42 protein-coding genes and 1 riboswitch (1 of these 43 only partly in view) are annotated in these 57,671 nt (G+C 58.4%); of the genes, 14 read left to right on the top strand and 28 right to left on the bottom strand.

Annotated features, from left to right (window positions below):
* The 3 genes in view from EC9_RS09135 to EC9_RS09125 are tightly spaced (at most 12 nt apart) and all read right to left on the bottom strand, a layout consistent with a single transcriptional unit that may run on beyond the window.
* On the bottom strand, positions 1-1,660 hold the 5' portion of the coding sequence (locus tag EC9_RS09135; protein WP_145344280.1) for a hypothetical protein. It extends 1,436 nt beyond the left edge of the window; the window shows 1,660 of its 3,096 coding nt (coding positions 1-1,660); it begins with the start codon at positions 1,658-1,660; its stop codon lies beyond the left edge, outside the window.
* A 7-nt stretch (positions 1,661-1,667) separates the two neighbouring features.
* Positions 1,668-2,186 (bottom strand): KdsC family phosphatase, encoded by a 519-nt coding sequence (locus tag EC9_RS09130; protein ID WP_145349068.1) that lies wholly within the window; start codon positions 2,184-2,186, stop codon positions 1,668-1,670.
* Between the two features lie 12 nt (positions 2,187-2,198).
* Positions 2,199-3,269 (bottom strand): KpsF/GutQ family sugar-phosphate isomerase, encoded by a 1,071-nt coding sequence (locus tag EC9_RS09125; RefSeq protein WP_145344279.1) that lies wholly within the window; start codon positions 3,267-3,269, stop codon positions 2,199-2,201.
* Between the two features lie 296 nt (positions 3,270-3,565).
* On the opposite strand from EC9_RS09125, the gene EC9_RS09120 reads away from it, so the two are divergent.
* Both EC9_RS09120 and EC9_RS09115 read left to right on the top strand, forming a co-directional pair.
* The gene (locus tag EC9_RS09120; protein WP_145344277.1) at positions 3,566-4,573 is read left to right on the top strand and encodes a hypothetical protein; all 1,008 of its coding nucleotides are present in this window, start codon (positions 3,566-3,568) and stop codon (positions 4,571-4,573) included.
* A gap of 119 nt (positions 4,574-4,692) precedes the next feature.
* Entirely contained in the window at positions 4,693-5,382 is a 690-nt protein-coding gene (locus tag EC9_RS09115) for a 3-keto-disaccharide hydrolase (RefSeq protein ID WP_145344275.1), read from the top strand.
* Positions 5,383-5,405: 23 nt separating this feature from the next.
* Here EC9_RS09115 and EC9_RS09110 read toward each other — a convergent pair whose 3' ends face one another.
* The 9 genes from EC9_RS09110 to EC9_RS09070 all read right to left on the bottom strand — a co-directional run bounded on the left by EC9_RS09110 (position 5,406) and on the right by EC9_RS09070 (position 17,609).
* The gene (locus tag EC9_RS09110; protein ID WP_145344273.1) at positions 5,406-6,248 is read right to left on the bottom strand and encodes a DUF4465 domain-containing protein; all 843 of its coding nucleotides are present in this window, start codon (positions 6,246-6,248) and stop codon (positions 5,406-5,408) included.
* Between the two features lie 97 nt (positions 6,249-6,345).
* Complete coding sequence (locus tag EC9_RS09105) at positions 6,346-7,305, bottom strand: DUF1559 family PulG-like putative transporter (RefSeq protein ID WP_145344271.1); 960 nt, start codon at positions 7,303-7,305, stop codon at positions 6,346-6,348.
* Positions 7,306-7,570: 265 nt separating this feature from the next.
* Positions 7,571-7,798, bottom strand: a riboswitch (cobalamin riboswitch).
* Positions 7,799-7,887: 89 nt separating this feature from the next.
* Positions 7,888-8,781: a UbiA family prenyltransferase gene (locus EC9_RS09100; protein ID WP_145344269.1), complete on the bottom strand. Its 894-nt coding sequence runs from the start codon at positions 8,779-8,781 to the stop codon at positions 7,888-7,890.
* 21 nt (positions 8,782-8,802) lie between these two features.
* Positions 8,803-9,939, bottom strand: a complete 1,137-nt coding sequence (locus EC9_RS09095) for a glycosyltransferase (protein ID WP_145344267.1) — start codon at positions 9,937-9,939, stop codon at positions 8,803-8,805.
* Positions 9,936-10,745 carry a lysophospholipid acyltransferase family protein gene (locus EC9_RS09090; protein WP_145344265.1) on the bottom strand — a complete coding sequence of 270 codons (810 nt, stop codon included), beginning with the start codon at positions 10,743-10,745 and terminating at the stop codon, positions 9,936-9,938. The genes EC9_RS09095 and EC9_RS09090 overlap by 4 nt, the downstream gene beginning before the upstream one ends.
* A gap of 74 nt (positions 10,746-10,819) precedes the next feature.
* Positions 10,820-13,144, bottom strand: coding sequence for a S9 family peptidase (locus tag EC9_RS09085; RefSeq protein WP_145344263.1), 2,325 nt, complete (start codon positions 13,142-13,144; stop codon positions 10,820-10,822).
* Between the two features lie 23 nt (positions 13,145-13,167).
* Positions 13,168-14,868, bottom strand: a complete 1,701-nt coding sequence (locus tag EC9_RS09080) for a DUF4070 domain-containing protein (protein WP_145344262.1) — start codon at positions 14,866-14,868, stop codon at positions 13,168-13,170.
* 79 nt (positions 14,869-14,947) lie between these two features.
* Complete coding sequence (locus EC9_RS09075) at positions 14,948-16,669, bottom strand: ATP-binding cassette domain-containing protein (protein ID WP_218934691.1); 1,722 nt, start codon at positions 16,667-16,669, stop codon at positions 14,948-14,950.
* Between the two features lie 541 nt (positions 16,670-17,210).
* On the bottom strand, positions 17,211-17,609 hold the full coding sequence (locus EC9_RS09070; RefSeq protein WP_145344258.1) for a hypothetical protein: 399 nt from the start codon (positions 17,607-17,609) through the stop codon (positions 17,211-17,213).
* Between the two features lie 545 nt (positions 17,610-18,154).
* Here EC9_RS09070 and EC9_RS09065 point away from each other — a divergent pair.
* The gene (locus EC9_RS09065) at positions 18,155-21,082 is read left to right on the top strand and encodes a coiled-coil domain-containing protein (RefSeq protein ID WP_145344256.1); all 2,928 of its coding nucleotides are present in this window, start codon (positions 18,155-18,157) and stop codon (positions 21,080-21,082) included.
* 113 nt (positions 21,083-21,195) lie between these two features.
* Here the strand turns inward: EC9_RS09065 and EC9_RS09060 are convergent, their stop codons facing one another.
* The 3 genes from EC9_RS09060 to EC9_RS09050 form a co-directional block, all read right to left on the bottom strand.
* On the bottom strand, positions 21,196-22,644 hold the full coding sequence (locus EC9_RS09060; protein ID WP_246106129.1) for a sulfatase: 1,449 nt from the start codon (positions 22,642-22,644) through the stop codon (positions 21,196-21,198).
* 225 nt (positions 22,645-22,869) lie between these two features.
* Positions 22,870-23,841, bottom strand: a complete 972-nt coding sequence (locus EC9_RS09055) for a mechanosensitive ion channel family protein (RefSeq protein WP_145344254.1) — start codon at positions 23,839-23,841, stop codon at positions 22,870-22,872.
* 587 nt (positions 23,842-24,428) lie between these two features.
* Complete coding sequence (locus tag EC9_RS09050; RefSeq protein ID WP_145344252.1) at positions 24,429-26,540, bottom strand: sulfatase family protein; 2,112 nt, start codon at positions 26,538-26,540, stop codon at positions 24,429-24,431.
* A gap of 744 nt (positions 26,541-27,284) precedes the next feature.
* Between EC9_RS09050 and EC9_RS09045 the strand changes: the two genes are divergently transcribed.
* A complete protein-coding gene (locus EC9_RS09045) occupies positions 27,285-28,604 on the top strand; it encodes a hypothetical protein (protein ID WP_145344250.1) in 1,320 nt (439 codons plus the stop codon).
* A 712-nt stretch (positions 28,605-29,316) separates the two neighbouring features.
* Here the strand turns inward: EC9_RS09045 and EC9_RS09040 are convergent.
* Positions 29,317-30,114 (bottom strand): hypothetical protein, encoded by a 798-nt coding sequence (locus EC9_RS09040; RefSeq protein WP_145344248.1) that lies wholly within the window; start codon positions 30,112-30,114, stop codon positions 29,317-29,319.
* Between the two features lie 586 nt (positions 30,115-30,700).
* Between EC9_RS09040 and EC9_RS09035 the strand changes: the two genes are divergently transcribed.
* From EC9_RS09035 to EC9_RS09025, 3 genes are all read left to right on the top strand, one after another.
* Positions 30,701-32,653 (top strand): PrkA family serine protein kinase, encoded by a 1,953-nt coding sequence (locus EC9_RS09035; RefSeq protein ID WP_145344246.1) that lies wholly within the window; start codon positions 30,701-30,703, stop codon positions 32,651-32,653.
* Positions 32,654-32,714: 61 nt separating this feature from the next.
* A complete protein-coding gene (locus EC9_RS09030; RefSeq protein WP_145344244.1) occupies positions 32,715-34,010 on the top strand; it encodes a YeaH/YhbH family protein in 1,296 nt (431 codons plus the stop codon).
* On the top strand, positions 34,007-35,551 hold the full coding sequence (locus tag EC9_RS09025; RefSeq protein ID WP_145344242.1) for a SpoVR family protein: 1,545 nt from the start codon (positions 34,007-34,009) through the stop codon (positions 35,549-35,551). The genes EC9_RS09030 and EC9_RS09025 overlap by 4 nt, the downstream gene beginning before the upstream one ends.
* Positions 35,552-35,929: 378 nt before the next feature.
* Here the strand turns inward: EC9_RS09025 and EC9_RS09020 are convergent, their stop codons facing one another.
* From EC9_RS09020 to EC9_RS09010, 3 genes are all read right to left on the bottom strand, one after another.
* The gene (locus EC9_RS09020) at positions 35,930-37,759 is read right to left on the bottom strand and encodes an Hsp70 family protein (RefSeq protein ID WP_145344240.1); all 1,830 of its coding nucleotides are present in this window, start codon (positions 37,757-37,759) and stop codon (positions 35,930-35,932) included.
* On the bottom strand, positions 37,756-38,316 hold the full coding sequence (locus tag EC9_RS09015; RefSeq protein WP_218934690.1) for a DUF2760 domain-containing protein: 561 nt from the start codon (positions 38,314-38,316) through the stop codon (positions 37,756-37,758). Before EC9_RS09015 ends, EC9_RS09020 begins: the two co-directional genes overlap by 4 nt.
* A gap of 112 nt (positions 38,317-38,428) precedes the next feature.
* Positions 38,429-39,613, bottom strand: a complete 1,185-nt coding sequence (locus tag EC9_RS09010) for a phosphoglycerate kinase (protein WP_145119922.1) — start codon at positions 39,611-39,613, stop codon at positions 38,429-38,431.
* Positions 39,614-39,907: 294 nt separating this feature from the next.
* Here EC9_RS09010 and EC9_RS09005 point away from each other — a divergent pair, with 294 nt between their 5' ends.
* Entirely contained in the window at positions 39,908-40,900 is a 993-nt protein-coding gene (locus EC9_RS09005; protein WP_145344236.1) for a hypothetical protein, read from the top strand.
* Between the two features lie 140 nt (positions 40,901-41,040).
* Here the strand turns inward: EC9_RS09005 and EC9_RS09000 are convergent, their stop codons facing one another.
* A complete protein-coding gene (locus EC9_RS09000) occupies positions 41,041-42,285 on the bottom strand; it encodes a cytochrome-c peroxidase (protein ID WP_145344234.1) in 1,245 nt (414 codons plus the stop codon).
* Between the two features lie 483 nt (positions 42,286-42,768).
* Entirely contained in the window at positions 42,769-44,463 is a 1,695-nt protein-coding gene (locus EC9_RS08995; protein WP_145344232.1) for a coiled-coil domain-containing protein, read from the bottom strand.
* A gap of 491 nt (positions 44,464-44,954) precedes the next feature.
* On the opposite strand from EC9_RS08995, the gene EC9_RS08990 reads away from it, so the two are divergent.
* Complete coding sequence (locus tag EC9_RS08990; protein ID WP_145344230.1) at positions 44,955-45,389, top strand: carbon storage regulator; 435 nt, start codon at positions 44,955-44,957, stop codon at positions 45,387-45,389.
* A 245-nt stretch (positions 45,390-45,634) separates the two neighbouring features.
* Positions 45,635-46,207, top strand: a complete 573-nt coding sequence (nusG, locus tag EC9_RS08985) for a transcription termination/antitermination protein NusG (protein ID WP_145344228.1) — start codon at positions 45,635-45,637, stop codon at positions 46,205-46,207.
* Between the two features lie 202 nt (positions 46,208-46,409).
* Here nusG and EC9_RS08980 read toward each other — a convergent pair whose 3' ends face one another.
* Positions 46,410-46,934 carry a hypothetical protein gene (locus EC9_RS08980; protein ID WP_145344226.1) on the bottom strand — a complete coding sequence of 175 codons (525 nt, stop codon included), beginning with the start codon at positions 46,932-46,934 and terminating at the stop codon, positions 46,410-46,412.
* Between the two features lie 470 nt (positions 46,935-47,404).
* Between EC9_RS08980 and coaD the strand changes: the two genes are divergently transcribed.
* The gene (gene coaD / locus EC9_RS08975; protein WP_145344223.1) at positions 47,405-47,899 is read left to right on the top strand and encodes a pantetheine-phosphate adenylyltransferase; all 495 of its coding nucleotides are present in this window, start codon (positions 47,405-47,407) and stop codon (positions 47,897-47,899) included.
* Here the strand turns inward: coaD and EC9_RS08970 are convergent.
* The 4 genes from EC9_RS08970 to EC9_RS26445 all read right to left on the bottom strand — a co-directional run bounded on the left by EC9_RS08970 (position 47,862) and on the right by EC9_RS26445 (position 53,135).
* Positions 47,862-48,329, bottom strand: a complete 468-nt coding sequence (locus tag EC9_RS08970) for a hypothetical protein (protein WP_145119851.1) — start codon at positions 48,327-48,329, stop codon at positions 47,862-47,864. The two genes, coaD and EC9_RS08970, sit on opposite strands and share 38 nt — an antisense overlap.
* Entirely contained in the window at positions 48,326-48,958 is a 633-nt protein-coding gene (gene purN / locus EC9_RS08965; protein WP_145344221.1) for a phosphoribosylglycinamide formyltransferase, read from the bottom strand. The genes EC9_RS08970 and purN overlap by 4 nt, the downstream gene beginning before the upstream one ends.
* A 161-nt stretch (positions 48,959-49,119) precedes the next feature.
* On the bottom strand, positions 49,120-52,590 hold the full coding sequence (gene ileS, locus EC9_RS08960) for an isoleucine--tRNA ligase (RefSeq protein WP_145344219.1): 3,471 nt from the start codon (positions 52,588-52,590) through the stop codon (positions 49,120-49,122).
* 158 nt (positions 52,591-52,748) lie between these two features.
* The gene (locus EC9_RS26445; RefSeq protein ID WP_218934689.1) at positions 52,749-53,135 is read right to left on the bottom strand and encodes a hypothetical protein; all 387 of its coding nucleotides are present in this window, start codon (positions 53,133-53,135) and stop codon (positions 52,749-52,751) included.
* A gap of 298 nt (positions 53,136-53,433) precedes the next feature.
* On the opposite strand from EC9_RS26445, the gene EC9_RS08950 reads away from it, so the two are divergent.
* Together EC9_RS08950 and EC9_RS08945 are read left to right on the top strand one after the other, a co-directional pair.
* The gene (locus tag EC9_RS08950; RefSeq protein ID WP_145344217.1) at positions 53,434-54,162 is read left to right on the top strand and encodes a penicillin-binding protein activator LpoB; all 729 of its coding nucleotides are present in this window, start codon (positions 53,434-53,436) and stop codon (positions 54,160-54,162) included.
* Complete coding sequence (locus tag EC9_RS08945) at positions 54,155-55,543, top strand: hypothetical protein (protein WP_145344215.1); 1,389 nt, start codon at positions 54,155-54,157, stop codon at positions 55,541-55,543. The genes EC9_RS08950 and EC9_RS08945 overlap by 8 nt, the downstream gene beginning before the upstream one ends.
* A gap of 50 nt (positions 55,544-55,593) precedes the next feature.
* Here the strand turns inward: EC9_RS08945 and EC9_RS08940 are convergent, their stop codons facing one another.
* Entirely contained in the window at positions 55,594-55,851 is a 258-nt protein-coding gene (locus EC9_RS08940; RefSeq protein ID WP_218934688.1) for a DUF4404 family protein, read from the bottom strand.
* A 169-nt stretch (positions 55,852-56,020) separates the two neighbouring features.
* Between EC9_RS08940 and EC9_RS08935 the strand changes: the two genes are divergently transcribed.
* A complete protein-coding gene (locus EC9_RS08935; protein ID WP_218934687.1) occupies positions 56,021-56,503 on the top strand; it encodes a CinA family protein in 483 nt (160 codons plus the stop codon).
* Positions 56,504-56,532: 29 nt separating this feature from the next.
* Here the strand turns inward: EC9_RS08935 and rlmN are convergent, their stop codons facing one another.
* Positions 56,533-57,630 carry a 23S rRNA (adenine(2503)-C(2))-methyltransferase RlmN gene (gene rlmN / locus EC9_RS08930; RefSeq protein ID WP_145344209.1) on the bottom strand — a complete coding sequence of 366 codons (1,098 nt, stop codon included), beginning with the start codon at positions 57,628-57,630 and terminating at the stop codon, positions 56,533-56,535.
* Positions 57,631-57,671 lie beyond the last annotated feature (41 nt).

The raw sequence follows: 57,671 nt of genomic DNA, 5'->3' as shown, positions 1-57,671 counted from the left end.
CGGCGACCGACGATTCGGGTTCCTTGGTCCACAGTTTCAACGACTCTCCCGAAGCGCGATTCAGCCGCAGTTGTTGCTCCGGCGGTGAATCGGCGGAGACTTGTTCGATGAACAGATCTAGCTGTTCGGTCTTGGCGTAGATCTCACGCGTATCGAACAGCACGTTCCCCTTGGCGACTAGGCTCTCAGGACGGAATCGTCCCTTCAGCGGTGCATCGTCATCTTCCTTCTTGGACTCAGGCGTTTCGGGCAACAGCGTGAAGCCTAAGCCGAGGCTGTCGGTGCGGATCCGGCCATCGTCGGGCAGGATCGCCGACGCTTGCAGCATCCACAACTGATACTTGTTCGGTTCGGTCTGGGGCGTGATCCGCAGTTGATCCTGCCATCCGAAAGATCGAAAGGGCATCGTCGGATCGTGTGCAATCAGCCGGCCCTCGCCCGCGGCTTTCAATTGGATCAAGTCGGTCGGAGCGCCGGGAGTAAAGCGATACTCAAAATCGGTCAGCACCAACTGCATCGCGCGATGGGCGATATCGATCCCGCGCGAACTGGCGATTCGAATCACGCCGCTGCGGAAATCGGCGTCGATCAATTCGGCGGAGACGCGCGTCATCAACGTCGGCGCGTCGAAGGTGACTGGGCCACCAAAGGCGCGGACGCGACGAATCATTCGATCGGGACTTGGTTTGGCGACCGAGTTACCAAACGGATCTTCCAGCTCGATCGCCAAATTGGGACACCGGATCACATCGACCGGCAGGCCGGGACCGCGATGTTCGATGGTGACTTGATTGCTTAGCGACAACGTGTAAGTGGCGAAATCGAACCGCATCGCGCCGCCGCAGCGAACGTCTAGACTGCCGCCAACGCCCGATGGCGGGATCGATCCCGGCGGACGCGCGGCCAGGACTTCGGGAAGCGCTGGCCAGAGGGTTCCCTGTTCCAACGGGACATGCAGTCGATCCAGATAGATCAACGTCAGTTCGTTCAGCACCGCCAGCGGTGAATCGGAACGCTGAGTCGGTATTTTGCCGCCGCCAGCTAATGCGATCGTCAAGTCGCGGCCTTCGGCGACGGCGTCGCCGACTTGCACGCGGACCGGTGCCGTCGTCCAGATCTTCTTACCATTGATGCGGACGTCGCTGGCGTTGATCTGCAACCGATCGCTACCGTCGCTTTTGGTGGCCGGGCCGATGATCTGCACGTTGCCGATCAGATGGCCTCCTTGAACCGGAGGCGTGCTGCCATCGATCACCGACAGTGATTCGGCGAATTCGATCTCCGCACCACCGGGGGCTTCCAACAGGATCGGACGACGCATGTTGACTTCGCCGCTGGGCGTTTCGCCCGCTGAATCATCGCTGCGCAGCAACAACGTGACGGGAGACAGCTTCCAGCGATTATCGCTCAACCGTTGCCAGTCTTTGAACAACAGCACACCGATCTCGGTCTCGATCTGCTTGGGCGATTCACGCTGCCACGATCCCGGTTTGAAATACTCTGCGATCTTCGAATCGCCGACGTCCGATGGCGCGCGGATCGGGATCTCGGCGAGCTGCTTTTGCCCCACCAACGCTGGCGCGATTGCATAATCGTAGCCCCAGGCTGCCAACAAGCAGACCACAAGCGCTTTGATAAAATCCAACGGTGAAGTGGGCATCCCGATCCTAACGCTGAACGACCAGCGAATCCCATTTTGATTTAGCGTGCAGCAAGCGTTCGATCATTTCGCGGACGGCGCCCGTTCCGCCGGGCAGCTTAGTGATCCACGTCGCCGCCTTGCGAACATCGCTGGCCGCGTCGGACACACAAACCGGTAAAGCGACACGTGTCATGACCGCCAGATCGGGCAGGTCGTCGCCAATGTAAGCCGTCTGTTCGGGGCCACATCCCGCCTCTTGCATCAGTTCGACGGCGGCGTCCCACTTCTGTTGGCAGCCTTGCCGCAGGAAGGTGATCCCCAGTTCCTCGGCGCGACGCGTAACGATCTCGCTGTTCCGCGCGGTGATGATCCCAAACGAGAACCCCGCTCGCTGCCACAGCTTGATCCCCAAGCCATCGCGGACATGGAAGGCTTTCGTTTCGAAGCCCGCCGCGTCGTAGATGATCTGCCCATTGGTCAACACGCCGTCGACATCCGACAGGATCAACTTAATGGGAGCTGCGATTTCGCTATCCGATTTCATACTCAATGTTGTTCAAACCTGGGGACGCATGGGCAGGATCTGAGGCGGATTGGGTTCGTCGTTGGGCAACAAACTGACGATGTCGGTGATGTCGATCAGACCAACGGGTCGTTGATTTGCATCGGTGACTGGAAGTTCGCTGATCCTTCGCTGGGCGAGGATTTGAATCGCATCGGCGAGCAACGAACCGCTGCGGACGCGCGTCACCTGGCTCGACATCACTTCGACGATCGGCCCGTCCAACGCTCGCTCGCGACGGCGTTCCAATAGACGAGCCAAATCGCTGTCGGTAAAGATTCCCGACAGGCGTCCCTCTTGATCGGTCAGCATCACCGCGCCGGATCGTCTTCCCGATTTGCTGTTCATCACCAACACGTCGCGGACCGAAGTGCTGTCCGATGCGATCCGGCATTGCCCAACCGGTCGCATCACGTCGTCGACGGAAGAGAGTTTTTGTCCGAGGCTGCCGCCGGGATGGTAGCGAGCGAAATCGCTGGAGGTGAATCCGCGGAGTTCGCTGGTCAACAGAGCCAAGGCATCGCAGACCGCCAGCATCGCCGTGGTGCTTGTCGATGGGGCCAGTCCCAGCGTGCAGACCTCCTGCGTCGAACCGATCTCGATCACGAGGTCGACGCCTTGCCCGAGAGGACTGCTGGCCGAGGCGGTGATCGCGATCAACGACTGAGATTGAGCGGCCAAGGCGGGCAGCAGGCGGACGACCTCTTCGGTCTTTCCGCTGTGCGAAAGCACTACGACCACGTCGTCAGTTTGGACCTTGCCCAAGTCGCCGTGAACCGCTTCAGCCGAATGCAGGAAGTGCGAACGGGTGCCGGTGCTCGACAGGGTCGCCGATAGTTTTTGGCCGATGATTCCCGCTTTGCCGATCCCCGAGATGATCACCGAACCTTTGCAGGCGAGTAATTGATTTGCAGCGGTGACAATCCGTTGGTCGATTTCCGCAGCCAATCGGGTCAAGTGTTGTCCCTCGACGCGGATCACATTGCGGGCAAACCGCAACTGTTCGATCGGCGTCGCGGCGGCCAGCGAATCGTTCGCAGGCTTGGGGATCGGTTGGGCACTCATGGATCATCCTTGATCGGAGTCGAATGGTCTTAACGTTTGTCTATCGACATACGAAGCGGAGTCTATTCATTTGATCCGTTCGCCACAACGCGAACCGAGCATAAATAATGCTTGCAATTCCAGCCGGAACCAGAAGTACGTTGAACGCTAGCGTTGCAGGCGAGAGGCGGAAGATTGAGAACAATTGCATGCATTGCAATCGCCGGCGAAGAACCAAATCACTTACAATCGATAGCGGCGGCAGTCGGTTCCGGTTTGTCGACAAATGAATATCCGATTGCTTCGACGAGAAAACGATGCCCGCAGAAGAAACGCCCGCTGACAATTCACCTCAACCAACGCTCCCCAGCGACGATCGGGCGGAATTAGGGACGGTCGATCGACAACGCAGCGCCGAACGATTTGTGTTGTTGCTAGCAACGCTTGGGCCGGCCAGTTTGGCCGCTCTCAGCTTTGGCGGCCAACTGGTCAACGAATACACAATCCAGAACGTGTGGATTGGCCTGTTGAGCTATTTTTTGAGCGGCATACAGTTCTTCTACTATCTGATCGTGCCGATTTGGATAGCGTGGCGGTATCCGGTGCTGGGGCGGCAAGGTTGGTCGGTCATCGCATATCTGCTGCTGGGCTTGATCGCATGTGAAGTCCCGACGCTGCTTCGGCTGTATAACGTCCGCGATTTTTTGGAGTTTCCATTTTCGCAAGTTGCGGCGCTGCAGGTCGGATGGGACCTGATGCGGTTCATCGTGGTGATCGGCGGCTTTGTCTTGATTCGGCGGATCACAGGTTATTGTCTTGTCGACGTGGGGTTCGACAAATCCCCTGCGAAACGGCCGATCACGATCGCCGAACTTTTCGGTTGGATCGGCTTGGTCGCCGTCGTGATGGCAATCGCTCGACCACTCAACCAGGTCTATCAATCGCTGCAACTGGGAACGAGCGCGGCGGTCGCGCCAACGCTATTGAGCGTTCTTCTGATGGTCGTCAGCAGCGCGGCGATACTCTGGGGGACGATTCTGTTCTTGGTTTGGATGCGGGAGCGTCGCATTTGGATCCGCTTGCTGCTGGGCGTTTGCGTCTATTTAGTCCTCACTATCGCCAGTCTTTTGCTTAACCAACTCTATTCCAACAATCCGTTCCCCATTCCAACGTGGGCCCAACTTTTGCCCCGATTAGTACTGGCGGTTGTGCACGTTGTGGGGTGCATGTTGAGCCTCTGGGTTCTGCGAAAGATGGGGCTGCGATTTGTGCGTCTGTCGCCTCGCGGGGATCGCAGCGACGAAGCGATCGCCGAGGCAACTTGATAGTTTGAATCGACGCTCCCCTCCAAGCGTTGCCCGGGCGACTACAATAATCAGAGCACCCCCACGAGCGTGCGCGGCACGCTCCATATTTTATCAACTCTTAGAGAAACACGATTCGCATGCAAGCAACGACCAATATCGCAGCCCTGCTACTCTCGGCATTCCTGATCTCCGGCGCGGCGATCGGACAGGATGACGATCAATGGACCGACCTCTTTAACGGCGAAGACACGACGGGCTGGAGCAACCCGTACGAATGGGGCGAGATCAACGTCGTCGACGGCGAGATCCATCTGACTGCTTCAAAGAAGTTTTTCCTGGTCACCGACAAGAAATACGACGACTTCGTCTTCGAGGGCGAAGTGATGATCCCCGAGGGGCAAGCGAATTCGGGCTTCATGTTCCGCTGTCACTCGGAAAAGAACAAAGTCTACGGTTACCAAGCCGAATGCGACGGATCGGATCGCCGCTGGTCCGGCGGTCTGTATGACGAGAGCCGCCGCGGTTGGATCTGGCCGAGCATCAAGGGCCGCACCAAAGAAGCGAAGTTCCTGGAGCATGCCGAAGAATCGCAAGCCTACTTCAAGAAGCCCGAAGTCGCGGGAGCGCTTGATCGCAACGGCTGGAACAAATACCGGATCACTTGCCAAGGCGACTCGCTGAAGATTGAAGTCAACGGCGTCGTCACGACCGAGATCGAGGACGACACCGATGCGAGTGGATTCATCGCGATCCAACATCATGGCGAAAAAGGACAGACCTACCGCTTCCGCAATCTGCGGATCAAGGAACTGAAGCCGCAGAGCTAGCCGGCGGATCGCCCCCGCTGGGATCAGCTGGTTTGAATTTTCTGCTGGCGTTTGTTGCGACGTCGCTTGGCGATTCCGCCGGCGACGAGTGCAACCGACAGCATCGCCATGCTGCTCGGCTCGGGAACCGCTGCGGTCACGGCAAGATTGTCGATCGCGACGTAAGCGGGCGTGTTGAGTCCGTAAGGACCGACGTCGCTGCCGTCCAACGTGATCCCAATCGAACGCGCGTCGCCCAGTCCCGTCAGATCGACGGTCTGCCAGTCCTCGACGATGTAGTCCAACGCGTCGTCGGCAAATCGGAAATCACTCAAGTAGAACTCGACGCTTCCGGTACTCGTCCCACCGACATCGGCTTGTTCAAAGCCGGTGAAGGTGACGCGGAACCAATCGGGATCGCTTCCGGTATCTCCGCCAAAATTCTTGCCAAAACCGCCTTCACCGTCGCCATCACGCATCGAGATTCCGGCATAGGTCGAATTGGCAACGGCGATCGATTTCGCTTGCAGATTAGCCGACAGGTTGAAGTAAGCGGCGTTTGGGGAAAAGCCGGTTCCGATCACATAGTTGCCATTTCCACTGACATCGGTCCCCGGATAAGCCGCAAACTGATTGGTGTAGCCCGCGGTGGTTGTGTTGTTGACGTTGGAATAACTCCACCCCGGTCCCCATTGGTTTGTCCCGAAGGTAGCGCCGCCGGAAGACCAGCTGCCGGTAGCGGCTCCAAAACCGTAGCCGTTCAAATAGCTACCGTCGGCGGTGGCGTCGGTGTATCCCGACAGTTCATTAAAATCGATCACCATGTCGGCAAGCGAAGGTGCCGCCGCGGCGAGCGAGATCATCAAAGCAAGCAGTTGAATTTTCATCGTTGTGGTTTCATCAGAGGTGTGGGAGTTCAGTGGTCGATGGGGGCGTGGGCTGCGTCGCAAGTCGGCAGCCAAGCGTGCAATCGACGGGTTAAAATCAGTAGACGCTGGAGTCGACAACTTCGCCCTTGCCGCGCGTGATCAGTTTTCCAAGCAGCTGTTTGTCGATCGTTTCGGCCATCAAGATCGTTCGGCCATCGGCAAACAGCACCGTCGCCCCGCCGCTGTGCAGACTGCGGATCTCGTTGTCGCCGATCCAGGCGTCGGGATCGTTGATCCCGTAAGCTTGCACAAAGACGTTGCGGCCATTGATCCATTCGCTGTCCGGGCCGCCGACGTCTTCGGCGACAGCAAGCGTTTGAGTTAAGCCATCGCGAATGTCGCGAAACCGCACCGACCGCTCGTACAGGAAGATGCCGTCTTCGGGATCGGTGTCGACGATCCGTTCGCCGTAGATGCCGCCGTAGTCGGTCCTGCCTCGCGTCACAGGCTGCTCGATCGCCGAGGGGCATTCGTAGACGCTCAGCCGCGTCGACGCGGCGGGCAGATTTTCGGCGGCGTCGTACGGCAGCGACCAATCGATTTGGGCGTGGACGTTTTGTTGTTCCAAGAAGGGCAACAGCATCGCCGACCAGGCGAATTGCCGCTGCGTTGCCGGTGCGCCCCAAGACCGCCACTCGATACATCCGGTGGGCAGCGTTTGATGCACATCGTGGTAGTTGTGCAGAGCGATTCCCTGCTGATGTAAGTTGTTCTTGCAGCTCATCTTGCGAGCGGCTTCGCGAGCCGCTTGGACGGCAGGCAACAGCAGCGCCACCAAGATCCCGATGATCGCGATCACGACCAGCAATTCGATCAAGGTGAATCCGGCAGCTTGGAGCTTGGGCAGCCGCAATTTGGCCAGCCGAACGATTTCCAGTTGTTCTGTCGATGAGACGGCTGTCCAACCGCCGATTTCATTTTTTGTGCGGCCACATCCGCTGCAAATCCCTTGGCGATCCAACCGGCACAGCTTGGTGCACGGCGATGTGATCTGTGGTTCCCTAACGCGTGGCATCTCTGTCCCGATCCCTTCGCTGCGGCGTCGTAACACGCTTCGCCGCGAGACCTCGGCGCGCAGCTTCCTTGTCTTCTGAGAACCGATTTCGATTTTCAGAAAGAGTGAGGGCGCAGCGACGAAGGGGGCAAAACGTGTCGACAAACGATGAAGTAAATCAATGCGTCATGCCGACACCATGCAGAGCAAACGGCAAACACGCCGCGTTTCACTAGCTATTGGGGGCTGAACACATTGCAACGACCGCCTCAATCCAAGAAGGCACTCAATCGTCTTGCGCGTGGTAGGTCTTCTGACTCACTGCCTTTCGAATACTCACAGCCTTCTCGCCTGGAATTCCAAGCAATGGCACTTCGGTAGAAGGAGCATCGAATCGAGTGCGTTGGCACTCGAAGCAGTTCACAGCGGCTGGACCGTCCCGGTTTTTCACCGGAGTTCCCTGTTCGCTCGCGATGCAGAAGCACCGCAAGTCACCACGAACGAGTCACATGATAGTACCGCGATTCCTCGCGTCAACCGCCACTTTTGGCTGAAACTGTGACGAAGAGGATGTCAGGAAATTGTTGCTCGCGTCGCGTTGACTCAATCGACTAGGAAGACGCCGTAGCGCCAGACGAAGTGCATGGTGGCGATCACGATTAGGTTCCAGGCGATGAAAAAGAACTTGGTGAATAGGGGCGGGTATTGCTTGGGGCCGGCGATCGCATCGAGGCTGAAGAAGAGCGCGCCGGCGAACATGAATCCAGCGACGATCGGCGAATGGAAGTAGGTCCACGAGATCGCTACCTCGATCAGCATGATCCCGACTAACAACCACTTCGACGGGACCGCTCCGATTGTGATTGCTGTGTTGTGACGCTGGGCGATGCGGTCCTCTTCGATATCCATTAACTGCCCAAACAGATGACTCTGCATCGCAAACAATGCGCTGAAGACCATTGTGGCGGCATTCAACTGAGGGACGCCGCACAGCCAACTGCCCAACAGAAAGATCAATAGGTAACCGATCTGATTCAACAGATCCAAGACCGGCAGGCGTTTGAAACCGAACGTGTTGTAGGTTGCGTTGGTCATTAGCACCGCGGCGAACCAGAGCAGCATCCACGAGCCGCCGATGATGACAAACGCGATCACAAAGGGAACCTGCACCGCGGCGATGATCCATGGCAGCCGCTGCCGCATCGACGCGTCGGGACGCCCGCCAAACAGCCAGCTGTCCTTTCGCGGATTGCAGAGATCGCTGACGTAGTCGCCCAGGTCGTTCCAACCATACAACAGCAACCCCAGCGGAAAGCTGACGTAAAAGCAGCCAAGCCAAAACGGAATCGATCCGAGCATGTCGCGCCCCGCAAAGGGGAGCAGATAGAACCAGACATGTGTCGGCCAAAATCCGGGTCGCGCGATTTTGATGATTTCCAACATGTCTTGGGTTCGCTTGCGGTAATACGGTCTCGACGACAATCTACCAACCGTCATCGCCGCACGAAAACAACGGAGCTAAGATTCGATTCGGCCGCGCCAGGCGACTCGGCGACCGCGGATGTGTCGCCACAAAGCGATCCATTGCAGCACCGCAAACAGCACCAACGCAAAGGGATGCAACCACGCCGATGCCAGCGGTTGGCGAAACCGACGGACCGAAGCGACCCGCGACAGCGTTGCGACACAAAAAGCAAAGGCCCCGATCGCACAGGCAATCCACTTGCCCGCGACCGCAAACACGATCAAGGCGATCGCCGCAGCAAGCGGTGCTAAGCAGAAGAGCGTCACGGGGACGATCAACGCTGGCCGGGCGAGCGCTTCGTCGGCGTTTTTCATCACGCCATCGATCACCTCCGACCCGCTGCGGTACATCCGTACGCTCGCCAGGTCGGTCCCATCGATCACGTCGGTCATCAACTCCGCCTGCCGATAAGCTCTCGGCAATTTGATCCCATCGTGCCGCGAAGCAGCGATCGCGGCGTGGCCCCCCGCCAATTCATACGCATGGCGGTCGGTCATAAACATCTGCCCACATCCGGCGGCGTAAGCGGGATCGGTTGTGCGTTGCATTCGCCAGATCGGCAGGAATCCCAACAGGACAAAATGCATAAGTGGAACGATCGCCGTTTCGATCCAACCGACGGTTTCTTGGTGCGGGAAGCTGCTCAAAAGTGCCAGCGGTTGCGGGCTCTCTGCGCGGCGATCCAGGTTGTGCGAAAGTCTAGCGATCGCATCGGGGGCGACTTGGACATCGGCATCTAAAAACAGCCATCGGTCGTGGCGAGCCAGCTTCGATAACTGCCAACAGGCAAACTGCTTACCGTTCCAATCGCGTGGCAACGTCCCGCTGCGGCAGATCCGCACCCGCGAGTCTCGCTCGGCGAACTCCGCGACAATCGCTGCGGTCGCGTCTTGGGAATCGTCGTCCAGGACAACGACTTCCAGATCGACGCCATCGCTGGCCAACAGATATTCCAAGGTCGCCGCGATCCCGGCCGCTTCGTTCCGCGCCGGGATCAGCACGCTGACGGGCGAGGGGCGATCGTCGACGTTGGTCGGAAGGCGTCGGAAACAGCAGAGATTCCAAGCGATCATCGCCGCGGGAATTCCGGTCAACAGTAGACAAAGACTAGCCAATGCGATCGCGATCACTGCAGTTTTCCGCCATGAGAAGCTTGGTACCGCGTGCCGCTGAATAGCGAGCGGACTCGCCGCGCCAGGTCGTAGACCGCTCCGCTGCCACGGCCGCCGCGAAGCGAGATCTCCAGGGCTTCGGTATCGCGAGCGATCGCCACGCGGGCGAGCTGATCTTGCGTCCCTCGCAACCGCTCGGCCAACATGCTGCCCCAGTCCGACTTCTTCAAGTCGCGGTGTGCGGCGACGTCGATCGGGTCGCCGAGAGCCAACAGCATTTCGGGAAGTCGTTCTTCCCAAAACGGGTACTCGATCGCCAACGGGACGATCGCGCAGCGTTCGAGTCGGCTGCACAGATGAGCCAGGCCTGGCATCAGTTCGGCAGAGCGATCGCGCGGGTCGCAGAAGCGGCCTTCGGGTGTCAACCAGAGCGAAGTGGCGGGGCGATCCAAGATCGCACGACTGCAGCGAAGAAAGTTTGCGGCTCCCGTGGCGGTCCCCATTTCTAACGGGTAAAAGCCCAAGCGAGCGAGGATCTGGTAACGCTGCAGCGCCGCCGCATCGATGGGAGCGAAGAAGTCGCGATCGGGAAAGCAGGTCTCGCAGACAAGGTGTGCGGCCAACGGATCCCACCATCCGGGATGGTTCCCGTAAACGATCAACGGTTGATCGGCCGCGATGCCACGAGCTTGGGCCAGTCCCTCGCGCAGCAGCGCCACCGCGTGGAACTGCTTACGAATCATCCGCCGGCTGTAGCGACGAAAGCCGCGCAACAGGAATGGGCTGATCTCGGGAACCGGTTGGTTTGTGGGCGTCTCGCTCATGCGGAGCCCAGATTAGGTCGGCCGCCTTCAAAAAACAAGGCGAGCGTCGACGTCGGTTGAAACTCCATCGAGCGTTATCGTCCGCCCGCGGGAAGTTTGTCGTTGAGGTACCGCGTCATCAACGCCCGCAAATGCCGCGTCGTATTTTTTCCTTCGGAGATGCTGTGCGAACGGTTCGGGTAGGCCCACATGTCGAACGGCTTGTTGTGCCGAATCAATTCGTTGATCAACATCTCGCTGGTCGCATAGTGACAGTTGTCGTCGCCGGTGCCATGGATCAACAACAGATTGCCCTCCAGTTTCTGGGCGTGTGTGATCGGCGAACCCTCTTGATATCCGTCGACGTTGTCGCTGGGTAATCCCATGTACCGCTCTTGATAGATCGTGTCGTAGTAGCGGTGGTTGGGAACCGGCGCGATCGCGATCGCTGTCTTGTAGAGGTCGGGGAATTTGAAGATCGCGCACAGCGACATCGAACCACCACCGCTCCAACCCCAGATGCCAACGCGATCGGGATCGATATCCTTGCGCTCCTTCAAAATCTGACGGACCGCGGCGGCTTGGTCCTCCGGCGCGTTGATGCCGATCTTGCGATAGATGCTCTTTCGCCAATCGCGTCCCCGCGGCTGAGGCGTGCCGCGATTGTCGATGCTGATCACGACATATCCTTGCTGTGCCAGCATTTGATGCCACAAGAAACTCGATCCGCCCCAGCGGTCGCGGACCGTCGTCCCCGCCGGTTCGCCATAGACGTAGAGCAACAGCGGATACTTTTTTCGCGGCTTGTGGTTGGGCGGATTGATGCACCACGCATCCAGTTCGACTCCGTCGCCGATCGGCACGCGGAACAGCTCCGCCTTGGGCAGTTTCCGTTTCGCCAGCTTCTTCCGCAGCGCATCGTTCGCCTCCAGCATTTCGATCCGCTTGTGATCGGGCAACGAAATCAGGTCGGTCTGCGGCGGCGTGTTGATTGTCGAATAGGTGTGGAAAGCGAACTGGCGATCGGCCGACAGCTGGTAGCTATGCGTCCCCGGTTGGTCGTCTGGAGTCAGCCGCTGCCACTGGTTACCGGTCAGCGACGCGGTGTACAAATACCGCTGCGTGGCGTTCTCCGGCGAGGCGATCACATAAGCGAGGCCCTGCGTCTCGTCGATCCCCAGCAACTCGATCGCATCGATTCCTTCGGGCGTGATCGGCGTCAATGTTTGCCCGTCGCGAGAGCCCAGGTAGACGCGGCGCCAGCCGTCCCGTTCACTGATCCAAGTGAAACGCGTGTCGTCGTCGAGCCAGAACATCTCGTCGTGCACATCGACCCACGCGGCGTCGGTTTCGGTAAGTACCGTTCGCATGCGATTCGAATCCACATTCCAAACGATCACTCGGTTTTCGTTTTGCAGCCGGCTAAATTCTTGCAATATCAGATCGTCGGGCGATGCGGTGTCGGCAGCGGGAGGTGCCATGCGGTCGACCGGTTCCGAATCGCCGGGACGTTCGCGACGCGGCGCCCACATGATCCGAGCGATATAGTGCTCGCGCGGATCTCCCAATTCGATCCACTTCGTTTCGGTGGTTTTGACATCCACAACGCCGACCCGGCAAGCGGAGTTCTGTTGGCCTGTTTTCGGATAGGGGAAGGTGATCGTTTCAGGATACATCTGCCGCGTGTTGTTGATCATCGTCATCGTCGGCACGCCGGTGGTATCAAATTGCCAATACGCGATCCGCGATCCATCGGGGCTCCAACGAAACCCGTCGCGAATCCCCAGCTCCTCTTCGTTGACCCAGTCGGCTGTCCCGTTGATGATCTTGTCCGACGCTGTCTCCGTCAGCGGGCGGATCTCGCCCGACAGCAGATCTTCGATGTAGATATTTCGCTCGTGCACCCAAGCGACACTCTGACCGTCGGGAGAGAATTTGGCAAACATCAGCGTCGATTCGGGGCGGTCGCCGCCTAGCTTCTTCAACGTTCGAGCCGATCGGTCCAACACCCAATAGTCGCCGCGAGTGTGGCGTCGCCAGACGCGCTTGGTGTTGGTGAAGATCAGCACGCGCGATTGGTCTGCGGAAAAAGAGAACGAAGCGACGGCCAACGGCTTCGTCTGTCCGGCGGGAATCAGGCTTCCGGCAGGGACCAAGACATCGCGCTGCTTGTCGCTGGCATCGATCGCGACGATCCCCTTTTCGGACGAACCGTCAGATGTCGGCAGCCACTTGGTGTAGCGATGCCCTTCGGGAAGCCAGACGCCTGAAAACGAACGAGCTGAAAACTCGCTCGAACCATAGATCTGGTCGACGCTCAGCAAAGTCGGCTTGGCTGCGTCGGGCGACTTGGCCGATGCCACTGCGACGTGGAGACAAAGAGCAGCAAGCAGTCCTAGGTGGGCAAAACGTGAAGTCATAGGTCTCGGTCGCGGTGGGGGAGTCAACGTGAGTGGGATCGCGCCGCGTGCGGCGGACATTCAGCGGCGGATGCGGTTTGCGGCGGATCGTTCCTCAAAACCGGCAGCGTAGCCTGCTGCTCTATTGTAGCTTCGCGACGGGTGCGCATCGACTTTCCAATCGTCGAAACAAAGGTGTCGGGATGTTCGATCATCTGTTGGGTCATTTTGTGTTGATGGTAATGCATCGCACACTTGGTGACGTAATAAAAACAGACCGAAGGAGTGGTGAAACGATGCCTGACGAGGTTCAAGATCCGCTGGCGATAGATTTTGCGGAGGCCCCGATCGGGAGTGCCACGCATCAATTTCCAGAACAAGACGCCAAAGCCGACTGTATAAAACGCTGCGTGTCGCAGCCGCAGCAGGGGCCGTTTTCGGAAAGCTTCGGTTTCGAAAGCTCTCAGCCGGAATCGGTCTTGGATGTACAGTTGGTCCAAGCGATCGAAGTAGACGTCGGGCGTATACGCATCGAACATCGTCTTCATGTATCCGGCGCGGAGCGTTTCTCGCGACATCTGTTTTGGGATTACGTTGGTCCCAAAAGGTTGGTCGTCGTTCAGGTCCAACCGGCCCTCTTGCCTCAGTCTTGCATGCAGTGGCGTCTTGGGAATCGCGTGCAACAGCCCGACCATCGCCAGCGCGATCCGCGACTCTTTCAAGAACTTCGTCTGCATCGCAAAGATGTCGGGCTTGTCGTTGTCGAATCCGACGATCAGCCCGCACCAGACCTCGATCCCGAAGTCTTGAATCTGGTGAATCTTTTCCAACAGCGTGCCGCCACGCTCGCGGACGTTTTGAAACTTCTTCGTCTCCTTCAGCGATTCCTCGTTGGGGCTTTCGATTCCGATAAAGACAGCTTGGATGTTGCAGCGGGCCATCAATTCCATCAGCTCTTCGTCTTCACACAGATCCAACGAAGCTTCGGTCATAAAAGCCAGCGGGTATCCGTTTCGCTCCTGCCACTGGGCGACCTCTTCCAGCACCGGTTTGATACCACGCTTATTCCCGATCAGATTGTCGTCGACGATAAACGCAATCCGCATCCCTTCGCTGCGCAGGCACTCTAGTTCGTTAATGATCTGCGAGGCGAGTTTGATCCGCGGCTTGCGACCAAAGGTGACGATGATGTCGCAGAATTCGCATTGGAACGGACAGCCGCGGGAGAACTGCAGGCTGCCAAACATGTAGTGTTTGTTTTTCAGCAGATCGTGCCGCGGGGTGGGGACCGTTGTCATATCGGTCCGATCGGTTTGTTCGTAGCGTTTCTGATGGTCTCCCGTTTTCCAATCTTCGAGAAACTTGGGCCATGTCGTTTCCGCTTCGCCGATAAAAATCACATCGGGACGGTCGTCGAAGTATTCCTCTTCGACGGTCACCCAGGGACCGCCCAAGGCGACAAAGACGCCGCGGTCTTTTAATTCGTGGATGATCTCGTCCATGCGGAACCGCTGGACGCTCATCCCCGTGACGCCGACGATATCGAATTGGGCGAGTCGATCGAAGTCGAGCGGCTCGACATTTTCATCGATCAGCGTGACGTCGTGCTCTTCGGGCGTCAGCGCCGCCAGCAGCGGCAGACTGGCGACCGGCATGTTCGCTCGCGTCCCCATGATCGCTTGAGCGTGTTCCATTCCCCAATACGAAACTTCAAACAGCGGATTGACGATCGCAATCGTAGCCATCTCGATTCCCCCCCGACACGAGTTTGAACAACACACAAACTATTGTAGGGGAAGCGACTGGCGACCGGATCGGAATTCGCTATTTTAAATCGCGGTACGGGTTGAACAGTTGATAGTTCAAGTGACGGTACAAGTCGCTGCTGGTGAGCAGTTCCTCGTGTCGCCCCTCGCCGGCGATCTGTCCATTGCTCAGTAGGACCACGCGTTCGGCAGCTCGCAGCGTTCGCAGGCGATGCGGGAGGATCACGACCAGCGTTCCCGTTTTGACGAGTTCTTGCAGCGCATCGAGGCAGGGATCTTCGGGCAGATCGGTCTGGCTGGCGGAGAGTTCTTCCACGATCACCACCGCTGGCTTGGCCAACAGTGCCCGAGCGACGGCGACTTGATAGCGGCCGCTAGCTTCCAGCCGCGAGTCGCCCGGCGAAATCTCTGCTGAAAAGCCCTCTTCGAGTTGTTGGATCCTATCGTAGATACCAACCTTCCGAGTCACATCGGCTAGGTCAGCCGTGGTCACTCCGTCGGTATTGGCTCGCAAATTCTCTTCGATCGAACCTGTCCAGATCGGCCCGTCGCTGCCAACCCAAACGACTTGTTTACCCAGGGCGCTGGGATGGATGTCGGCGATCGCCATCCCGTCGAGTGTCGCTTTGCCTGAGGCGGGGCGGCCAAATCCGAGCAGCAGTTCGACGATCGCGCGGAGCGCGGCGACGTCGGATCCCATCAAGGCGACCAAGCTGCCTGGTTCCAGTCGCAGCGAGATGTCGTTGGCCAGGACTTGTTGTTGGCCGTCGTGCAGCGTGACGTGCGAGAGTTCGATCGCGTCGTTGAGGCCTCCGATTCCGAGCCGCTCGCTGGCGCCGGCTCGCGTCGGTTGATCGAGAAACGAAAAGACCGTTGCTGCGGAATCGGCGGCGACTTGCATCAAGTGCTGCGTCTTGGCGAGGCTGGCGGCTGCCATGCCAGCGCCAAACAGGCTGAGTGCCAAAACGATCGCTGCGGGCAAGGTGAGTCCCGAAGTCGGGTCGAGCAGGTTGACGCCGAGCGCGAAAAAGAGCAGACCGATCGCCAGCGTGGCGGCTAACAAAAGAACGGGAACGCGGCGGATCGTCGTCTTGTCGCGGACCGCTTGCAGATCCAGCAACTGTTGCAGTTGGGCGTTGTACAGAAGATTAAACTCTTCGCCGGTCTGCAGTCGTGCCAGCATCGGTCCCTCTTGAACCATCTCGACAAGTCGTTCGCGCGACCGCGGCAGTTCCCATTGGCTCCCCTCGGGCTCGTCCATGCCTTCGAGCCAGCGATAAAATTTCCAAACCAGCAACCAGCTGACGACTGCCAAAAGTGCCAACCAGATATCGACGAGTCCGGCCAACAGGATACAGCCGATCAGGATCACGACGCGGCGGGGCGTGGTGCGATACCAAGCGATCAGTCCGCAACGCAGTTCGGGCAGCGAGTTGAGGATCAAGTGTTCGGCACGACGTCGCTGGGCGGTGACTCCTTCGGTCGAAGCGTGTTCGATACAGCGGGTCAACGTATCGCGGTGCAGTTGCGCGACGACGCTGTCGGCGCGATGGAAGACGATCCGATAGAAGATCGATAACAGCAGCGCTTGGGTCAGCGCGATCGCGACGCCAACGCTGCCGATCAGGATCAACTGCTGCAGCGGTTCCATCTTCAACAGCCACTCGGGCAGCGGGACCGACAGATAGCGGCCCAACACGACGGGCGACGCATGCAACCCGCGATCCTGCAGCAGGACGGTCGCGATTCCGGCGACGATAAATCCCAGTGGAATCAGCAACCCCGAGATGATTGCACAAAGATTACCGATGAGGGTTGATGAGCCAGTGGGAACTTGACGTGCTCGCGAAAACGCACTCGATGGCATGTGGAAACCTGTGACAGTCAGCAACGGAAGAATTTGGATACAAGGTATCCGCAATAAGCGGTGGCTATTATAACCGCAAACCGCGTCTTGCGGTCATTCGCCTTTCACCGAAACTGGGGCATGCCCCGATTTCCCGCCTGGACGTCGAGCATCATCAATGGGGCAAACGCAAACCGAGGGGGTTGCGAGCGACGGAGCGATCCCAACGATCTCTCTCCGCGATGGCGAAATTTTCCCGAAGGGAAGTGCTTTGAGTCGGAGAGCATAGGGCGCGGGCCCATGCTGCAACCTTAGAACGCTCGAAGGATTGCATTAGACACAGACGTGACAACGCCGACTGATGCGTGCCCGTAGCAATCGAGATGCGGACCAATTCCCGCCACCAACGTTGCCTGAAACAACCGACTCTGACCGTCCGCCTGCCATCGGATCGGTCAGAGCGAAGAGCGGCCTATTAATGTCCGCGATGGCCGTGATGGCCATGTCGCCCGCTGTGTCCACGGTGACCGCTATGTCCATGGTGCCCACGGTGCAAATCGTAGTGCCCCGGTACGTAGTCGTAGTGATTCCCATGCGGCACTAAACTTGGGCCGTGGTAATCGTAGTGGGTGCGGTGCGGATGGTGCCCGCCATAGCCGCTGTGATAGGACCGGTGTTGATTGTACACCCGCACCGGTGAACCGTAGCCATAACCATACGAAGGTCGATAGCTGCGACTGTACCCACCATACCCGTAGCTGGGTGTCCCAAATTGGATGCTAAATCCACCCGCCTGTGCCTGCGGCATATCACCGACTGCGACCACCGCAAAACATAGACACGGAATCCCTAACCATCGAATTGCTCGTAACATCTTTCGTTACCTCCCTAGAACTTCAGTGCGGCGACCATCTGGCACACACTCCGCATGAACAATGCGGAAAGCGTACGACGGCCATTCCTGTCGCACTCATCTCTGCTGACTCGCGACTTCCCAAATGCAGGTCGTCTTCACGATGAGAGCAATAGAATGCAAGGAACGTGCCAAAAACTGCAGATCCTCGGATATCGAACAAGCCAATAGGATTTGTCGCTGCAAATCGCTGCTTCAACGGCATTTCCTGCCGAACGGCATAGTCTCTTCCCTCAATTCCTTGCGTCGTCATTTCGACGACACTGCGTATTGGATTGATATCACCTCATTGGAAATCCCGGCAAATCTGACTGGCAAGCTCAAGCTACCAAGCAAAGATTGCCGAAGCGTGATAACAGGCAAAACCGTTAAAGTCGAGCGCCGCGAATTGCCAAATGCTTGCAGTGGTGATTCGTCTACTATCGCAGCGGGCGATTTGATAGAAGCAGCGGACAAGCGGTACTGCTTTCCAAATATCACATCGGTGAACCCGATCGGAGTCATTCATGGTCATCTCAATCGTCCTCTTCATCCTGGTTGGCTTGGGCATCGGCCACTTGATTTGGTACCGAGATCGGTCCGAGGAAGAGGCGCGAATGCTGCACCTCGAGGCCCGTTACCGCAAGCTCCGCGCGATCACTCGGCAACGCAAGCGCCAACATGCCCAACAAGATCGCGACTGGAAGGAATCCCGAACGCAATGGGAAGCGATCCGCGATCAGAATAAAGAACTGACCCGAATCAAACGGGATCTGGAAATCAAAGCGAACGAAGCGATCGGTCAACAAGAACTGTTGAGCCAACAGGCCCAAGCGGCGGTTGACGACGCAGCGCGAGAAGCCGCTCAACGCGATCGATTGATGCAGGAATTGAACGACGCTAACCGCGCCAAAGCCAACGCTACGGCGGACGCAAAACGCTTGGACAGCGAACTGGAAAGTTTGCGGCTACAGTTGGATCAAACGCGCCACGAGCACGAGGTGCGGCAAAACGAACTGAACCAAAATGTCGACAAGCGTGAAACGCTGCAACGGTCGTTGGATCAAGCCCGCGAACAAGTCCTGAACTTGCAGAGCGACAATCAGCAGCTGGACGCTGAATTAGAACAGCTTCGCTTGCAACGCGAGCAATCGCTCGGTGAAATCGCAGCCCAACACGATCAAGAGATCGCGGCGTTCAAGCGTCAGTTGGCTGAACAAGAAAGCGAGCACAGCGGGGCGAAGAAAACGCACGCCCTTGAAATCGTCAAGCTGACCGAACAATTGACTGCCGATCATCAGCTGACGCTGACCGAGACGTCGCAGAAATTCAGCGAACAACTGCAAACCGTCCAAGCGGAACGCGATCAACAGAAGGCGTTGCGCGACAAAGAGGCCGAAGCTTTCCAACGGCAGCTCGCCGACCTGAAGTCGGAACTGGGCAATGCCCACACTGCCAAGCTTACGGATATCGCAGCGAAACATCGCGTCGAAATCGAATCGCTGCAAGCAAAACTGAAACAACAAGCGACGCACAACGAAAACAGCAACGCCGCATTCAACCAACAACTGGCGGAAACCAAGGACCAACTGACTCGCGAACACGAGGCGACGTTGGCCGAAGCGACGGGCAAGCATCAGCGCGAACTCGCATCGCTGCAGGACCAACTGAAGCAACAAGCGGCAGGTAGCGAAACCAAGGATCTCACGTACCAACAACAGTTGTCCGAACTGAAGTCGCAACTGACTCGCGATCACGAAGCGACGTTGGCCGAAGCGACAGCCAAGCATCAGCGCGAACTCGAATCGCTTCAGAACCAGTTGAAGCAGCACGCAGCGGATAGCGACAACAAGACGGCCACTTACGAACAACGACTGGCCGCACTGAAGACCGAGTGGTCGCAGACTCACGAAACCAAGCTGGCCGAAGCGGCAAACAAGCACCAGCAAGAATTGGCGCGTCTGAAGCAACAAATCGGAGATCAAGGCAAAACGGCATTGGCCGATGCAACCGCTGAATTCGAAAAGCAGATCGAGACCCTGGCGGGGGAATTGGCAGCGACAACCAGCCAGTCTCAGGCCAAGCACGATTCGGCGACCAACACGATCAAACGCTTGAGCGAACAGTGCCAGTCCTTACAAGACTTGGTCACGCAAGGCAAAACGAAGTCGGAACAATTGACCAACGAACTCGCCGCGAGGGATGAATCGTTGGCGAACCTGCAACAAGAAGTGGGCGATGTGCAATCGCAACGCGACGCGTTGCGGGCCGAATGTGCCGAACTGAAGACGAAGCAAGAACAACTGCAATCGCAACGCGAAGAATTGCAGCACCACTGCGACGATTTGCACAAGGAAGTCAAAGCGTCCGAGGAACTGCAGGAGACGATCGAACGGCAGGTCGTCCAGGTCAAGCAATTGGTTGCACAACGCGATGGGGCGATGGATCGTGCCAATGGGCTCGAAGAGACGCTGGCGGATGTCGATGCGAAACTGATCGCTAGCGAACAATCGCACGATCAACTGAAGCAGGACCTCGACGAAGTGAAGACCGAACGCGATGCCGTGTTGTCGAAACTGAACGGTCTTACCGATGCAAACAAGCAATTGAAGGCCCAGGTTGAAGCGACCGAGACCGAACTGAGCGAGGTCGCGGCCAAGGCGGCGATGCTTTCGGACCTGGAACGTCAACGCGACGAAGCGACACTCAAATTGCAGTCGGCCAACGACACCAACGCGAGCATGCAGAAGCAGCTCAACGAAACCGATCGCGAGCTGAAGCGACATGAAAAATTGGTCGCGGAACTGGAAACCAACCGCGATGCATTGACCGCAGACGCCGAATCGCTGCGGACCGATACCGAAACGCTGCGATCGCAGATCGCACAACTGACCAACGATCTCGCTGGGATGGAAAAGCTGCGACCACGTTTGGCGGAGATGACCAAAACGCTGGAACATGCGGAAGATCGCAATGCACAACTGCAAGCGACGGTCAAAGAACTGAAGTCGCAACAAAAAGAGATGGCAGGGCAGATCCAACAGATCGAACCGTTGCAGCAGCTGCAGACGCAGACGAAACAACAATTGACCCAGGCGGTTGAAGAGCACCTGGAAACGGCCAAGCTGTTGGAGCGGCAATCCAACCGTGTCCAAGAACTGCAGACCAAGGTCGCTGAGTTCTCACAATTGCATCCTCAGGTCCAATCGCTTCGCAAACAGTTGGAAGATACGACGGGCCATCTGCGCGATGTCACCGAAGACTACAACGCCAGCCTCGACGCAAACGCCGAAGCGGAACGCAGGATCATCGACTTGCAAACCCGGCTGAGCGAACGTGCTGAAACGATTCGCGAACTGCGTCGCAGCCGCGGGGCTATCGATATGGTGGAACAGGAAACGGCGGCGGAAACGCCCGACGTGCTCCCCTTCAAACCACGGGACAAAGCTGCGTAAGTGGTTCCCCGTCGGCGAGCGATTAAGAGTCAGCGGTTTATGTCCAACAGGACGTAAACCACTGCCTCGATCTCTCCACGGTCGCAGCTGCCGAGCAGGTTGCACCGCGACCGTCAAGGATTGGTGAGATTAGGAGCCCAGACGCCAGGTCGGACGCTGGGGATCTCGCCCGATCCAGGGAAGGTTTCCCCGATTGCCAGTTCGATCTTTTGCTTGAGGTCGGCGATCACGGCGGCCTGAGCCGAATCGTTAGCCAGATTCGTCAGCTCTTGAGGATCGCTGCGATGATCGTACAGCTCTTCCCCATTGGCCCCCTTGTCGCCCCACTGCGTATAACGCCAATCGGGCGTACGGATCGTGTAGCCAAAGACCGGCGGTTTGCCGCCACGTTTGACTTGGCTGATCGTCCATCCACGCCCCTTTGCCGACGGATCAGCTAGCATCGGTTGCAGGTCCTGACCTTGCAGGTTTTCCGGACTCGGAACATCGCACGCTTTGGTCAGCGTCGGATACAAATCGATCAGGCCAACGGGCGACTTGGCCACCGAACCCGGCTTGGCCACGCCGGGGCCCGCGATGATCAACGGCACGCGAGCACTCTCCTCGAACAGACTCATCTTCTGCCACAAGCCATGTTCGCCCATGTGGTAGCCATGGTCGCTTGTGAAGACGACGATCGTGTTGTCCGCTAGGCCCAGTTCGTCGAGCGAATCCAACAGCCGTCCGACTTGAGCATCCATGAACGAGATGCTGGCGTAGTAGGCCTGGATCGCTTGCCGTCGCAGGTCGTCGGTCAACAGCTCGTGATCCTTCTTGTGACTCCCTAGGCCCAGTTTCGGGATGTCCTTCTGGTCTTCTTCCCAACCTTGAACCAGGGGCATTTGATCCAACGGATAGGGCTCGAAGTACTTTTTGGGAGCCACGTAGGGCGTGTGCGGTCGGTAGAAACCAACAGCCAAAAAGAACGGGCGATCGCGTCGCTTGGCACATCGCTGCAGCACCCAATGAGCGTCGTCGGCCAACATCGCGTCGGTGTGATCTTCGTCAGGCCGTGACGATGCGAGCCAGCTGAGCGTGCCGCCGAAGCTCCCCTTCCGCAACGAGAAGATCTCCGGTTCCTCCTCCAGCCGATCGCAGCCGGCGGGATTCAGTTCCAGTTCCCACGATCCAGGATCATCGTGCCCGTTCGTACCAACGCTTTTGGGAACGTTGTAGTGATACAGTTTGCCGATCCGGCCGGCGAAGTAGCCATCCAACCGGAACGCTTGCGAGAGGCTGTGGTGTCGCGGGATCGTTTGCCGAAAGATCAGGCTGTTGGCATGGATCCCGGTGCTGTTGGGATACAGGCCGGTGAGCATCGAATTGCGGCTGGGACCACACAGCGGGTACTGGCAGTAGGCGCGGTCGAACCGGACACCGCGAGCGGCCAGTCGATCGATGTTCGGCGATTTAACGATCGGATGCCCGTAGCAACCGAGCGAATTGTTGAGGTCATCGGAGACGATGAACAGGACGTTCGGGCGGGTGTCGTCCGCGTCGGCTCGCATTGCCTGGGCCACCACCAGGCCGGCGATCGCCAAGAACAGAAACCGCCCACGCGGCAGCACAGAAAAATGGGGTAGGAGCACGGGGGAGACCTTTCGACCAATAGGGAGTGTTTTTGACTGCCCTATTCAAGTCGATCGCGCCGCGTGGTGCAAGCATTTGCCGTCGCGCAAACCAGCCGACGGGGGATGCATCCGCCCGCATCGGTCGATGCGGGCGGGTAAAGTGCGGTTGCGTGGCTGTTACTGGCGCAGACGCGGCTTGATCTTGCCGTCGCCAGTGCCTTCCGTATCGGCCGAGCCACCCGTCAAATTGACATCCAGTTGCGGGAACGGAATCCCGATACCCGCTTCGTCCAGGCCGTTCTTGACAGCTCGAGTCAACGATTCCTTGACGCCCCAGTAGTCTTCGGCGCGCGTCCAGAAGCGGACGGTCCAAGCGACCGCACTGTCTCCCAAGTCGCCCAGGACGATCTGGTAGCCACGCCCTTCGCCGGTGAGCATCTTGTCGTTGAGCGATTCGGCGGCTTTGGAAAGCGTCTCGCGGGTCAGATCCAGGCTGGCCGAATATTCGGTGCCGACCGCCACGTCGACGCGTCGCTCTTTATGGAACGAGATGTTCTCGATCGTGCCGCCGGCGATCTGGCTGTTGGGAACGATGATCCGACGGTTGTCGGGCGTGTCAAAGGTCGTCGTAAAGAGATCGATCTCGTTGACCTTGGCAACGATCCCAGCTGCCGAGATCACGTCGCCGACTTTAAAGGGACGGAAGACCAGCAACAGGATACCGGAGGCGAAATTGCCAAGCGTCCCTTGGAAGGCTAGCCCAACTGCAAAACCAGCGGCACCCAAAACCGCTGCGAAACTGGTGACATTGATGCCAACCGATCCGGCAACCCCCAACAACACGCAGATCATGATCGAGTAGAAGACGACCTTGGAGACAAAGCGGCCTAGCGTTTCGTCGACACGGCGGCGGACCGGCGTGCCGGCGATCCGCGAGACAAATTTGGCGACAAAATAGGCGACGATAACCCCCAAGACGACCAACACGGCCTTGGGCAGATAGACCATCGACATCTCGATCAGCCCCGAGAAATCGCCTTGCATCGCATTGCTGAACGCGTTGGTGGCTTCTTCCTTGAGCACATCCAGATTTTCGCTAACTCCATTGGCCGCGGCTTCTCCCGCGTTTGCTGGCTCTTCGTTTTGCATCGCTAAATCCCTTGTATTGGCATTCCACAGTAGGTCGCGTCGCGCACTCGGACGATGGAAGAGAATGATAAAGTCTCTGAAGCTTCTGCGCCCGCGACAAAAATAGAATCGTATTCATATCAGAAACCTAGTCGGCTATTCCAGGGCAGGCACTCACGAACGACCGCCATCGATTCGGCAGCCGTCTATCACAATCAGCAAAACCGACTCCCGGGCCGGCAAGATACAAAGCATAGGCAAACCAGAACAACTAACACGAGGGGCGAAGCTCCGGTCCATTGCTTTGACCAGGTCAAGCGGAGCGTCGGCCCAGGAATAGCGTCCGCCGATCGAAACCTTGCTGAAGCCACGGTAGCAGCGGCCTCATAAGGCCTGCGGCACATACAGTAGGTTTTGATAGAACCGCATGAAAAACGAGCCCCGGCCAGGGGGCGACACACAACAAACCTACAGTGGTTGTGGAGGGTACAGCAAGAAACCGTGTCGGCCTACGGGCTTGTATTAAGAGGATGCTTCCTACCGGTGGTTTACACCACCGGCAGAGAATGTGTCGGCATCCGGCCTGATGTGCAGCAAAGCTGCTTAGCTCAACCTGCAGCATTCAACTTCTGAAGCTGCTGGTCTGTGAGAGTTGGCGGTTGGGGCGGGTAGAATTTTTGGTAGTAGGCGGGGAAGCGGTAGTAGGCCAATTGTTGATCGTACCAACGGGTAAGCACATCGTGCAGGACCGACGCAATCACGGGGTGTTCGCCCGCCACGTCGGTCGATTCCTGCGGGTCGGTTTCCAAATCGAACAGTTGAATAGAATGACGCTGGCGATCGATCACCAGCTTCCATCGGCCGGCCCACTGAACTGCATCGCCGAGAGCGGCGCCGCTGTTGACGTGATGAAAGATCAGCCGCTGCGACAAGGGCGTTCGCTGATCCGACAACAGATCGCTACCTTGCAAATTGGGATGCGTCGGCCAATCGAGCAGCCCCATCACGGTTGGCAACACGTCGACATGTTCCAGCGGATAATCGTCGGTCGCCGGTGCGATGAGGTTAGGAGCGTGGATCACCGTGGCCACATGCAGCGCCGGTTCGACCGGCTCGCGGGCGTGCCCCACCGATCCGTTTTCGTGGAACGCTTCCCCGTTTTCACCCAACACGACCAAGATCGTATCGTTCAAAACGCCTTGCTCGCGGAGATGTTCCACCAACCGGCCAAGCTCCTTGTCGCAGTTGTGGATCGCATTGTAATAGGCGTTGCGAACCAGCGGCGTCTTCTCCGGCGGATGGTACATAAACGTCACGTCGCGATCCATCCGCGCCGGCTGAAACGGCTCCTCCGTCCCCGGCGGCAACTCATACGGAAAGTGCGAACTCTGCAGATTCATGCTGATGAAATAGGGTGTCTGACTGGCAAGCTGCTGGTCGATCCATTGCAGCGTGCGGTCCATCGTTTGGTTGTCGTACAGACTGCCAGCGTGGAACGCTCCCACCGCTCGCTCCAACGCAAACCCGGGATCGCGAGCCGATGTGTAGGTCGTCAGGTTGCTGCGAGCCGAATCGAAGAACAGGTCCAACGAAGGGACGTTCAGGAATTGATCCATCCCGCCCCACGATTCGTTCTGGCTGGACATGATCGCTGTCGCGTAGCCCGCTTGTTTGAACAGATCGAAAGCCAACGTCTTCGGCCACGGATCGTCGCTGCGATAATAATGATGCCGCTGAGTCCGCAGCGGATAGAGGGACGAAACGATGCAGACGTCCGCATAATCGCTGTGCGTCGATTGCGCGTAGGCTCGATTCCAAGTGAGTCCTTCGGCCGCCAGGCGAGTCAGATTGGGAGCGACCAGTTTGCCCTGGTGCCGCAAGCCGACAACGTCCGATCGCAGCGATTCGATAGCAACGAAGATCACCGATGGCCGCGCGGTGTTCGGCGGTACGGTCCAGGATGCTTCGAGAGCGATCAACGATTCCGGATCGATCTTCGCCTGGATCGGTTCATGAGCCAACAGGTCGTAGCTGGAAGAGGCGAGCGTGACCAGCGGATGCAAGCGGCTGCGCACCGATTCGATCCGTGACGCCGATCGCTGGGCACTGAGATCGCCAGCGATTGGCATCCAAATCCCCATCAGCACGATTCCGGCAAGGACCCAGCTGGCGCGAAGATCGCGCGGCGAGCGGTCGCGAGACAGCTGCGGCGTATTCCGCAACAACCAGCAAAAAGCCCAGATCACCGCCGGAGCGGCGATACTTGCCAAGACGATCGATCGCCGCTCGCCCGAACCCATGTGATCCCAAGTCGAGAGAAGCGGGTTGGCGACGAGAAACAGCAGCGTATCCAAAGTGGCGAAGCGACCGATTTGAGCGTTCAGCCCCCAGCTGCCAATGCTGATCGCAACGACCATCGCCAGAGTGCAACCGACGGCCACGCGGAACAGTCGGGCGGCGAGCAATCCGCCACGCTGCTGAATCCAGTCGGCGGCCCGCGCCAGTCCGTAGATCGCCCAAGCGATCGTGATCCACAGCCAAGCCATCATCGCGATGGTGAATTGCGCCAGCGGCGAGCCTTCGGCCAAGATGCCGCTCGCGTTGGTGATCTGCAGGGCGAGATCGATTCCAAATCCGAGGGAGCAGAGCGCCGCGAGGATTCGCGTCGGGAAGACCGTATCGACGGCATACGCCAGTCCGCGAAGCAGTTTCCGTTTCATCGTTCGTCTCAATTGGGTTTTCAAATGTTCGGCGGAAAGTCGTGGGTAGGCACGTCCGGCCCCTTCGTTTAACCGCGTGCCCAGCGGGCCGCGCGTTTACGTTGGGCTAGTGCTTCGCCGCGCGGGGCGTTGCCCACGCGGTTAAACAACGCGTCCCTCCCCCTTCGTTTAACCGCGTGCCCAGCGGGCCGCGCGTTTACGTTGGGCTAGTGCTTCGCCGCGCGGGGCGTTGCCCACGCGGTTAAACAACGCGTCTCTCCCCCTTCGTTTAACCGCGTGCCCAGCGGGCCGCGAGTTTACGTTGGGCTAGTGCTTCGCCGCGCGGGGCGTTGCCCACGCGGTTAAACAACGCGTCTCTCCCCCTTCGTTTAACCGCGTGCCCATCGGGCCGCGCGTCAAAGCGCATCCCAAATCTAAAAGCGCGGCCCGATGGGCACGCGGTTAAACGAAGGCGCCGGCGGGTTTGTCGTTGGCGTTCGCGCGACAGGGAAACCTACAGCGCAGCACGTTGCTTTCTGACAACATTCGATTGCATCCCCGTGCTGCGAACCGCGACGGGCAGGCGAGTTGAACGGTTGCAGCGGTTGTGCTGTTTGTATCATCGCGTCGCACGGGGAAATCGATGCGGGCAAGCTGCATGCGTTGCGATTTCACATCATCGACGAAAAGGGTGTCGTAGAGTCGTGCAGCAATTTGCAGAGTCCCTCGCGATCTTCGATAGCCTATTTACCGCACGATCCGATCATGAAAAACCCAATCCGCACGCTGATGCTGGCGATCTCGTTGACGATCGTCTGCAGTCAGGCGATGGCAACCAACGCGATGTGTCCGGTGCTGCGCGAGCGTGAAGCGACCGACGAATACGTGACCACCTATCAAGGAAAAACCGTTCGCTTTTGTTGCAATGAGTGCCGACAGGAGTTCGAGCAAAACGCGGAACTGTACGTCAGCGAAGTCCCTCAATTACAAAACCTTGCCTGGAGCGATCGTCTGCGTGATTTCTTCGACACCAACACCCGATACGTCGCGATCGGTTTGCTGCTGACGCTACTGATCGGCTTGCGAGCCTACGGCTACCAGTCAACGAATCGAATCGGCGACGATCCGCCCACCGAAGCGGCGATCGACGTCGATGAACAATTTGCTCAACCAGCGTCCCTTCCATCCGAACGCTTGCCACTGCGGCAGCGGATGTTGACCGCAAAGGTATCCCCGGTGATCCCCTTGGTGATCTTGTGCGGCTACTTGGGATACGAGATCTGGTCGCTGCGCGATCACATCACGTCGACGGCCCTCGCCGAAGAGATCCACTTTGCAACCTTTTACGATTTCGGAACACCTCCGGTCCCCGAGCGGCCTGCCGATCTCGAGAATCGTCTGTCGGGATCGTATTATCGCGGCAACGACGAGCGCAGCCCACGACTGTTCAACGAAGGGAACTACCGCACCGCAACCTTCCACATCCAATTAGTCGACGTGGCGGGAACGCCATTGGTTGCCGGGGATGACATTTCCGACCGCGAGGTCTTCCTGAACCTCGACATCGATCGGCCACCGTTCACTCCTGATTTCCTCTATCTGCCGCGGGTGATGGAGACGATGTTCTTGACCCGCAAGAGCGAGATCTTTTTAGGACGCGACAGTCCGGTCGAAGATGCGGTCCAGCTGGAAACGGTTGAACCGATGCAGCGTTGGAACGCACGTTTTTCGCTGGGCAAGATCTCCTGCTGCAGCAAAGAACTGCGCGGCGTCGTCTACGTCTGCGAACAACGCTTCTACAAGCCGCACTGGTGGTCCAGCAGCGAACAAGTCGGCGGCGCACGGATGCATTACGGCATTCGCTACGATCTAGCGACCGAAGACGGACGGCTGACCGACGCGTCGGACATGTACATGGGAGCGCTCTATCGGACGCGGAAGTTTCCCAAATGGAAGGTCCCGATGACCGAGTGGTTCTCGCACCAACCGATCCCCGAACTGCCCGGCCCCAACGTCGAAGATAAAGCGCTGCTGGGAATCGACGACCACGAAGCCGATCGCGGCGTGATCGCCGAAACGCTATAAGCGGTCGCCCGAAGGCACGGCTTCTCTAGCAGCTTGCTGAGGTAGCCCACTTTAACAACAATGCGATTCACCCTCCCGGCTTCGCCAGGCGGGTGAAGTGCATGTTGCCGGCGCGAGACTTCACCCTCCCACAAACGAAGTTTGGCAGGGGAGGGTCGAACCAGCGAAGCGAAGTTCGGGGAGGGGAGTCTGGAAGGTAATTCCGCATCGATCGAATCAGCGTAAGGCCCTCCCCGAAAAACTGGCTAAACGCTCGTTTTCCGACCCTCCCGGCTTCGCCAGGCGGGTGAAGTGCATGTTGCCGGCGCGAGACTTCACCCTCCCGCAAACGAAGTTTGGCGGGGGAGGGTCGAACCAGCGAAGCGAGGTTCGGGGAGGGGAGTCTGGAAGGTAATTCCGCATCGATCGAACCGACGTCAGGCCCTCCCCGAAAAACTAGCTAAACGCTCGTTTTCCGCCCCTCCCGGCTTCGCCAGGCGGGTGAAGTACCTGTTGCCAACGCGAGACTTCACCCTCCCACAAACGAAGTTTGGCAGGGGAGGGTCGAACCAGCGAAGCGAGGTTCGGGGAGGGGAGTCCACAAGGCAATTCCGCATCGATCGAATCAGCATAAGGCCCTCCCCGAAAAACTGGCTAAACGCTCGTTTCCCGACCCTCCCGGCTTCGCCAGGCGGGTGAAGTGCTCGCGGCGTGGAAGTCGTTTGGGAGAAGCTTAGGATTTTGCGTCCAACACGTCGACGGCGCGGGCTTCGGGATAGATCGACAGTCCGCCGGAAGCTCGCAATTCGATGAGGTACGACTTGCCAGCTTCAGTCTTCACCGAGACAGCTTCGCCATGAGCGGCGCGGATCCCTTTTTCGGCCGCCAGTTTGCGATCGTTTGCAAACTGCCAAAACTTCGACCAGATCTCCTGCTCGAATTCATTGGGTTCTCCGCCACGCAGATAGGCCTGCGGCATCGATCCCACCTCGTCGATGACAAAGCCGTCGTTTGGGGTTTGGTGTTCGCCAAAGACGCGGCGGAACAGAGTGAGCGATGTGCCGCGAGCGATATCGGCTGATTCGACAAACTTGTCCTCGAATTTAACGACCCAGTTATCGATGTAGACGACATCGCCATCGATAGTGAAGACCTTCGGTTTGCCGATCGCGTTCCCCTCGGGAGAGAGTTCGGTGAAGCGGACTGTCGTCAAAACCAACTCGGACGCCAGTTGCGGTTGCTGGCTGAGCACCTCCAACCGCGCCAGGCGTTGGTCGACCTTCAACAACTGAAGCGCCGTTTCCATCCGCGTGATCGTCTTGGCTTGTTGAGCGATCTCGACGCTGGCGTTTTCGAGTTCGACGTGAGCCGAGGCAAGTGCCGATTCGGTCTCGGCCAGCTTGCGTCGCTCGGCGTCGAACATATCGTACGTCACGTATCCGGCGCTTCCCAAGATGCCCGCGATGCAGACCATCAGGAACGTGCGGACCGTGGTGTTAATTGTATGAATCGTTTCTCCAACGCGTCCCATCGGGAGGACTCCTGTGTTGAATGCGGGCCGTCGCCACATAGGGCCGAGGGTCTATTGAATTGCAGCCGCCTTCGCCGGTATCCCCTTCCGCCCGGGACACCTATTGAAGCATATCGTAAATCATCGGCGCAATCGCCCCAAGTCGATCAGGTCACCAGCCAGGAAGTTGTTAATTCACAGCAAGGCGATTGAGTCGCGCGTCGCCAGCGGAGGCAAATTCTAACTGTCACAGTGCCGAATCTCGCGGGATTGAATTTCTGTTTAATTTCACGAAGTTTTCCCTAAGTCGTTTCGCTGGAAGTGTTTGCGCCGTCGCTTTCAACTGTTTAATGGTTGAAATCGCAAAGTTGACGCAGCGCGATCTCCTATAATCGGGATAAGCGGGAAACTTCCGATCGGTGCATCGATTGCGCCCCTCGGTTTTGTCGACCGCCTGTCGGATGACGGGCGACTGCGAACTGCTTCGCATTCTCTGGCAACCGACGTCCTGCCGCCGTGAATCTAGTCTTTGCCCGCCGCAAGTAATCCAAACGACGAATTTATCGCGGGTGGGACTTCAAGCTTTTGCGCATTTGGGAGATTGCACATGGCCACCACAAACCGAACGGACATCGTTCAGCTGTATTCCGAGAGCTACTCCAAACATAAACAAGTCCGACTCTCGTTAAAGGAATATTTAGAAGCTGCCGGGAGCGACCCAAGCCTCTACGCCTCCGCCTCCGAGCGGATGGTGCAAGCGATCGGCGAGCCCGAACTTATCGATACGTCCAACGATCCACGGCTGGGCCGGATCTTCTCGAACCGGACGATCAAGTCCTACCCGACGTTTAAGAGTTTCTACGGATTGGAAGAGACGATCGAGCGGATCGTCGGCTTCTTCCGCCACGCCGCCCAAGGTTTGGAGGAGCGCAAGCAGATCTTGTATCTGTTGGGCCCCGTCGGTGGTGGCAAAAGTTCGTTGGCCGAAACTTTAAAACGGTTGATGGAAAAGCAGCCGGTCTACGTGTTGTGCGCCGGCGACGAGATCAGCCCGATCTACGAGAGCCCGCTGGTGCTGTTCGATCCCGTAACGATGGGATCGGTGCTGGAGGAAGAATACGGCATCCCACGCCGCCGCTTGGCGGGCTACATGTCCCCCTGGGCGATCAAGCGACTGGACGAATACGGCGGCGACATCTCCAAATTTTCTGTCGTCCGCGTGACGCCGTCCGAACAACGCGGCTGCTGTGTCGCCAAAACCGAACCGGGCGACGAGAACAACCAGGATATCTCATCGCTTGTCGGTAAGGTCGACATTCGCAAACTGGAATACTTCGGCCAGGACGACGCCGACGCCTACTCCTACACCGGCGGGCTGAACCGCACGACGCAGGGGCTGTTGGAATTTGTCGAGATGTTCAAAGCGCCGCTGAAGATGCTGCATCCGCTGCTGACAGCGACGCAGGATGGTACCTATGTCGGCACCGAAAACGTCGGCGCGATGCCTTACCAAGGGATCATCGTCGCCCACTCCAACGAGTCCGAATGGGAGACGTTTAAAGCGAATCGCAGCAACGAAGCCTTCTTGGATCGGATCTGCGTCGTCAAGGTTCCGTATTGCTTGCGAGTGACCGAAGAGACGCAGATCTATCGCAAATTGATCCAGAACTCCCAACTTGGGAACGCTCCCTGCGCTCCCGATACGCTGGAGTTGATGTCGCAATTTTCGGTCCTTACGCGGTTGAAGGAGCACGAAAATTCGAGCCTGCACGCCAAGCTGCATGTCTACGATGGCGAGTCATTAAAAGATACCGACCCGCAGGCGCGGACGGTCCAGGAATATCGCGACGCCGCCGGCGTGACCGAGGGGATGGACGGGATCTCGACCCGCTTCGCCTACAAAATCCTCTCGGAGACCTTCAACTTCGACAACGAAGAGGTGGCTGCCGACCCAGTCCACCTTATGTACGTGCTGGAACAATCGATCCGCCGCGAGCAATTGCCCGAGGAGACCGAGCAGCGTTATCTGGAGTTTGTCAAAGAGGAGTTGGGGACGCGGTACGCCGAGTTTATCGGCAACGAGATTCGCAAAGCCTATCTCGAGTCGTACCACAGCTACGGCCAGAATCTGTTCGACCGCTACATCTCGTACGCCGACGCCTGGATCGACGACCAGGATTATAAAGATCCCGACACTGGCCAGTTGATGGATCGCGATCTTCTCAACGAGGAACTGGAGAAGATCGAACATCCCGCGGGGATCGGCAACGCGAAGGACTTCCGTTACGAAGTCGTCAAGTTTGCGCTGCGGGCTCGCGCCAAGAACAACGGTCGCAATCCCGATTGGACTTCGTACGAAAAGATTCGTGAAGTGATCGAGAAACGGATGTTCAGCCAGATCGAAGAGCTGTTGCCGGTGATCAGCTTTGGCGCCAAAAAGGACAGCCAAGCCCAGCAGAAGCACAGCGAATTTGTCGACCGCATGACGCAGCGTGGCTACACGCCACGCCAGGTCCGCCGCTTGGTCGATTGGTACATGCGGGTCAGCAAATCGAGCTGACCCGAGGATCGTCGTTCCGTGATCTGTGCCGCCTTCATTAGCTCGCAGGGAGATTATCGCGATGCACGTAGTCGATCGTCGTCAAAATCCAAAAGCGAAAAGCCTCGGCAATCGCCAACGCTTTCTGCGGCGGGTGAAGTCGCACATGCGGAAGGCGTTTGCCGATTCGATTCGTCAGCGCAAGATCGCCGACCTCGAAGAGGGCCAAGAGGTTTCGATCAGCTCCAAAGATCTGCACGAACCGACTTTCCACCACGACCCCAAAGTCGGCCATCGCGATTATGTTCTCCCCGGAAATCACGACTATCGCCCCGGCGACGAGATCGAAAAACCGAGCGGTGGTTCGGGCAGCGGATCGAGCGGTAGTGCCGATGGCGACGGCGAGGACAGTTTTGTCTTCGCTCTGACCCGCGAAGAGTTTCTGGATCTGTTCTTCGAAGATCTGGAACTGCCCAACCTGGCCAAGCGGAAGCTGAAATCGATGGCGTCTCCCGCTTGGGTCCGCGCCGGGTATTCGACCGACGGTTCGCCACAGCGGCTGAATAAACGCGAGACGATGCGCCGCAGCCTGGCTCGGCGGATCGCCTTGGGACGGCCGAAGCTGGCTGAGGTCGAAGCGTTGCAGGTGGAATTGCAACAGGCGATAACCGCCGAGGAGGCCGACGAGATCGACCGGCTGCGGAAGCTGATCGACGCGCAACAGGCTCGAATGCGAGCGGTTCCGTATCTGGAGACAGTCGACCTGCGGTACAGCCGAATCCAACGGGTTCCCAAACCGACGACGCAGGCAGTGATGTTCTGTTTGATGGACACGTCGGCGTCGATGACCGAACAACTGAAGGACATGGCGAAGCGGTTTTATATGCTGCTGCATCTGTTTCTGACGCGGCATTACAAATCGGTCGAACTCGTCTTCATCCGCCACACCTACACGGCTCAAGAGGTCGATGAGCAGACGTTTTTCCACGGTCGCGAGACCGGTGGTACCGTCGTTTCGTCGGCGCTCGAAGAGATGTTGAAGATCGTCAAACAAAGGTATCCGGTCGACGATTGGAACATCTACGCCGCGCAAGCTTCCGACGGCCACAACTTCGACCACGACATGCCGCAGACGCTGCGTCTGTTGGAAGAAGAGATCCTGCCGATCTGCCAGTATTACGCTTACATCGAAGTCAACGACGACCAATGGCCGGGCGACAGTGTCCTGTGGCACGGCTACTTTCCCCTGGTCGATCGCCACGACAACTTCGCCCAAGCGGAGGTCGCCACGGCTAGCGAGATATTCCCGGTCTTTCGCGATCTGTTCGACAGCAGGCAGCGTTCTGGGGCCAGCACCAAACCGCGGGGGGATCGATGAACAAACGGCACGGCGAGCTTTTATACAGCGGGTCGCAGTGGGACTTCCGTCTGCTGCACCGCGTCTACGATGCTGTCGAAGAGATCGCCTTGGGCGAACTGGGGCTGGACGTCTATCGCAACCAGATCGAAGTCATCACGTCCGAACAGATGCTGGACGCTTATGCAGCGATCGGGATGCCGCTGTTGTATCGCCACTGGTCGTTTGGCAAACGTTTCGCCCGCGAGGAATTGTTGTACCGCAAGGGAGCCCAATCGCTGGCGTATGAATTGGTGATCAATTCGCAGCCCTGCGTCTCGTACGTGATGGAAGAGAACACGATGACGATGCAGACGCTGGTGATCGCGCACGCAGCGTTTGGCCACAACCACTTCTTCAAAAATAACCATCTGTTCCGTCAGTGGACGCGAGCCGATCGCGTGCTCGACGAACTCGCGTACGCAAAGAGCTACATTGCCGATTGCGAGCAGCGGTATGGATTTACGGAGGTCGAATCGCTGTTGGATTCCGCTCACGCGCTAATGTCTCACGGCGTCAACCGCTACGCCACGCGACGTCGCTCGCCGCGCGAACAGCAGGCGCGCAGCGAAGCCCGCCGCCAACATCTCGAATCGACTTACAACGACTTGTGGCGGACCGTCCCAACCGAACCGAGCGACGCAAACGAAGTGCGGTCCATCGAACAAGACGAAAACGACATCGAAGCTGCAGCGTTGGAACTTCCCGAGGAAAATCTGCTGACATTCCTCGCCAACAACGCACCGAAATTGAAGGACTGGCAGCGCGAAGTGCTGCGGATCGTTCGCACCCTGGCCCAATACTTCTACCCGCAGCGGCAGACCAAGATGATGAACGAAGGTTGTGCGACCTTTGTCCATTACGAAATCATGAACCGCTTGTATCATCGCGGCCAGATCGACGAGGGATCGATGCTGGAATTCCTGCACATGCATTCGGCGGTTGTCGCCCAACCGAATTTCGATTCCCGTGGCTTCGGCGGGATCAATCCCTACGCGTTGGGGTTTGCTATGGTCCGCGATATCGCCAGGATCTGCGACGACCCCGACGACGAGGACCGCCAATGGTTCCCCGAGATCGCCGGCAAGGGGCGCTCGCTGGAAACGATCCGCGACGCCTGGGAGCACTATCGCGACGAGAGCTTCATCCTGCAGTTCTTGAGTCCGCGATTGATCCGCGAAATGCGGTTGTTCAAGGTCAGTGATGACGCCAACGACGAACATATGACGGTCACCGCGATCCACGACGAATCGGGATACCGCGAGGTCCGCCGCCAATTAGCCGCCCAATACGACATCTCCAAACAGGAACCCGATATCCAGATCAGCGACGCCAACCTGAAAGGGAACCGACGATTGGTCCTGACTCACCGCGTGCGCGATGGCAAGCTGTTAGAGAAATCCGAAGCCAACCGGATCTTGCGGCATCTGGCAAAACTGTGGGGCTACCGCGTCCGGATGGTCGAAGTCGACGCCGAGACCAAACGTCCGCTCAGCGAATACGACGCCGTCTCGATGCCGTAATTAAGGAGCGAGCACCGAGTCTTTTCGTTTAACCGCGGCAGCAACGCCCCGCGCGTTTTGAATGCGTGTTGGCGAGGTCACGAGTCCCCCACCGAAAGCGATTCGTTTAACCGCAGCGGCAACGCCCCGCGCGTTTTGTATCACTAGCGGCTGGACTCGTAACCTCATCCACTACCGAAAGCGATTCGTTTAACCGCGGCGGCAACGCCCCGCGCGTTTTGTATCACTAGCGGCTGGACTCGTAACCTCGTCCACTACCGAAAGCGATTCGTTCGTTTAACCGCGGCGGCAACGCCCCACGCGTTTAAATGCTGGGCTAAGCAGTGTTGCAATCTATCATCCGGCACACCGCTTAACAGCCCGGGGCCAGGGAAAATTCTATTCTTGCGGTTCGTCGCGGACGTTGAATTCCAACTTCCAACGGCCATCGCCATGAACCGCCACGCACCACAGTTCCAGGACGCCCAGTTCGGTGATGTTGGCGTGAAATTTGACCGGTACGTGCGACTCGGTCGCTCCATCGGCCAGCGTTAACGTCGCTTCCATCGGATCGGTTTCGGTGAGTTCCGCGTCGTCCCACCAATCCAGTTGTTCGCCCGGTGTGTCGTCGGTGCGGACATTCGAACTGAAGAACCGGAACCTGGCCGGTTTGCCGACAACCAAACCGATCTCGCCCGAAGGGACATCGGTTTCGGTCCCCTCTTCCATTCCAAACGGAACGACGCACAGAGCCTTCAGCGGCCGTGGGGCTCCAGGAATCGCCAGCCCGGCGGTTTCGATGCCGACGTAATATGAACGGGCCGTGCCGCCGCGAATCCGCAGACCGCCACGCTGTTTGTTCAGCCCGTAATAACAGGCACCGCGAGCGACGGCGTGGTCGAGGTCGTGAACGCCCTGCAGCGGTTGAACTGTCGAATCGCCCGCGTCGGCGGACCAGCTGTTGACGATCTCCAGCATTCGGTTGCGGAATCCATCGGCTTTGAACACGCCGCCGTTAAACAACACAAAATCGGGAAGCGACACGCTGTCGCTCTCCGCCGCGGTGCAGTGGTTGGAGACAAACGAGGCCAGGTGACGCGTGATCCCCGGATCCGATTCGAACGGCAACCCGATTTCCTGGAAACCCGACGCGGCTTGCCGCTGCGGCACCGCATCCAATTCACACTTGGGAAGAAAGCCATCGACCAACAGTTGTGAAATCGATTCCCGATCGACTTCCACGCTCACCGTGCCGCCGATCAATTTGCTACCGCGACCAAGGACCGAGATCGTCTGTTTTTCGGAACCCTCGGGGGCCAGCAGCGCCTCTTTCGCCGCGCGGCACGAATGCCACAGCGAGACCGATTGCCAGGGGTTCAGTTTCGTCTTCTTCTTGGCGAATTCAGCCGCCACGACATGGGCCATCGTTAGGTCCATGTTGTCGCCACCGACCAGCAGATGATCGCCAACCGCTTCGCGTCGCAGCGTCAGATCGCCTCCATCCTCGTCGACCGTGATCAACGTCAGGTCGGTTGTTCCGCCACCGACATCGCAGACCAGCACGCGTTGGCCGACGGTTAACATCTTCCGCCACTGGTCGCCGACAACCGACAGCCAAGCGTAAAACGCAGCTTGCGGTTCTTCCAGCAAAACAAAGTTGGCTGGCAATCCCGCCGCGATCGCCGCCTCGCGAGTCAATTCGCGAGCGACGGGATCAAACGACGCTGGGACCGTTAAGACGACTTGTTGTTGTTCGATCGGCGCGTCGGGAAACCGCTGTTGCCAAGCTTGCACCAAATGCTGCAGGTACCGCTGCGAAGCGGTCACCGGCGAGATCTTCTCGACATCCTCGGGAGCTTGCCAGGGAAGGATCGGTTGGCGGCGATCGACACCGGTGTGACAGAGCCACGATTTTGCAGCCCCCACGGTTCGGTCGGGGGCTTCGCCACCGCGATCCCGCGCAAACTGACCGACAGCGTAAGATTGATCTTTGCCCCAGGGAGCGTCCAAGCCACCGGCGGTTCGCTCCGCCGCATTGGCCAGATAGACAAACGACGGCAGGCTGTCGCGCTCTTCAACGGTCCCGGCGGCGACCAATTGCGGAATCGGCAGCAACTGGATCTCTGCCGCTTCCGAACTGCCCGCATTCGATTCGGGCTGAACCGGCGTGTAAGCCAGGACGCTGTTGGTCGTCCCGAGGTCGATACCGATGATGTATTTGGCTGTCATGCGATTTCCAATTCGATCGGTGCGATCACGCGATCCGATTCGGGGCTGCCCGACCAGCGAGGAAGCTCGCACTTCGCGGCCTTCCAGCCGTGATGGGCGATCGTTCCGCTAAAGGGAGCGTCGCCGTGGACGTTGCCGGTCAAACGGATCTGTCCCGGATCCACTTCCGCTGGCGTCTGCATCGAATCCCCTTCTTCGGCATCAGTCAGCGGAGCGATGGCGAACATCCGGTCGAGCACTTTTTTCGTGTCGCGAAGGACGTCGCGAGCTGCCGCGCCGACCTGTTCGTCGCTGTAAGCGTCCAACGATTCTTGGACGAGGTCGACAAAGCGGGCTTCACGCTGCAGCGCCGCCAACAAACCGATCGCATCGCTGCGCGTCGGTTTAGGTGGTGCAGGGGCTTGGGCTTTGGCCGGAGCTTCCGCGGGAGTCGATTCGGCCGCCGCCGGCGTCGGCTGATCGACAGCCTCGCCGCTGGTCAGCCGTTGATATGCCGCCGCAGCTTCGCGGTTAAACAGGATCTTAAAGAACGCCTGGATGGCTAAACCGATGCTCACGGCAATACGTCTCCAATAAACCGACGGGGAGAATTCGTGGTCAGATTTTTATCAGCCGCCACGCGCGCGGTTCCCGACCGCGAACCGCACGCTAGCGTCGAACGATCGCAGCTTATGCTTCGTCCAAGATATCGACAGCCTTAAACGCTTTGCCTTCGAGCATTTCCAAGCTAGCACCGCCACCGGTGCTCACGTGGCTGACCTTGTCGGCCAGACCGAACTGCTCGATCGCTGCGGCGCTATCGCCACCACCGATGATCGTCGTGCCGGGGCAATCGGCAACAGCTTGAGCAACGACGCGGGTTCCGGCGTCGAACGGAGGCATTTCGAAGACGCCCATCGGCCCGTTCCAAACCACGGTCTTGGCCGACTTTATGATCTCGGCGTACATCACAGCGGTCTTCGGTCCGACATCAAAGCCTTCCCAGCCGTCGGGGATCTGGCCCGCGTCGACAACTTGTTTGTTGCAGTCGCCCGAAAAAGCGTCGCCACAGTGGGTGTCGACGGGAAGGACCAATTTGTCGCCACCCTTTTCGATCAACTCGCGAGCCAAATCGACTTTGTCCTTTTCGACAAGGCTGCCGCCGACTGCGCCGCCGCGAGCCAACGAGAAGGTGTAGGCCATCGCACCACCGATCAAGATCTTGTCGCAGACCGACAATAGGTTGTTGATCACGTTGATCTTGTCGCTAACCTTCGCTCCACCCAGGATCGCCACAAACGGACGCTCAGGGCTGCTGATCGCATCGGCCAGGTATTGGATCTCTTTGGCGACCAGGTTGCCGACAACCTTAGGACCGTCGATCTTTTGAGCGACTGCGTACATCGAAGCGTCGGTGCGGTGGCAGGTGCCAAAGGCGTTGTTGCAATAGATGTCAGCCATCGCCGCGATCTGGCCGGCGAAGGTTTCGTCGCCCTTCTTTTCGCCCGGATTAAAACGCAGGTTTTCCAACAGGACGACATCGCCATCACCCATCGCAGCCACTTTGGCTTTGGCGTCTTCGCCAACGGTGTCGGTAGCAAAGGCGACGGGTTTGCCCAGCAGTTCGCTCAACCGCGCCGCGGCGGGAGCCAAGCTGTATTTGCTGTCGCTGGCATCGCCACTGGGACGCCCCAAGTGGCTGCCGAGGATCACGCGGCCGCCACGATTGACGATCGATTGGATCGACGGCAACGCCATCCGGATCCGGCGGTCGTCGGTGATCTTCAGCGAATCGTCCAACGGCACGTTGAAGTCAACTCGCATAAAGACTCGTTTTCCCGCCACATCGATATCTTCGATACTTTTCTTGGCCATTGTTCGTTCTCGTGAATTGGTTCTTGTGGAAGCAGTGGGATCGTCGCCGACACTCGCTTGAAAAATGCTATCTCAACGGACTGATTATCTTGATCTTGGGCCACCTGTCGAGGGCGTACAAATAGCTAGTCTGAGCAAATCAGGCAGCATGCGGCAACCTTTCCGGCTGGCATTCGACGGCTTCGCAGGATTGTCTGAACTTGAGGCCCCTCGGTAGACGAATAACCCATAAAGACGGCAGATTCGTAGTGGACGGATCGGCCAATTGCAGCCGCTTTGGGACGCGAAATGCCGATGCCTGTTCGCCGGTTCACAACCGTCCTGCTGTATGTCGTCTGCTGCTTGATGCTACTTGCCGGCCCCGTCCAAGGGCTGGATTTCGGCGACAAAAGGGCTGAACGGGAGGCAGCGATCGCAGCATTACCGCTGGATCGCTTGACGCAGACCGCTCGAAAACGCGTGGAACAAATCATCTCGCATCCGACGATGTTTCGTCGCTTGCCGACCCAGGGGATGGATTGTGACCGCGATATGTTTTTGTTTCTGGTGCGACACCCCGAAGTGCTCGTCGGAATTTGGGACGTGATGGATATCACCCAGGTTCAGATGAAGCGGACCGGTCCCTACAACCTGGTCGCCAGCGATGGCCAGGGGACAACATGCGAGATCGAACTGATCTACGGCGACTCGCAGACCCATCTTTATATAGCCCGCGGTAAATACGAGGGCTCGATGGTCGCCAAACCGCTGACCGGCAGCGGCGTCTTTGTCCTGCACAGCAGTTACGCCCGCAGCAGTCGAGAGCGGGAGACGATCGGCGGACGGATGGATGTCTTCTTGGAACTCGACAGTCTCGGTGCCGACCTCGTCGTCCGCACCCTGGGACCGTTGATCGGTAAATCCGCCGACCATAACTTCATCGAGACGGCGAAGTTCATCGCCCAGATCTCGCAAGCTTCGGAAGTGAATCCCGAGGGAGTCAAGAAACTAGGGCTGCAGTTGCCTCAGGTTAGCGAGCCGGTGCGGTCGGGTTTCATCGACACCGCGATCGCTGTCGGACGCCGTAACGGGAACACGATCGCCGATGAACCGCCGATCGCCATGAACGACTCACCGCTTGGGCGGACTCTCGATGGCAAGCCGGCTGTCGAAACCAAAGTTCCAACGCCCGTTCCGGTACGCGTCGCTTCGAGTCGCCCGGCCGCGATCGACGCCGAGCAAGACGCCGTCGATCGTTATGACAACCCGGTGCAACCGCGCAAGCTGGGCATGAATCTGCGTCGCTAGCCGAAGCGGTTGCGAAGTAGCGGCCACAGGCGGCAGGCTTCGGCGGTTGCTGTGGGCCCTAAACGAAAAGATCACGCGACCGGAGTCGCGTGATCATGTTTGAGTGACCACGTTACGTGGCCACAATTTTCAACTTGTCGCTATTCGGGCAGGCGGTTTTCTTCGACCTTCGGGAACGGACCGGTCAGCCCTTCTTTCATGAACGCGACCACATCCTTCTCCTCTTGCTCGGTCAGGTTCAGCGGCTTGACCTTGTCGCTCAACCACGGGTTCTTGTGCCCGCCCTTGTTGTACCAAGCGACGACTTCTTCGAGCGTCTTTTGGCTGCCGTCGTGCATGTAGGGTTCCGACAAGGCGACGTTGCGTAGCGTCGGCGTCTTGAACGCTCCCTTATCCTTCTCTTCTTTCGTCACGACGTAACGTCCCAGATCGGGATCTTCCACTTCCATTCCGACGCCCAAGTTGTGGTACTGTTCGTCGGCGAAGTTACCGCCGGCGTGGCAGAGTGCACAATTCGCTTTACCGAAGAAGAGCGTCATGCCGCGCTGGGCCGATTCGCTCATCGGGTGCTTCTGAGCCGCTGCGACCATGTCGTCGTATTGCTTCGCCAAATCGGGATCTTCGCTTCGCAAAGCGTCCATGTCTTCCAGGTCCAAGGCGAAGACCTCTTTGAATTTCGTCAACGGGTTCCAGTAGTCGTAGGGAGCCGGGCCGGTGACGATCGCCCGTTCAAACGACGCCAACGCCTTGCCGACATTGTCGATCGTCACGCCGTCGTCGAAGATCGCTTTGAACTGCATCGCGTAACCTGGAATCGCTCCCACGCATTCGATACACGCGTCGTGTGTGTTCCCCATCTCGATCGGGTTGGCGATCGGTCCGACAGCCTGTTCTTCCAACGAAGCGGCGCGGCCGTCCCAGAACTGAGCCTTGCTGAGGATCCGGTTGTAACTGATCGGTGAGTTTCGGTTGCCGGTCTGACCGCCGACGCCAACACCAAACTGCGTCTTGGCGCCGTAGCCCTCGCTGGGACTGTGGCAGCTAGCACAGCTGATCGTTTGGTCGGACGAGAGTCGCGCGTCGAAGTAGAGCTGGCGGCCGAGTTCGATCTTGGCGCGGGTCAGCGGATTGTCTTCGGGAATCGCCATGTTGGCGGTCGATGCGTCCAAGCCCTTGGGCAAACTGACCTCCAGCACGACGTGGTTTTCGGGCTTCGTCAACCAGGCCTCGATCTCCGCTTCCTTCAGCGGACCCTCGCCGGGAATCCCCGTCAGCAATCCATCCTCTCCCAAGTTCACCCGCGCCGTCTTGGGTTGTTCGGCTTGCAGGACGAGGCCGCTGTGCAGCAGCAACGTGACGATGAAGAAACGCGTGACCGGTCGCATTGAGGATTCTCCGAGTTGAATTGTCGATTGGGGAAAGCCAACAGGCGGCAAGATCAGCCTGGGACTGTGGGGAGGGGGTGGGAAGGTTGTGCAACCAAAGCAGGAAAGCTGCACAAACTACTTTCAAATTATACCAGAAAAAAACTGCAGATAGTGATCCCAATTGACAGCCAGCGGGCGAAATCGGGTGGATCGTCGACGTTGGTTGTCGTTGCAATCGGTGGGAACCGCACTGCCGTCGATGCAACCAGCTTTTCAGCTTTCTGCAAATCGACCCCAGACAGTTCCAAACGGCGAGCCGAACGCTGCAGGGAAATCAGGGTTTTGAGTTAAAGTACTATTGGTAACCCGAAGCGTAAGCGAGGCACCGCTTGGATTCGTCGCTTACGCTTCGGGTTACCAACTCCTCTGACGCTCTGGTTTGGAGAAGTGACTTGCCCTGGCAAACGCTTCTCCAACCGGCGCTGAAACAGCTCCCCGAAGTCAATCCCCGTCGGTCAGGCCGAGTTGAGCCAGCCATTTGCGGCCCTTCGACTCCGGTTTCCCTTCGACCTTCGTCGCTTCGCGCATTTCGGCCAGTCGCTGTTCGATGTCGATCCGTTCGCGAGCCAATTTTGCTCGTTCCAACGAGACATCGATCTCCGCCTGCCGCAACTTCTCTTCCCATTCGGTCTGGATCCGCTGCAGCTTGGCTCGTTCCTCTTGAATCAGTTCATCCTGATCCAGCATCTGCAGAACTGCAGCTCCGCCGATCGCCATGTCGCCCGCCGCCAGACTCTGTTGTTCCAACAAGCAACGCAGTTCGGCGATTTCGGCATCGCGTTTGCCTAACTCGCGATCGGTCTTTTCGATCACCTCTTCGATTTTCAGTCGTTGTTGCGCCAGTTCGCTGTCGTTTAGTTCGTCGTCTTCGGCGTTCAACCGTTGCAGCATATGCAGCTTCCGCTGCTCCCACGACATGCTCTCCAGCGAAACCTGTCCGTCGGTCCCCGCGCCATCGACTTGGCTAGCCGCCAGCTTGGCCGCCAGTTCGCGATTCTGACTCTTCAGCTCCTCGATCTCATTTTCCGCGTCGTCGCGGCGCTTCCTCAGCCCCTCGACGGCGGCTTGCAGCGTCGCATTTGCTTCCTCGGTCTCGCCTCCCGACTTCCGAGCGGACTCCAGCGTCTCCAGCTTCTGCCGCGTCAGTTCCAATTCGGCTTCCAGCCGTCGGCAAGCGTCGCGTTCCGCTTCGACATGCGCCAGCGCCCGCTTCAGATCCTCGTCCAACTGCGCTCGGACCTCGGCGACAGCTTGTGCGCGTTCGGCATCCCACTGCGAACGTTCGTCGGCCAGCGATTGATGCTGATCGTGCTGCGACTGCAGATCGGCAAGCGTCTGTTCCTGTTCCGATTGGTGCTGCGACCGCAGATCGGCCAGCGCCTGTTCCTGTTCTGATTGGTGCTGCGACTGCAGATCGGTCAGCGTCTGTTCGTGTTCGGATTCCAGACGGGATCGCAGTTCAGCCAACGTCTGTTCCTGCTGCTGAGCATCTTGAGCGCGCGCTTCGGCGAGCTTTGCTTCCAGCTGTTCTTCGTGCTGCGCCTGCAGATCGGCCAACCGCCGTTCCAGCTCCGCGTCGAATTCCTCCCGCACGGAATCGAGATCCATGTCTCCGGCGCGGCGCGCCAGTGCGACTTCGGCCCGCTGAGCTCGCAATTGTTGAGCGATCAGGCGCCGCTGCTGCGACGTCTTCGCCTCCCTCCGCTGCACCTGCTGTTCGGCTTCGGCAATCCGCTGCGCGTCGGCGTCCAACGCTTCGCTGCGTTCGAAGAGTTCCCGTTCGAGTTCCCGCAACTCCTCTTCGCGCGGCTCCAGATCCCCTTGCATCTTCGTCCATTCGCTCTGCTGACGATGAAACTCCTGCTGCTTATCGTTCAGCTGAGTCAGCATCGTGTTGATCATGCAGAGCGATTGCAGCAGCGAATTGGACATCTGCAGCGGCTCGGGGTTCTGCGCGCCGGCCAGATTCGCATCGATCGAATCGAAAAGATCGTCCGCCTGTTGCTCGGTCGTCGCCGCGTTAGCTGCATTTGCATTGGGCGCTCGATCGACCTCGCGATCCGAACGTCCCTGATTGGCGACGTTCGAATCGTTCGATAGCGGCTTTTGCTTTTTAATGCGTGACGAACGAGCCATAAGTACTTTTGGGGAAGAGCCGAGCGGCGCTCGACTCTCGATCTGCATGGGAGAAGTGTTCCGACGATTTCGGGGAGATCATCTCTGTTTAAGTACGTTGCATAGCGTTACACGTCAAAACTTCACGAGCCTTAGATCGCCGGAACGCCGCAGCCACGTGCGAGCGATTCGTCAAATTCGAATCGACCGCGCTACCCGTAACGATCCCACTCCCCCTTCAAGTTCCGCCCCGATCGGTTTCCCAAAATTGCAAACCGTTGTAAGAACGTCCAATCGCGCCGCTCGCTCACCGGCCACCGCGCTCCCTCAGGACCAGCTTCCAAAAGAGACAAACCCTTTGCCTGAATAGACTTAGCCGTTCCCGGAAGAAATGTTTGGCGATTCTGCCGCTGCTTTGGCACGCATTGTGCAATATCCCACCTTCGTTACCGAGTGTTGCTCGGAACGAGGTTTCAAACGGAAAGCTCTTCACTTAGGCAAAGGAGAATGCCATGTTGGTTCTAACACGCAAAGCAAAACAACAAATTCGATTGGGCGACGACATCATCGTGACGGTGTTGCAAGTCAAAGGAAATTCGATCCGCTTGGGAATCGAAGCCCCCCGCGAGACGCGAGTTGTGCGAGGTGAATTGGAGTTCTATCCCGAACAGCCTGCGAAAAGCGAAGCGGCTGCGACGGCACCCGAAGCCCCCGTGAAGGCCCCGGCGTCGGATTCTCGTTCCACACCGCGTGCGGCAACCTCGGGCCGTGCCACGGCGGTCCAAGTTGTCGGTCCGACAAGGTTGAAGATTCAACAAAATTCGGCCGTCGCCACACGGTTTCCGCGGACGATGGAACGCTGCGAAACGACAGTCTCCGAAATCCGACCGCTGAAACGGTTCATGCCAAAATCGATGCGTGAAGCAGTGGGAAACGTGTCGGTCTAGAAAACGTCGATTGGGATCGGCAATTCAGGAGGGAATCCGGAATTGCTGAAACTTGAAAACACACAAAACAGGAACACGCAAAACGTCTTGTTCGCATTCGTCCGATCGGTTTAGAATTTTGAACGACTCCATTCGCCAATCCGCTAGCTATACTTATCTAGGCATAAGCCAGCGTCCTGCCGTTATGCGAATCGGGTTCGTCAGCGGGCAGCATCACCTTTCAAAATTCAACGGGTACCATTCGAATGCCAATTCTGGGCGAAGAACCGGATATCTTTCCGGAAACGATCCTCGAACTTCCTGAAGAGCCTGATACGCAGTGGTGGGCACTCTACACGCGGTCGCGGCAAGAAAAGCAATTGATGCGGAAACTCCGCGAACTCCAGATCGGGCACTACTCGCCGGTGATCGGGCGCCGTTACAAAAGTCCCGCAGGCAGAATCCGCACCTCGTTCCTGCCGTTGTTCGCCAATTACGTCTTTGTCCGTGGCACCGGAGAAGCGCGATACGAAGCCGTTTCGACCGGCTGTGTTTCGCGATGCATCGATATCGCCGACCCGTTGCAATTGGTCACCGACCTACAACAGATCCGCAGCCTGATCGAGACCGGAGCGGCGTTGGCTCCAGAAGAAAGGTTGGAACCGGGCGATTTGGTGCGGGTGAAGAGCGGACCGTTTGCTGGATTTGAAGGGACGATCGTCCAACGCGATGGCCAGCGGCGATTGATCGTCTCGGTTCGCTTCATGAATCAAGGGGCTTCGGCAGCCCTGGATGATTGCCAGCTCGAATTTCTGGGCAAACCAACGCCGGCCGAATAGCCGGCGCGTCGCCCTCCAAAACGTTTAACCGCGGCGGCAACGCCCCGCGCGTCATGCACGCGAGATCGCAACGTTTAACCGCGGTGGCAACGCCCCGCGCGTCATGCATGCGAGATGCGCGTCGTTTAACCGCGGTGACAACGCCCCGCGCTTCGATCGGCTAAAGCCTCTCACTCCAACGCGCGTTTTCCAGCGGCCGGTGCTACTTTTTCTCTTCCGCGTGATCGTGATCGTCATGGTCGTGATCATGATCGTGCTTGATTCCGGTAGCGGTTTGCAATGCTTCGACAGCGGCGGTGATTTCGGCCGAAACGTCAGCGTAATCGGCTCCTTCGTCGCCGTGCATCTTGGCGTCGACCTTGCCGTAAGCATCCATCAACTGCTTCAGCGCTTCGCTCGCCCCCTTCTTCTGCTCGTCGCTTAGATCGCTCTTGGCAACCAACAGCCCCGCGCTTTCCAGAACGCTGCCGATATCGTGCAGCGGACCGTGAGCCCCATCGGGATCATCGGCGGCAAACGACTCTTGGATTTCGTCGGCCAAATGGTCGATCGTTTCGATCGCCTCGGGCAATGTTTCCGGTGTGCTGTGACCGTGAGCACCATGATCGTGATCATCGCTAAGCGTGGGGGGAGCATCGGTGGTTGTCGATGCGGCGGGGCAGCCAATGTTCAAACAAACGACAGCACAAGCCAAAAGGGAGAAACCAAGGGAGGTCAGTGAACGCATGATCTTAGATTCCTGGAAGACATTTTTTTGCAAAGGGTGAGTGCCGCTAACGCGGACAGCCAACGAACATTATGGCGTGTTCCGTCGATAGCTGCTACGGATCGCGCGGCAAAATCGCCACCCTAAAACGAGCGAAAGTTGATCGATAGCCAGCCCCATGCGACGCGCCGTTTCCACTTCGGATATCGGCCGAAACGCAAAAGCGGATTCAAGGTATCAACGGGCGAGCGATAGCGCACGACTACGCCCGGCAACCGGCTGCTCGCGTCTGCCGGTTCATTGGCGCTATCGCAATCGCTGATTTGCCCTGGCGCAGCGCGAACACCGATCGCAAGTTTGCCCCGGTTGAATTAAGATGGCGAGAACCTGCGTCGTGTGTGCATTAGTGGCACATTCGGGGACCAAGTTGGAATCGCCGCGGTCGTTCGGGGTTTACAATCCGCTTCCCACTCAACAACGAAACCGCCTTCATGAATCGAATCGGTGTTTATACGGGGTCCTTCGATCCCGTGACCCTGGGCCATCTGCACATCATCCGTCGCGCGACGCGGTTGTTCGACGAATTGATCGTCGGGATCGGCATCAACGCGGATAAGCGGTCGCTGTTTGAAAGCCAGGAACGGATCGAGTTGATCGCCGAGGTGACTCGCGATATTCCCAACCTGCGGATCGAAACCTTCGACGGTTTGGCTGTCGATTTTGTTCGCAGCTGCAATGCCGCGGCGATGGTTCGCGGGATCCGTCCGCTGACCGACATCGCCGGCGAGTTTACGATGATGATGGCCAACCGCCAGTTGGACGATTCGATCGAAACCGTCTTCCTGATGGCCGACGAGGAATACGCTCACATCAGCAGTTCACTGCTGAAGCAGATCGCCGAACTTAGCGACGACGATTTGCGACTAGCGAAGTTTGTCCCCGCCGCGATCATTCCTCAGTTGCGTGAGAAGCTGCGTCTTCGATAACCATTTCGTAGACGCCGCGGGCTCCGCTGGGTAACCGCCCGGTCACGGTGATGGTTTGGATCGGGTAGTTGTCCGGATTGAAGCGGAGGCTGCTTTTGGTCGAGAAGATCGACTGGGGCAGCACCAATTCCTCGTGCGGCGCCAGCGGTGAATCGCGATACAAGAAGTATTGCGCGTTGATCGAGATATCGATTTTCGGCAGCGCATCTCCGCTGAGATTCGTCAGCACGATCACGTCGGTCAGCCGAGCACCGCTGCCATCGGGAACGTCGACCATGCGTTGATCCAGTTCCGCCTTAACCGGCAGCGGTTGGTCCGACGCTTGGCCCATCCAAACCGTCGACCCGACGACTATCGTGATCGTGGCGATGATCAAACCGTACAACAGCAGCGTCGTCTTGGGACCACTTAAACTAGGGCCTGGTCTCACGATGCTCTCTCTGTGGGTTGAGTGTGAACGCGGCGACCGGTGACCGAAACGCGGCCTTCGGCGATCGCTTGAACCACGCGTGGCAACGCATCGCATTCGCGTTCAAAGACCCGCGCTGCAAGCGATGCCGCGGTGTCGTCGCCGCGGACTTCGCAGGCGTGTTGAGCGATGATCGGTCCGTGGTCGAAATCGTTGTCGACAAAGTGAACGGTGCAGCCGCTGAGCTTGGCGCCAAAGTCGAGGACCGCTTGATGGACCCGCGATCCGTACATCCCCGCTCCGCAAAACGAAGGGATCAAGCTGGGGTGGATATTGACGACGCGGTTTTCAAAATCGGTCGGGATCAGAACATGTTTCAGGAAGCCGGCCATGACGACAAGTTCCACTCCGGCATCGCGGCAGGGTTGGAACATCGCTTCGCTGTAAGCCTGGTCGTCGGTGAATTGTTTTTTGGCGATCACTTGCTGCGGGATCGATTCCACAGAAGCGAACTCGAGTCCCTTGGCGTTTGCGGCGCTACTGATCACCAAGCGGAAGTCGACATCCAACTGGCCACGCTGTTGCCAGGCAATCAGGTTGCGCAACGTCGTGCCGCCACCAGAAATGAAAACAGCGATTGGAAGTGACATGGAAGGTTGGTTGGGTGAAAGAAAGAGTTGTGGGTTGGGAAAGTGAGTCGTCTGCAGGCCGCTGGATTACACCACCGGCAATTCTTTTGTCGCCCTCCGGCCTTGGGTGCACCAGGCTTTTGAAGCAAGGTGTTTGGAACCGCGCCGCCGGACTGCTCGCCCTATTTCCCGGCCAAGGTGACGTAGAACTGGACTTCTGAATCGCCGAGCGTGGCGGCGACCGATTCGGTCTCCGGCAGCGAGGCGAGGGCCAAGTCGTCGGCGAGCGTCTCTTCGCAGATGAATGCGTTGTTCTCTTGGATCGCTTGGCGAACCTCTTCACTGTCGGTCTCGACGCCTACACGGATTCGATCGGTGAACTGCAGATCCATTCCCTTGCGGCGTTCTTGGACAAAGCGAACCAGATCGCGGGCCATTCCCTCGCGAATCAGTTCAGGCGTCAGGTCGGTCGACAAGACGACGACACAGCCGCGGCCCTGAGCGGCGGTCCAGCCGTCGCGAGCCGTCAGGCTGATCTGAATGTCATCGCTGTCCAGATCGATCGCGGTACCGCCGACTTCGATCGTGACTTTGCCATCGGCTTGCATTTGAGCCATCATTTCACCGCCATCGGCTTTGCCCAGCAATTGCTTGACTTGCGGGATCAGTTTGCCGACGCGTGGGCCCAGGCGTTTGAAGTTGGGCTGCACGTTGTAGGTGACGTATTTGTCCGCTTCGGTCGTGTATTCAACTTTCTTGACGTTCAATTCTTCACGCAGCAATGCGTCGTGCATTTCCAGCCACGCTTGATGCGAGTTGTCCGCTAGAACAACTTCGACACAGGCCAGCGGTTGGCGAACCTTCAGCTTCGCGTTGGCGCGAGCCGATCGACCCAACGAGGCGATCTCGCGCAGAAGGCTCATCCGCTGCGAAAGCGTTTCGTCGATGTAGCCTTCGTTGGCGGCGGGGTAATCGCACAGATGGACGCTTTTGCGCGGCGTGCCAACCGAAGCAGACGTTTCCGATTCGGCGAAAGGAGCCGATAGGTTATGCCACAGCGTTTCGGCCAGGAACGGCACAAACGGCGCGATCAACTTGGAGACCTCCAACAGGACTTCGTACAGTGTCCAGTAGGCGTCCAGTTTGTTTTGGTCTTGTTTATCGGCGGCCCAGAATCGATCGCGGCTGCGGCGGACGAACCAATTGCTCAGCCCATCGACAAGTTCGTTGATCGCTTGGCAGGCTGCGTAGTTGTCGTAGGCGTCCATTCGATCGACGACGATCGCGACGTTGCGATGCAGTTCCGAAAGGATCCAGCGATCGATCTCCGCACGCTCAGCAACGGGACGGTAACCGTTGGCGGAAGCGAGTTCGGCCGGCGACAATTGGTCGACTGAACCGATTCCCTTGGTCGGATCGAACCCGTCGATCTCGGCATAGATGCTGAAGAAACTGAAGACGTTCCACAGTCGCAGCAGGAACTCGGGGATCGATTCCTTGATCGTCCGCTCGCTGTAGATGATCGAATTCCAAGGAGCTTGGTTGGCGAAGAAGTACCACCGCAGCGCGTCGGCGCCGTACTGGTCGAAGATCTCGTTAGGACTGCGATAATTCCGCAGCTGTTTCGACATCTTGCCGGTCTTCTTGTTGAAGCCTTTGTCGCCGCACGCTTGGCGGGCTTCGTCTTCGGAAAGGTATCGCTTGCTGGGATCCTTCTTATCTTCGTACCACTCGGCCAGCATCAGCCCCAGCACGATGCAGTTCTTAAACGGATGCGGGTAATCGACGGGATGCTGGGAATCGCCCGCGTTCAACAGCGTGCTGATCGCCAGTTGGCTGTAGAACCAACCGCGGGTTTGGTCCAACGCTTCGCTGATGAAGTCGGCCGGAAACTGCGACTTAAACTCGTCGGCGTTCTGGTGCGGGTATCCCCACTGGGCAAACGGCATCGCCCCGCTGTCGTACCAGCAGTCGATGACTTCGGTCACTCGACGCATTCGCGACCCGGCGGCGAAAGGCGAATCGTAGGAGACCTCGTCGATATACGGCTTGTGGACGCGGAGATCGTCGACAAGTTCGGGGTTCTTCGCCTTCGCTTCGGCCCAGACCTCGGTTCCCGTGATCCCCGGCTTGGCGAGTAGTTCGTCGTAGCAACCGATCGCTTCCATCTGGCCGGTCTCATCGCAGACCCAGATCGGCAGCGGAGTGCCCCAATAGCGTTCTCGCGAGAGTGCCCAATCGACGTTCGATTCCAAGAAGTTCCCGAACCGTCCCTCTTTGATATGCCCTGGCAACCAATTGATCTTTTGGTTGTTGGCCAGCATCGCGTCCTTGAATTCGGTCGTCCGCACGAACCAGCTCTCGCGTGGATATTGGATCAACGGATCTTGATCGGCTCGCCAACAGAACGGGTAATCGTGAAGATACTGTTCTTGGTGCAGCAACAGGCCGCGGTCTTTCAGATCGCGGCTGATCGCTTTGTCGGCATCCTTGACCCATTGGCCTTCGAATTCGGGAAACGCCTCGGTGAACTTGCCGTCGGGTCCGACGCAGTAGAGCAGTTCGGGAGCCTGGCCGTCGACGAAGCGGGGCAACTGTTGAGCCAGCACGTCGTAATCGACTTCACCAAACGCTGGGGCTTGGTGGACCAAGCCGGTTCCGCTGTCGGTCGTCACGAAATCGGCAGCAACAACGCGCCAATAGAGGTGCTGTTTTCCCGAGCCATCGGCCAGCGTTCCCTCAGCGTCGGCGAGCTCCTTCGAATAGATATCGAATGGCGGCGTGTAGCGCCGGCCGATCAGATCGGTTCCCTTGCAGGTGGAGACGACTTCCAATGTGAGCTTCGCTTTATCGGCGATCGTTTCGACCAACGCGCTGGCGACGTAGAACTGCTGGTCCGAATCGGCATCTTTGACCAGCGAGTATTCTAGCTCGGGATGGACCGCGGCAAACATGTTGCTCGGCAGCGTCCAAGGCGTTGTCGTCCAGACCAGCAGGCTGGTGCTGGGATCGTCGACTAAGGGGAAGCGAACGTAAACGCTGGGGTCGGCGACTTGGCGATATCCCTGGCCGACTTCGCCCGCAGACAGGGCGGTTCCGCCTTGCGACCACCACCAGACGATCTTGTGCCCTTTGTACAGCAGGCCGCGATCGAAGAAGTTCTTCAGGCTCCACCAAACGCTCTCGACGTAGCTTTGGTGGTAGGTGACGTACGCCTTCTGCAGGTCGACCCAAAAGCCGAGCCGTCGGGTCAATTGTTCCCACTCCTGCATGTAACGCCAAACGCTCTGCTGGCATTTTTGGATGAACGGTTCGACGCCGTAAGCTTCGATCTGTTCTTTGCTGTGGATCCCCAGTTCCTTGCCGACTTCGACTTCGACCGGCAGCCCGTGCGTATCCCAGCCTGCTTTGCGTTCGCACAGATAGCCTCGCATCGTGCGGTATCGCGGGAACAGATCCTTGATCGCGCGGGTCAAGCAGTGCCCGGGGTGCGGCATGCCATTGGCGGTGGGCGGACCTTCGTAGAAGACAAACGCCGGGGCATCCTTGCGCAGCTTCAGCGATTCCTCATAGATCTGGTTCTGATCCCAGAACTCCAGGATCTGTTGTTCTTGCGCGGGGAAGTTTACGTCCGTGGAAACTGCTTTGAACATGAGTTTATGTCGCGTGCTCTGGCGAAGAAGTTGTAGTGCGTCGGCTCGGTGAGGGCGTCCCGCGTTGGGGGCCCATGCTGCGTTGGGGCCCCGCGGCGATGCGGCCCGGTTCGATCGTCGAAGTGCACCGCTGGGGGCAGCGGCGGCCGAGCGTTGCTTTAGTCGATGTCTTCGAAATCGCCATCGGCATCGTCTTTGTCATTGCCGGTGGAGAGATCGTCGTTGAGATCCAATTCGTAATCGTCTTCGAGTTCTTCTTCGAAATCGTCGTCGAAGTCGTCGTCGAAATCATCGTCGTCGATATCCTCGAAGTCGTCGAGATCGTCGCTGTCGAGGTCGTCGCCAAAATCATCGTCGGCGAACTCGTCCTCCTCTTCCTCCTCGTCGTCGTCCTCTTCGTCGTCGCTGTCTTCCTCGTCGTCGTCGAAATTCGACAGCTCCGCTTGCGAGCCGCTACCAATCCAGCCGGGGGAAGCTGGGACTCCTGGCGACAGGGGCGAGATGAAGGTTTCCGGTACGATCGGGGCAGCTAGCGAGGCGAGCATAGGGTGGCGGTTCCGGTACGCGATTGGGGGATTGAGTGTTGTTGGGTTCAAGAAGATATCAAAGTTTCGTCAACCTGGTTGTTTTGTCAACGCAACTTGATGCCAGTTTACAGTTTAGATCTGCGGGTTTTGTCCAATTCTGGGACCGCATCGGCCAGATTTCGAAAGCCGAGCTTGATCGATGACCGATCATGCCTGTAGGACCCTATATATTCCGCGGCCAATTCGCGGGGAGTCGCCCAGCGGCTCCCCAATTCGACGGGTTGGCCCGTAGTTAGCTAGCAATGGAGCCCGCGCGATGGATCGCCGAACTTTTCTGTGCCTGACCGCTGCCACGGCTGCCGCAGCGACCGGCTGCCGCAGCCACAATTACGCCCATATTCTCAAAGGGGACGACATCGACCTGGTCGGCAGCCATCAGGCCGGCGCTGCGGTCTGGAATCCGTTGGTCGACGAATCGGTCGCCAAGTTGATGAGCCGATGCGTGCCGGGGGTCCAAGCGATCCATCCAGCCGGGCCCGAGGAGATCCCCCCCGGGGTGATGATGCCCGCCAGCCATCAATTGCCGCTAGTCGGAACGCGTCCCGCGACCGTCTGTTTTGTCGGGATCGAGAACAAGAGTTCCGAAGAGATCGGTGACTTTAAGGATCAGTTGTACGAACGGATCGATTCGCAGGTCTCCGGTCACGAGTCGTTCCAATTGGTCAGCCGGCGGATGGTCGAAGCGGCGCTTCGTGAAACGCGACTGCGCCCCGATTCGTTGTTCCTGCCGACCAACCGCGATGTCTTTGCCGGCACGTTGGGACGCCAGGGATCGCCTGTTGATTTCTTGATGTACGCCACGATCACTTCGGGAACGACTGAGCGGAACAAGTCGACGCAGCGCGATTATCTGTTGTCGTTGGAGATCACCAACATTCACACCGGCGAATACTTCAAGGAATCGGCGACCATCCGCAAGGGCTACCACGACTCGCGTGGCGGCAAGTGGTGGCAATACGGAGTCTTCCAACAGGGCGATGGTTGATCGCGTGGCCGCTGTGAAGAGCGACATTCACCGCCTGCCCAAGTTGGGCGGGGCGATGGCGATGCTGCATCGCTGGTGTTTGGTTGGGCTGGCACTGCTGTGCTGTCTTCCGGCGGGCTGTCGTGGCGGGATGCAGCTGACGACGGCTCGCAACCAGTTCTACCACGGCGCGTTCGACGATTCGCAAGCGACGCTCGAAAAGATCAAAGAGTCCGACCGGAAGGCTTCGGTCGTTTCGACGCTCGACCTCGCGATGGTCCACTTGGCCGCCGGCGATACCGACAACGCTGAACAGTTGTTGCTGGAAGCTCGCGGTACGCTCGACGAAAACCAGGCGGCCGATCCGGTCGCCGGGACGATCAGCTACATCACCGACGATACGGCCCGCCAGTACCGAGGCTGGGGCTACGAACAGGTGATGATTCGGGCGATGTTGGCTCTTTCGAGCATGATGTCCGACGCTGTCGATGCCGAAGCGTACGCGTTGCAGGCGCAAAGCAAACAGATGGAGTTGCAGCAGGCGGCGATCGATGCCGGGATGTTGGACGCCGACAAACACTACCAACCGCTCGCCTTGGCCCCTTACATGCGCGGCGTGCTGCGCGAGATGAACTACCGCGATTACGACGACGCCTCGCGGGCCTATCGCTTGGTCTCGGAGATCCAGCCGAGCTTTGCTCCCGCAGAAATCGACATCGCCCGCGCCGAGAGTGGCGTCCATTGCCAACCGGGGCACGGCGTCGTCTACATCTTTGCTTTGGTTGGCCAGGGACCGCAGCGAGTCGCTCAGCAGGCTCCCGTCACCAGCAATGTATTGTTGCTGGCCGACCGCGTCGTTTCGGCTGTCGGAAAGTACAGCGTCCCGCCGACAATGGCTCCGATCGAGATCCCCGCGGTGGCGATTCCCGAGACGGCGATCGACACAGTTTTTGTGATGGCTGACGATCAACCACTGGGGCTGACGCAGTCGATCACCGACGTCGGCCAGATGGCGGTGCAGCAGTACGAAGCGGAGAAGACCGACCTGTTGGTCCGAGCTGTCGCGCGGCGGATCGTCAAGAAATCGGCGGTCGCCGCCGGCAAAGACGCTTTCGGAATCCAAGACCCGATGTTGCAATTGGTCGTCGATCTGGCTGGCAGCGCGTGGGAGGCGACTGAAAAGACCGATACGCGATGTTGGAGTCTGCTGCCTCGCGAGATCCAAGTCCTCCGCGCCGAACTGCCGGTCGGCACGCATAACATCAGTATGCAAGCCTTTGGCCGCGGCAGCCCGTTGCAGCGAGATCCGACAGCTCGCACGATCGAGGTCGAAGATGGACGCAACACGTACGTCCTTGCCACCGCTCCCAGCGACCGCGTGATCGCCGCGGCGGCGCGATAAACGTCAGCCCGCGAAAAGCGGACAACTCCGGTGCCCGCGATAGGGGCGGCTTAAATTCCGAGATTCGCCAAGCCGTCGACGATCCGCCGCAGCAAATCGGTGACCGTGGGATGGTTCGCCTCGAAGTCGCGAATGAGATCGTCGATCTGGTCGCTGAAATCGGCCGGGGCTTCGGACTTGCCCAATGCCGCTTCGATGTCATCGGCCAGTTGCTGCAATTTCTCGCGTTGCTCGTCGGTCAGTTCCTCTTGCGCGGCCAGCATCGCGTGCAGCCGTTCAAGTTCTTGACCTAATTGATCCTCGGGCATCGGGGCTCTCTCAATCGACAAATCGTGGAAGGAAAATGGGACTCGGAGTAGTTTACGCCGGGGACGACGATTACGCCATAAAGCAGAAGAACCTACCCGCCTCATGCGGTCGCCAGCACGCGCTGCGAAACGCTTTCGACCGGATCGCCGCTACGGTATTATGTCAGGCATGATCACCCTAACCCAGCGCGTTGCCGACCGTCTGACCGAACACCAAACCAAAATCGTGTTTGCCGAAAGCTGCACGGCGGGGCTAGTCGCCGCGACTTTGGCTTCGATTCCAGGGATTTCACGTTGGTTGTGCGGATCGGTGGTGACCTATCGCGAATCGATGAAAATCGCTTGGCTGGGTGTCGACGAAGCGGACCTGCTGCGTTTTACAGCGGTCAGCCAACCGGTGACCGAACAGATGGTGGCCGGAGTGATCCGCAAGACGGGCGATGCCGATGTGGCCGCAGCGATCACTGGACATCTGGGCCCCGACGCGCCGCCGGAACTCGACGGCATCGTCTTCGTCTCGATCGCCCGACGCAGCGGCGATGGCTCGCTTGAAATCGAAACGTCCCGACATCAACTGAAAACGACCGGCCGAACCGATCGCCAGCGAGAAGCAGTCGATTGTCTGATGGCCGATCTGTTGAAGCGACTGTAACTCGGTTACCGCCGCATTTCGCTAGCGGTTCAGGCTAGCGGCAGTTGGGATTCGTTGAGCATGGCGCGATTGCGGCGCAATTGACCGCAAGCGGCATCGATGTCGCTCCCCTTGCGGGTGCGGAACTGCACGTTGACGCCACCCTGTTCCAAGGCTTCGCGAAACTGCGTGATCGCGCCAGCGCTGGGCGTTTTATAAGGTAGTCCGGCGACGGGATTGTAGGGGATGACGTTCAACAAGGCCGATCGACTGCGAAGCAGGCGGACGAGTTCATGGGCCTGCTGTATCGAATCGTTCACGCCGCCAAGCAACACGTATTCGTAAGTCAATCGGCGACCGCTGGTGGCAAAATAGCGATCGGCCGCCGCCAGGATCTTATCGACTCCAACCTTCACGTTGACGGGGACCAATTGGTTTCGCAGTTCGTCGTTGGGAGCGTGTAGACTGACGGCGAGGTTGTAGGGAACCCCGTGTCGTGCCAGTCGATCGATTGCCGGGGGCAAGCCGACCGTGCTGATCGTGATCCGGCGGGGACTGATCCCCAAACCTTCGGCGTCGCGAGCGATATCGAGCGTAGCCAGCACGTTGTCGAGGTTCGCCAACGGTTCCCCCATCCCCATCATCACGATGTGGCTGAGTCGTTCGTCGGCGGGCAGACGCCGCTGCAATCGCAGCATCTGTTCCATGATCTCGCCGCGGGTCAAATTGCGTTTCACGCCATCGAGTCCACTGGCACAGAAGACACACCCCATCGCGCAACCAACCTGGCTGCTGACGCAGATCGACCGTCGGGGTCCATCGCGCAACAAGACGCATTCGACCTCGCCACCGTCCCCCAGACGCAGCAACAATTTTTCGGTGCCGTCGTTAGAAACCTGTTCCGTTTCGATGCTGGCGGTAAACAGATCGAAATCTTCGGCCAACCGCTGGCGAAGCTTCGCCGGCAGGTCGGTCATCTCATCGAACGACATCGCCCGTTGCTGGTAAACCCAGCGGAGAATCTGGGCGGCGCGAAACTTCGGCTGCTTCTGCTCGGCCAACCAGCCGACGAGATCGTCGCGTTGGAGATCCAGCAATTTCCGCCGTGGGGGGGCATCGGTTTCGGGAGCGCGAGGGATATCAGGCATGGGGGAGAAGTCGACCGGGAAGAAGGTGGCGTCAAGCCGTT

The sequence above is a fragment of the Rosistilla ulvae genome, assembly GCF_007741475.1.
GTDB lineage: Bacteria > Planctomycetota > Planctomycetia > Pirellulales > Pirellulaceae > Rosistilla > Rosistilla ulvae.
The sequence above is the reverse complement of the archived record's forward strand: the minus strand, read 5'-3'. Positions and strand labels throughout refer to the sequence as shown.

Coding starts and splice junctions, on each gene's coding strand:
- EC9_RS09040 (WP_145344248.1), bottom strand. CDS start 30,114: ATGGGACGCGTTGGAGAAACGATTCATACAATTAACACCACGGTCCGC.
- rlmN (WP_145344209.1), bottom strand. CDS start 57,630: ATGCCTGATATCCCTCGCGCTCCCGAAACCGATGCCCCCCCACGGCGG.
- EC9_RS09065 (WP_145344256.1), top strand. CDS start 18,155: ATGGTCATCTCAATCGTCCTCTTCATCCTGGTTGGCTTGGGCATCGGC.
- EC9_RS09070 (WP_145344258.1), bottom strand. CDS start 17,609: ATGTTACGAGCAATTCGATGGTTAGGGATTCCGTGTCTATGTTTTGCG.
- EC9_RS09125 (WP_145344279.1), bottom strand. CDS start 3,269: ATGAGTGCCCAACCGATCCCCAAGCCTGCGAACGATTCGCTGGCCGCC.
- nusG (WP_145344228.1), top strand. CDS start 45,635: ATGCCAATTCTGGGCGAAGAACCGGATATCTTTCCGGAAACGATCCTC.
- EC9_RS09110 (WP_145344273.1), bottom strand. CDS start 6,248: ATGAAAATTCAACTGCTTGCTTTGATGATCTCGCTCGCCGCGGCGGCA.
- EC9_RS09080 (WP_145344262.1), bottom strand. CDS start 14,868: ATGGCTACGATTGCGATCGTCAATCCGCTGTTTGAAGTTTCGTATTGG.
- EC9_RS09085 (WP_145344263.1), bottom strand. CDS start 13,144: ATGACTTCACGTTTTGCCCACCTAGGACTGCTTGCTGCTCTTTGTCTC.
- EC9_RS08950 (WP_145344217.1), top strand. CDS start 53,434: ATGGATCGCCGAACTTTTCTGTGCCTGACCGCTGCCACGGCTGCCGCA.
- EC9_RS09020 (WP_145344240.1), bottom strand. CDS start 37,759: ATGACAGCCAAATACATCATCGGTATCGACCTCGGGACGACCAACAGC.
- EC9_RS26445 (WP_218934689.1), bottom strand. CDS start 53,135: ATGCTCGCCTCGCTAGCTGCCCCGATCGTACCGGAAACCTTCATCTCG.
- EC9_RS08980 (WP_145344226.1), bottom strand. CDS start 46,934: ATGCGTTCACTGACCTCCCTTGGTTTCTCCCTTTTGGCTTGTGCTGTC.
- EC9_RS09005 (WP_145344236.1), top strand. CDS start 39,908: ATGCCTGTTCGCCGGTTCACAACCGTCCTGCTGTATGTCGTCTGCTGC.
- EC9_RS09045 (WP_145344250.1), top strand. CDS start 27,285: ATGAAAAACCCAATCCGCACGCTGATGCTGGCGATCTCGTTGACGATC.
- purN (WP_145344221.1), bottom strand. CDS start 48,958: ATGTCACTTCCAATCGCTGTTTTCATTTCTGGTGGCGGCACGACGTTG.
- EC9_RS09090 (WP_145344265.1), bottom strand. CDS start 10,745: ATGAGCGAGACGCCCACAAACCAACCGGTTCCCGAGATCAGCCCATTC.
- EC9_RS09050 (WP_145344252.1), bottom strand. CDS start 26,540: ATGAAACGGAAACTGCTTCGCGGACTGGCGTATGCCGTCGATACGGTC.
- EC9_RS09105 (WP_145344271.1), bottom strand. CDS start 7,305: ATGCCACGCGTTAGGGAACCACAGATCACATCGCCGTGCACCAAGCTG.
- coaD (WP_145344223.1), top strand. CDS start 47,405: ATGAATCGAATCGGTGTTTATACGGGGTCCTTCGATCCCGTGACCCTG.
- EC9_RS08995 (WP_145344232.1), bottom strand. CDS start 44,463: ATGGCTCGTTCGTCACGCATTAAAAAGCAAAAGCCGCTATCGAACGAT.
- EC9_RS09120 (WP_145344277.1), top strand. CDS start 3,566: ATGCCCGCAGAAGAAACGCCCGCTGACAATTCACCTCAACCAACGCTC.
- EC9_RS09010 (WP_145119922.1), bottom strand. CDS start 39,613: ATGGCCAAGAAAAGTATCGAAGATATCGATGTGGCGGGAAAACGAGTC.
- EC9_RS09100 (WP_145344269.1), bottom strand. CDS start 8,781: ATGACGGTTGGTAGATTGTCGTCGAGACCGTATTACCGCAAGCGAACC.
- EC9_RS09035 (WP_145344246.1), top strand. CDS start 30,701: ATGGCCACCACAAACCGAACGGACATCGTTCAGCTGTATTCCGAGAGC.
- EC9_RS09025 (WP_145344242.1), top strand. CDS start 34,007: ATGAACAAACGGCACGGCGAGCTTTTATACAGCGGGTCGCAGTGGGAC.
- EC9_RS08940 (WP_218934688.1), bottom strand. CDS start 55,851: ATGCCCGAGGATCAATTAGGTCAAGAACTTGAACGGCTGCACGCGATG.
- EC9_RS09055 (WP_145344254.1), bottom strand. CDS start 23,841: ATGCAAAACGAAGAGCCAGCAAACGCGGGAGAAGCCGCGGCCAATGGA.
- EC9_RS09115 (WP_145344275.1), top strand. CDS start 4,693: ATGCAAGCAACGACCAATATCGCAGCCCTGCTACTCTCGGCATTCCTG.
- ileS (WP_145344219.1), bottom strand. CDS start 52,590: ATGTTCAAAGCAGTTTCCACGGACGTAAACTTCCCCGCGCAAGAACAA.
- EC9_RS09030 (WP_145344244.1), top strand. CDS start 32,715: ATGCACGTAGTCGATCGTCGTCAAAATCCAAAAGCGAAAAGCCTCGGC.
- EC9_RS09000 (WP_145344234.1), bottom strand. CDS start 42,285: ATGCGACCGGTCACGCGTTTCTTCATCGTCACGTTGCTGCTGCACAGC.
- EC9_RS08935 (WP_218934687.1), top strand. CDS start 56,021: ATGATCACCCTAACCCAGCGCGTTGCCGACCGTCTGACCGAACACCAA.
- EC9_RS09130 (WP_145349068.1), bottom strand. CDS start 2,186: ATGAAATCGGATAGCGAAATCGCAGCTCCCATTAAGTTGATCCTGTCG.
- EC9_RS08990 (WP_145344230.1), top strand. CDS start 44,955: ATGTTGGTTCTAACACGCAAAGCAAAACAACAAATTCGATTGGGCGAC.
- EC9_RS08945 (WP_145344215.1), top strand. CDS start 54,155: ATGGTTGATCGCGTGGCCGCTGTGAAGAGCGACATTCACCGCCTGCCC.